Here is a 57,671-nt window from a genome sequence, read left to right as displayed (position 1 = left end):
CACATCCGGTTTTATAAAAATAATGCTGGCCGGACCTGATTATGGCTTTGGCAGTGAAATATATCCGAATGTAGTAGCTGCTATAGCCCTGCAGAACGGTTTGATAATTTCGTCAAAAGACACCAGCAAAGACAAAGTATTAAAACCATCTGCTAATATCCCTTTTGTCCCAAAGATAAAAACCATTTCAGCTAATTATTCTGCAAGTGTGACGTATCAGCTTGATCAGACCGGAGAGTATCCATTAGAATATTTTCTGTATTCACCTTTTTCTCATTATAAAATTTATGACAACAGCAGTACACCAACGAATTCCGTTTCTCTCATCGCTCCAATTACAGGTACTTCTGCTGGTACCGTAAACGGTTTGCCGCTCTACCCTGTTTTCAGCTCTTCTGGTGCTTTATTTATCGAACTGGAAAATTTAATTTGCAACAGTACCCTGAGTTTATACTTTGAGTTATCCCGAAATTCTATTGCTGCCACAGCGGGACAGGGAATTAAATATTACTATTTAAGTAATTCTGGCTGGAACGAGATCCAGGCTTTATCTGACGGAACCAATAATTTTAAATGCTCCGGTATTATAGAACTTCCCGTTCCTGCAGATTGTGCGAATAGTCAGATTTATATGTCCGGCAGTAATAACTGGATTTCTATAGTAGTTTCCGGAGATGTTGATTCGTATTCGCAGACCACTTTGGTACTCACAAATGGTTTTAGTGTACAGCGCAGCGGAACTTCTTTTTTAACCGATACAGCCGTTCCGCAGATTAACGCGGGCACTATTACCAAACCGCAGACTGCTATTCCGCAGATTGCGTCGCTTCTACAGCCGTTTCCTTCGTTTGGAGGGAAAGCGGCTGAAAATGATAACCAGCGAAACCAGCGAATCAGCAATAGTATTAAAACCAAAAACAGGGCCGGCAGTACCAGTGATTATTTTACTATGATCACTGAAAATTTTGACGATGTCTATTATGTAAAAGTGGTCAGCAAAAAAGCAGATAACAGCTGTAATGTCTACCTCATAAAAGAAATGGCTTCTGAAAACGAAAGTAATGCCTATCTCCCGCTTGTTACCAATTGCCTCGAAAGCGAGGTACAAACCTATTTAAATCAGAATGCCTCGCCATTTGCTAACATTATTGTTTCCAATTTTAATCTGGAATATGTGGTCATTTCGGCACAGATTGAAGTAGAAAGCGGTTACCAGCCAACGCTGATACAGAAAAATGTAAACCAGGCCCTGAAAATCTATTTATCACCCTGGATCAACAGCACCCAGCAGCAGGTAAAAATAGACAAATCACTGGTTGATGCCAAAGTCAGTACTTTTATTCAGAGCATTGAAGGAGTTGCTGTGGTAAACAATGTAACGTTTTCAAGTTATTTTATTAATCCTGAAACGAAACTTATGACTGCCTGCAAAAGTGGCAAAGAAACGCTTAAATCTTATGGTCCGACTACCCTGTTAGTTTCGGCACCGGAACATCACATTACTTTTTAAAAACAGATTATGGATATCGTCAATTACATAGTAAAAAACCAGCTTCCTTCGCATCAGGATTTTACCACCCTGAAGGCGAAAGCGCTTGCGTATATCCAGACTCATATAGGATCTGAATGGACTAACTTTAATCCAAGTGATCCCGGAATTACAATTTTAGACCAGTTTTGTTATGCTCTGACCGAACTAGGATACTGTACTGATTTTAGTATTCAGGATATTTTGACCAATGCCAATGGACAGATTGATTTTAAAGATCAGTTTTATCAGCCTTCGGAAATTTTTACCACCGCTCCCTGTAACATCAACGATTATAAAAAATACCTGATCGATGAAATAGAAAATATCGTAAATGTCGAAATTGTTTGTTACGGAAGCAACCTGCCGCTTTTTAGCAGGGTGTATCAGGTGTATTTGTATATCAACCCCGATATTACAGATGTTGATGAACGAAGCGCTATATGCAGAGAAGTTTATTATTACCTGAACAAAAGCCGAAATCTGGGCGAACTTTTCAATATGCCTGTTGCCCTTCAGCCTGTAATTTGCCAGATAAGCGGTAAAATAGAACTTCAGCAGCATACAGAACCTTATGACGTTTTACTGAAATTACAGGACAAAATACGTTCGTTTATTTTTTCAAATGTTAACCAGCAGGGTTACAATACCCTGAATGCTTTGGGATATAACGCCGCCGAAATATTTGACGGTCCCAACCTGGCTAATGGATGGATTTTAAACGAATCTTTAACCAATAAGAAAAACAGCGTACAGGCTGTTGATCTGGTTCCCGTAATCGATTCAGTAAAGGATGTGATTTCCATTTCGGGTTTACAGCTTTATCAGAACGGAAAAACAACCCAAACCCTGGAGTCAGACATTAATCAGATTATCGCTGTTGATGTACTGGGTTCTTACCAGAGTAAAAAACTGGTATTAACCTGCAGCGGAAAAGAACTGGCCTTTGATGCTTTTGGGCCTTTAAAATTAAACGATGACAATTTTGAAGAAACAACCGCTGTTTTAAATAAAGAGGATAAAAGTAAACTTCCTAAAAGTAATTTCAGGGATATCAACACCTACTATTCCATCCAGAATACTTTTCCGGCGCAGTACGGCATTGGAACTGATACGATCGAAGATTCTAATCCCGTACAAGTGGCGCAGTCCCGACAGCTAAAAGGCTATCTGACCTTATTTGACCAGATACTGGCCAACCAGTTTTCGCAGCTGGCGAATGTTTCAAAGCTTTTTTCTTTTAAAAATTCCCTGTCAGGGGCACCATCAGATGAGGCTTCTTTTTATGCTTTAAAAGACAAATACGAACAGGAACATTTACAATATCCGGTACCGTATCAAATGTTTGCACCCAGTTACTTTTACCAGTCGCTCTACAGCGTTCCACATATCAAGCCTTTATTAAAAGACAATAAAACTTTTGATTTTGGTTATGCCAATGATTCTTCGGTGGAGTCCAAAGAAAAAAGCTGGCTTGAATACCAGCAGGATCCGTACAACCCGTACATTTTTGGTTTGATGAAAATAATGGAACAGGAAAATATAAACCTGGACCGCCGAAACCATTTACTGGATCATTTGCTCGCCAGACACGGCGAATCGCCAAAAGTAATAGATGCCTTTATTGATGATACTGTTTATACAGGCGAAAAAAGAAAAGACCAGATTATTGTTAAAAGCCTATACCTGCAAAACCTGGGTTCGCTGTCGTATAACCGTCAAAAAGCCTATAATTTTATAAGTGCATCCAAAATTCATACAGATGCCAGCGGAATACTGGATGTAAGTCTTCCAAAGATTAAAGAAAAACATTTTCAGTTTATTAATGAAAACACAACCGATTTTATTTTTAAATCGGAACAAATCAATAAAAAAGAAAAACTGCACGCAGCCGATTATACCAATTTTTCAGGTATTGAATTAAAGATGAGCCTGCTGTTTGGTTTAAAAAACATCTATTCTAATTTTATAAATGCCAAACTGGAAGTGTTGCGAAACAGCACCTTAAACCCGCTTAACCGTAATGAATACCTCTCCGTTCAGGAATCTTTATGGTTTACCGAAAAAAGAAACGGAACTGTGGTAATCGAAACCGTACTGCTATTAAAACAATTGCAGTTTGACCTCGAAATCATTAAACCGAATCAGGTAAATTATAGTTTTTACAACATTCAGAATATTGATTTTGAAGCGGTATCCAATTTAAATTATCTTTTAAATACCAGCAGCCAGTCGGTGTTAGACAGTGAGTTTGAACAAGGTTATTTATCTTTTGCTGACAGTCGGTTTCCGTTTTCATTTGGTTCCATGCCTTTGGAAAACCTGCGTGATTATACCCAAACCAGCCAGTCTGATTATTTATTCAGAATTAAAATTGTTTCGGGAGACGGAAATATAACACTAGATTCAAGGGTTTTTAGAAAAAATATGTTGTTCCTGTTCCCTGATTTTATTCCGGCACTGCAGACAGCTGAGTTTAAAAAACGTTTAAAACAATTCCTGAAAGCCAGCCTTCCGGTCAATATAAGTACTGAATGTCTTTTTGTAAACAGTACTCAGCTTGAAGAGTTTATACCAAAATACATGTATTGGCACGAAAGCCTGAGACATAAATCACTGCTGCTGCCGATTTATGCCAAAGAAGAAACAGCCGCACTGACTACTGCTGCAAAAACCGCAATGGCAAACCCGTCTGAGACAGCCCTGAATCTGATTAATAGTATAACCAGCATTTTAGAATCAAGAAATGGAAGAAATTAACCGCCATATTATATCGAGCCTAAAATGGGACACTACTTTTGACCAAAAAGAGGAAGGGTACAAACTGCAGGAGCGCCTGAGCAGCTGGAGCAAAATTTCGCTGCCCCGTGAAGTCGCTGCGGTTTTTAACGAACTCTGCCCTCCTGAACAAAGCTGGAGAATACAGTCATTAGAATTAGATCTTGGAGCTTGTGATTACCATGATCTCGAATTTGATCTGAGTAACAAAATACGCACCCTGCTAAGGGATAAAATAGCGGAACTGATTATTTACCAAAACAGTCAGAAACAAAACTTAATATCTGTTTATAATAAGGAAAAATCTATTTTGGAAAACCTTACCGTTTTCCTGATCGAAGGTTATCTGCCATGGAGTTACCAGAGCAAAGAAGGATCCGTAAACCATATTATGGCCGAAGTACTGCAAAACAGTCTTTCTGAAATTATTGCTATTATAAAGCAGGAAGGGATTAAACAGGAACAAGTTCGAAAAAGGATTGCCTGGCAGTTTGACGAAAGAAATACAAACAAAATTATCGCGGCACTGGAACCCAACAACAGTGGTACAATCCTCGAGTTCAGTTCAATCATCACTAGTCTTCAGGTAAAAGAAACTATTGTACAAACCAGTGCGGCAAGTTTTAAAAAGAACCTGTATTTCTTTATTCTTAATTTTTTATTGCTCGAAAGGGGAACACTTTTCAATAAAGTAGCTTTTATGAAAAGTAGTATTCTGCAGATGGCCAATCATTATAATATTGCGTATTCAGAACTTATTGTTCTAATTGAAAATACAGTAATTAAAATATCCGACAATACTACCCGTAATAATGATTTTATATACTCGCTTCGAACGCTGACACAGGAGTTTGAAGGCGAGAGAAAGGAACATTTTACCATTGAGAAAAATACCGATTACTGGCAGCTTCTCGAAAAATTGTTTGAAAATAAAAGCGAAAGAAAAACAAAAGCACAGCGTGATATTCTAAACGAACTTATTGCAGCTCTGTACACAGAGAATTCCGGAAAATTCAAAGCGGTCATCAGCCGTATGATCAAAAATGGAAATGAATTTGTAAACGTGATTCAGGATCTGGATGATGCAGCTGTTCAGGTTGTTTTCGCAGCAGTCAATATCGATTCTTCTGCCCTGCACTCTCATACCATTAGCTATATAACTAAACTCATTGCAATTTTAAAACTAAAAGTAAATCCGAAATTTTTATGGCAGACCGCCATTGCATATGCAGTCAAAAATAAAAATGGAAGTCATGGTGCACTTTTGCTTCACTGTATTACGGAATTAAGTCAAAAAAGCAATATTAAGACCGAAAAACTACTGGGAATGCTGACGACAGCCCAAATTCCTACAGCGATAAAAAACAACCATTCTGTTATTATTTATGAGCGTTTAAATACACTTTATTGTCAGCAAATCGATAAAAACCAGACTGATTATCCGGCAGTGCATTTTACAAACCTGATTGTAAGACTGGAAAACGAACTGCAGAAAAATGCCGCTAAAAATACTGTTTTTAAAGAACTGCAGAGATCACTCATCAAAAACATACACCTGCATCCTAAAACAGCTTTTGAGGTCATGCTTTCGTATCAAAATAAAGAATTTATACGAACATTGCTTCCGCTCATTCTCAACCGTGAGCTTTTGCAGTTAATCATTAAAACCGCCAATTATAAAAAAACAAAACTGGTACAGACGGTACAGATTGTTTATGAAATTTTAAACGCCAGAGAAAAATACAATCTCCACGAAGAACTCCTGACAGATGACCTGTTATGGCTGAGCATTCAGGAAATACTGCTGCACCCGGAACAGACTTCTTCGCTGTTTATGGAAACTGTATTGATACAACTGTCCCGCAAAACAGCCAATGGTAAACGTCATGATTTTTACAGGTTTATTACCAAACTTTTACAGTCTAAACGCATTAAATCATTTGGCATTACCATCAAAAAAAACTTTTTAATACAGCTCAAAAACAACAATTCAATCGATATTATTGAACTGGCTTTGCTCATGCAGAATACCTCTAAACAGGCACAGTCATCTTTGTCTAGTGTGTTAAGATCCCATTTTGATGACCCGATATTTAAAGCATTAAGAAAAGAAGCTAAAAAAGAAAGCGATGTAATTTTAGAATATCTTTTAAAAAACAGCAAAACCTTAAAAAACAAATGGATTAAAGACCAGACAGATTATATTATTCAGTTGTCAAAATCCGTTTCAGTTGTCAAAATCCGTTCAGATTTAAGTGAAATATTCTGGAAAACGATTTTGAACTATCCCGCTTATAAAGGCAGTGCGGTTGAGTTTCAAAAACTGCTTGACAAAGCTCTTTTCTTTTATCTTAAAAATCAGGTTCCCGCTGTTTATCAGATTATAAATGAAGCTAAGGCGACACAGGGAATTGAGTATAAATATGAACCTAATTTTAAAATTCAGAAAGAAATACAAACTGAATTATATAAAACAGAAAATACGGATGAACCGGATGAAATTGAAGAACCTATTTCAGAAGAAACCGAATATGGAACTTCTTTTAAAACAGAAAAAAAACATATCCTTTTTTCAGGAATAAAACTTTCACCAAAAGAAAAATATAAATGGTTTGTCATGATTATCTGCGAAAAACAAATTCCACAGGAACTGTTACTTTTAGGTGAATTTAAAGCGGCTGATTTGCTGGACGAAATAATAGCTGCTGACTCAAAACTGTTTTTTCAGATTCTTAAAAAAGAATTCATCTCAGAAGCACAAACAGACTGGCTAAGCCGTAATATTGTTTTTAATACGCTCTGCGCAGCTGTTAACCGTCAGGATCAAAGCAGGGAATCCTATTTAAAAATACTGGAAAAGTTTCATCATACACTGGGAAGAATTAGCATAAACGGCATTTCTTCAAAAGAAATACAGGCCCTTTTGCTGCGAAAGGTGCTTAAAGCTGCCGCCAATGACAACTGGCGTTTAATTACAATCAGTACTATCTGGAACGAATTGATCTGGGATATCGTAACCAGAAAAGGGATTTCCAAAAAAAGTTTCCTCATAGATATTGAAAAACATATTTATCAGTTTCCGCCGTCGCTCCAGCTGAGCTTCAGGGAAATAGTCAAAAATGAAAAAAGAAAAATGCAAACCTCAAAAATTATGGAAAACCCTGCTAAAAACGGAGCTACAAAAGATACCAAACCAACTAAAACCCATTTAAAAGAAGGTCTGCCAGTACGAAACGCCGGAATGGTACTTTTAAACAACTATTACCAGATGCTTCTTGAAAGACTTAATCTGGTAGAAAACGGCAAATTTACCAGCTCAGAAAATCAAATAAAGGCAGTACAGTATTTACAATATGTAGTGACAGGAATAACAACTACCGAAGAAACCTATCTGACCTTAAATAAAGTTTTATGCGGACTTCCGCTTTCGAACCCTGTTCCTGATGAAATTGAAATAGGTGACGATCAGGAAAATCTCATTAACGGCATGATGCAGGCGGCGATTTCGTACTGGGATGTGATAGGGGAAACTTCTGTAGACGGTTTTAGGGGAAACTGGCTTGTACGTGACGGGATTCTCGTCGAACAGGAAGAACGCTGGGAACTTACGGTTGATAAAAGGGCTTATGATATTTTAATTAATAAATCACCCTTTGCCTTTTCTATCATTAAATATCCGTGGATGCCCAAACCGCTCCACGTAAACTGGCCTTATTAAAATAAAATAACGATCATCGAAATAAGTAATTAATCAATAAAAAGAACCATTATGAACACCTACAATGAAAATTTACATTCTAGTGTTTTAGCTTCATTAGAAAGTCAGCAGCTGAGTAAAAAACAGCTGGATGCACAATTAAGTGCTTCTATGTTTACCCTGTATTATGCAGAGGGTGCCGAGATTATTGCAAGTGAAAAACTTGATGCCGCATCAAAAATGTACCAAAGCAAACAGCATATCAACAATGTGGTGGTAAAGAATAAAAACATGTCTGACAATTTACTGTTGTCGGCCAATCAGCAGAAAACCTTTGTGGGACAATCTGTTACTAATATGGCCGTATGTGCTGCAAACATACAAATTGCTGCCAATGCTATTGTGCGTCTGGCCAGTGACGTAGGCAGTATTTTTAGTATTGTAAATGCAGCCGATTATGGTTCACAAATTTATCAGCAGGGCCTTGATGCGTACAACCTTATGAACAAAACGGCCTACCATGCCGAACTTACGTCGCAGCATGCCATGGAAGCTTCGGCTGCAGTGGCCGAGGTACCTTCTACTACAGTAGCAGACGGAGCCAAGGTAACCAACGATTCTGTAAACAATCTGCTTCAGGTAACCACTGCCGACTTAAATGCTATTACGGCAATCTTAACGGCCGATAATGATACCAAATCACAGGCCAGTATTGCTACACGCGGCGCCGAGGGAGCTATAAAATGCAGTAAGGTAGAATATGAAGCTTCGAAAAAAGCATACATCATAAACAACAAAAAATTCAATCAGAATATTAAAGTAGATGTGCCAAAGCCTTTCGATCCATCTTCTAAAGGTTCTTTTACCGTTTCTTTTGATTATTTTAAAAGTCCGTTCCCCAACACCGACTTGTCTGCAGATAATGTAAAAACAGAAGTAAAAAATCCGGTAAAAAGCTACAACATCATTATAGTTAAAGAAAGTAAGAAAGCTTTGTTTACAACTTCTACGGCAGAAGATCTTTTAAGCAGTCCTTCGCAATTTGTGAGAGTTGCTGAAAAACCAGATGAAAAGGAAGGAAAAGCAGTTATCAGTTTAAACAATTTACTGGATTCTGACAATGAAGCTTTGGCATTGGGTGAAAAATACGTGGCATTTTTACTGATTGTTTTTACCGAAGACTATAAAAAAGAGATCAACACTTTTGACGAATATTTATCGGTTGCTTCAGAATCGTTCCGTTTGACACAGACTTTAAACGAAGCCAAAAACATTATTTCGTCAAAAACAGGTTCTCAGGAAGAAGAAAGCGATGATAACTACAGAAAAGCACCTTTGACCGAGTTTAGTTTTACGGTAAAAAAGGATGATAACATCAAACCATCAGCTATCGATTACCGATTTATCCTGCTTCCTTATCCGGATGATTTGCTAACCGACGTAGAATTAAATACCATCGAGGAACGAATCGAAGTCTTGGAACTAAAAGAAGAACTTACGATTTATGATGATGAGATCAGTTATTTAAATGAAGAAATTACCAACTTAAATACAGAGATCGCACAGCTGAACAACGAATCTTCTAAAACCAAAAATCCGGCTGAAGCTGATACTGCCAAACAAAAACTGGCCAGCTTTAAAACTGCCCTGACCGAAGCTAAAGCAAGAGTTGCAATTGCAAAAGAACAGCAGGTAAAAGTAAAAGCCGAACTGAAAAAAGTAGAAGAAAGTTTCCCTAAACCAATAAAAAACAACAAAGCGTTTTTCTTTAACCTAAACCTGGCCGAAAATATACCTGCCGGAAACTATATCTCTGCCAGCCATTCTAAAAAATCAGAAAAAGTAGAAACCAATTTGAAATACGATATTAAAATTGAGCCTACTACCACAGATAATTTTGGAAATCCTCTGGTCGAAAAGAAAAAATACATTCCGGTGGTTTTATCTTTCTTCAACGGAAATGAAATCAGCAAAAGCAAATATACCAACAGTCTTTCGGATTGGGAAAATACAGATCCTGTGACTTTTTCCTCAACTGAACTTAACCTCAAAAATTAATTTAAAAGTATAAAAACATGGAAGCACAAATATTAACTCCAATCCCGGTTTCAAAAAAATACGGGATCACCGAAAAGAAAAAATCCGAAATCGATGCTTTGACTAATCAGGTAATTGATGTTACGGCCGAAATTCAGCAGCAGCAGGTAATTGTAAACTCGCTTACTGAAAAATCTCAAAAATATCAGGGATATCTGGTTACTGCCGAAAACAATCGTGTACATGCCTTAAACAATAAGAACTTAATTGATCAGGTGATTCAAAATGCCCATAACCTGGCCTATAATTCAAAAAATGCTTTTAGTACAATGGCAGAAGCTTCTGAGGCTTCCATACTGGTATCGACAGACATCAGCGAGCTGATCAACAAACTAATTTATGCTGTTGAAATACTGAATAAGCTGTCTAATCTGGTAACCCGCAAAAAAGCTTTAAACCCGCTTATTTCAGATGATTTGGTTTCTAAACTTACTTTAGCCGGATCAGATGCCAACAATGCCATTGCACTAACTCTGATCGCCCTAAAGGCTACACTTGCAGCCGAAACATCTGTTTTAGAAGCTGAAGCAGCCGTTACACTTGAAGCAGATCAGGCCGGAAAATTATACCTGTCTTTAACAAACGAACGAAATATCGATGAGCCGTTATCTCCAAATCCGGTTTCAAATAGTTCTCTCAGAGGACTGCTGTATCAGGCTTATGACGATTCGAAAATAGCATACGAAAAAGCAAAAGTGGCCAACGACCAGACTTCAAGACAACTCAATATCGCCAATACGAATTTAGGTAAAGCACAGATTAAACTTAAATCATTACAGTCTGGGCTTGCTGCGGCAAATGCAGCGGCGCTGGCTTCTTAAAACTGAATTATCTCCGCTGTAAAAGATTTTTTTATAGCGGACTTATAACTATTAATTTTAAGTTTATGGATCGTGTTTACAGAAATTTTTACAGACAGTTTTACTTAAAAACAGGAGGTTTTATACCCACCAAACCGTTAAATCAAAACCTGTTTCCGGGAGATTTTTTTCAGATAAAAAACGGCGAAATAATCCTGTTGGGAAACGTATACCGAAATGCCATCCTCAACAAGCTGGAAATTGATATCAGCAGTCCGATTGCCCTGAATGCCGCCGCCTGGAATTTCAGCGACGGGATTTCAAAACCGTATTCCGGTCGAGGACATGGGAATGCCGCCATTGACGGACAGTTTGAATTCAGCAAACAAATACTGGGTTTTGCCCGAAAGGGAAGTTTTATTTTTAAGGCCGAAAATCCGGAATCGGTTAAAATCAATAACTGGAACGAGATCCAGCAGTCTTTAATTATAAAATTTACACAGGCTGTTTATACTTTTCGTGAACTCTATGTAGTGACCGAAAGTGCAGCACCTTCCATTACCACACTGGCCGTTGCCGGAGAAGAAAATGCTGAACTGGAACTGGTAAGCGATACTGAAAACTTTGGCCTCGTTGATATTTTCGGACACAGCAGCACCAAAACTATCCAATCCAAAGATATTCTGTATTATCATAGGGAAACCAAAAGAAAACCGGCTTATTTCAAAGCAAAAAAGTTAACGGTACAAGACGAAAAAATTTCTTATTTCATTAGTGATTTTATTAACAAAAACAATAATTCATCAGAATGGACAAAGGATTTATTTGAGTCTTTTGACAGCGATATTGACTACAACTCCCAGAATATTATACAAAATCCACAGGGACATTTTCTGGATATGCTGCAGTCTAACGAACTAAATGTAAATACCGCATTACTCTACTTTAAGTGGACAGATGCCAATTTAGACGACGTTGAAAAATTATTTGAAAATTATGGAAACTAATTTCAATATAAAGGCTCTGTATGACGAAATGGAGTGGTTACAAAAAGTAATCGATCAGGTTATCCGCAGCTATCTGCTTCAGGAAGGCTATGAGAACCGCTGGCAGGATATACCGCTTCCACAGCCTGAAACTGATAATGATAAAGAAAACCCAATAATTTCTTATTATCAAAAACTGGAAGAATGGAATCTAAATTTATACGAACGCTTGTGTCTTGCTCTGGTAATTGCACCGCAGATTAAACCTGAAATACTGGATATTTTTTTTAGTAAAAATGCAATGTATGACCGCGGCTTTACAGAATTTGGCGGTCTGACGGGTAAAAACCACAGCGGTTTTATTCCTACCGGACAAACATTTTCCTTTTTGATAACCGCTGTTAACCCAGAACTCCATATTGAAATGCTCAATGTGCTGAGCTCTTCCTGTATTTTAATAAAAGAACAGGTTTTGATATTAGACAACTCAGAATCATATGTTACGATGTTAAATCAGGGAATTTCGATTAACGAACGATGGCTTCAGTTTTTTTTAACCGGAACCCTTCCTCACCTAGAACATAGCAGTTCCTTTCCTGCACAGCAGATTTCGACCAGCATGAACTGGTCAGACCTGGTTTTGGAAGAACATGTAATGCAGCAGGTTATGGAAATTGATGCCTGGCTGAAATACGGTTCTGTTTTAATGACCGAATGGGGGCTCGAAAACAAAATAAAACCCGGATACAGGACCTTATTTTATGGTCCGCCCGGAACAGGAAAAACCTTAACAGCCACGCTCCTTGGCAAAAGTACCGGCCGTGAAGTATACCGGGTTGACCTTTCAATGATTGTATCGAAATATATTGGGGAAACCGAAAAAAACCTGTCAAAAATATTTGATGTCGCACAGCACAAAGACTGGATCTTGTTTTTTGACGAAGCCGATTCGCTTTTTGGGAAAAGAACCCAGACTTCCTCCTCAAATGATCGTCATGCCAATCAGCAGACAGGGTATTTGTTACAGAGAATTGAAGATTTTCCGGGTGTAATGATACTGGCCTCCAATTTAAAAGAAAATATGGACGAAGCTTTTTCCAGAAGGTTTCAGTCAATGATTCATTTTACAATGCCAAAAGCCGAAGACAGAATACAGTTATGGGAAAATGCCTTTTCGGGAAAATGTCAGCTTGATCCTGCTATTGACCTCGAAGAAATAGCCGAAAAATACGAACTCGCAGGAGGTGCTATCATTAATGTTTTGCGCTACTGTGCTTTAAAAGCCATTCAGAAAAATGAGACTATCGTAAAAGAGCGTGATTTACTGGACGGTATCCGACGTGAATTTAAAAAAGAAAACCGGACGCTGGCCGTAACCCAAATGAACTGATATGAAAAAGACCGAAGACAAACCGACTTCTTTGATTTCTAAAAAACACTGGCATACTCATCTGGTCGAACTAAAACTGGGAAGCTGGAAGAAACACTATGACTTTAACTACCGAAATAAGATAATCGCTTTGACTTTAAATCATTTTATAAAAAAAAATGAACTTGTTATTCATGGTTATTTAATCACCGGCAGCAGTATTTTTTTAGTAGCCAAAACTGATCACCGCTCTTTTGAAGAAGTTATCGAAAGAATAGAACTCCATATTGCTTTGTTACTAAAAAAGTACGACAACAAATTTTCCAACTCCATTTCCAAAGCCGATTTTATACTGGACATCGAAAATATCTTCCAGACCGTTCATCAGCCTCTTTTCAAAATAAAACCTTTACAAAATAATTACCTGATCAAACTTATTACGGGCATAAAAATAGAAATTCCTTATCTGGATCCCGAACTTGAATATTTAAAACTTCTTACTAAAAACCATCCGTTTTGTTCTTCTGTCGATTACTCCGGCGCTATTGGCCCTGTTGAGGTCACACTGCTGGAAGTTTAATTAAAAAGGAATTATAAATTAAAAAAAAAGCAAAAAATGGCACAGTATCAAAAACATCTCCCAATGAATACTACTTCGGTAACAGCTGCAAATTCTAATAATAATATTTCAGATGCTGTTCAATTAAAAGATAACAGAACAACTCCTGTAGCACAATTAGGAAAAAAGCACCATGACCCTGAAAAGAAAAAGTATCTGGCAAAAGGTGTCGGTAAAAAACAAAATGACATTTCCGCTGCTGCGCTTGCTATTAAAAAAGCCAGTCCTGTACCAATCAGCAATAAAGAAGCTAAAAGAATGGCAAAATAGAACTATTTAAAATCACCTGAAGATGGCACTACAACACAAAAAATCATCCGATAACCAATCAGTGGTTACCGCGGCTAACGGAAACAACAATACTTCGGCAGTTCAGTTAAAAGATAACCGTGTGCCGTCTGCGGTAGAACAAAAACTAACCAGTACTTCATCAAATCCTGTTCAGAAGAAAGCCAATAATACCGGTTTACCAGATAACCTGAAATCAGGAATGGAAAACCTAAGCAATAAAAATCTGGATCATGTAAAAGTACACTACAATTCATCCAAACCTGCTGCTGTACAAGCACATGCTTATGCGCAGGGTTCTAATATCCATCTTGCTTCTGGTCAGGAAAAACATTTACCGCATGAACTAGGCCATGTGGTACAACAAATGGAAGGACGTGTCAAACCTACCATGAAAATTGGCGATACTCCTGTAAATGATAATCCGGGGCTGGAACACGAAGCTACCCAAATGGGACAGAAAGCTATTCAAAGAGCATCTTCTCCCCGTTCTCAAAAAATGACAAATTCTATTCAGACAGAAAAACCAAATCAGGAATATACTGCCCAATTTAAAGGCATGGATCATTTAGGTATTCCAGGTGTTAATTATGCTGTCATGAACCAGTCAGATTATGGCCAGTGGCAGCAGACTACCCAGGCTAAATTTATGAGCGGTGTTCACTATAATGGAAGTCAGGTTGTGGTTACCCAGTTTCAAAATTCAGAAGCAGTACGACAGTTATTCCCTTCTCCCAGCACCATTACCGGCAGTTTAATAATTGCCGAAGGATTATTGTCACTGGCAGCATCTATTGCCTTTTTTTCACTATCTGGCGAAAATAGCTTAATGGCCGGTTTAATGGCCTTGGGTGTTGCAGTTTCAAAAATTATACGAGGTGTATTTACTATAATGGGCGGAAAAGATCCTAGCGGTAAACAGCAGATAGTAATCGATACATTACGCGGTTTTGAAGCCGGACTCGCTTTGGCAGTAGGTATAAAAACAGAAAATAATCCGGGAATTGTTTTTGGTGTTGCAAAATCACTGCGTTCATTACTACAAGCGGTAATGGATTATTTAGGAAAAGAAAATCCGTCCACAGCTTATAAAATTTCAAGCGGTTTTGCTGCTGCGCTTCACTGGATTGAAGTTGCTGCCCTTGCTGCTTCGGGCGGTATAGCAGTCGATAATAACAATACAGTTACAGGCGGGCTCAATATTGGAGTAGCGGCGTCTAAAACTGTGAGATCAGGTTATCAGTCAAAGAATGCATATGCAGCCATAAAAACTCCGGCAGCACCAACAGAAAACTCTTCATTACTTAATCCTGATACTGTTTAAAATTTTGATACTAAATAATTTATATGGAATCAATTCATGATACTGACAGAGTAAGTGAGGTAAAATCCATTTCGGCAAGTCTGAATGAAAAACCTATTCAGAATAAAACAAGAATACTGGAAGATAACCGTCGTCCCGCTTCTGTTTTACAAAAAAAAGCAAACAATACCGGTCTGCCCGATACTCTTAAATCCGGGATAGAAAACCTGTCAGGTCATTCTATGGATGATGTCAAAGTACATTACAACTCTGATAAACCGGCACAGCTTAATGCACATGCCTATGCTCAGGGAACGCAAATCCATATTGCTTCAGGTCAGGAAAAACACCTGCCACATGAAGCCTGGCATGTCGTACAGCAAAAGCAAGGGCGGGTGAAACCTACTTTGCAAATGAAAGGTAAAGTGAATATAAATGATGATAAAGGATTAGAGAATGAGGCTGATGTTATGGGGGCAAAAGCTATTGATACACATCAATTAAAAGAGATAGCTTACAAAAATCAATCCCTTAAGGAAAATACTATTGTACAAAGGATTGGAGAAGAGATGCCAGGCATAAATGGGGATCCTTCACACTTATTATTAATAGATCATGAAAAAGAAGAAGATGGAAGAGCTAAAAATGTACCTGAATGGAATCAAAAAGTTCAGGAAGTACAACAACGCCATTTACAAAACCAGCAGATTCTATATGCTATAATAAATAGTCCGGGAGATATACTAAACCTTGCACAGATTCCACACATTGGATTACCTGTTGAAGCAATCTTGGCAAACACAAAACAGTTCCTAAGTCAGCGATTAGCTGTTTTTGCGATGACTCCTACCCTCAGTACAACATTAAAACCTCCCGCAGAAATGAAAAAATTCTGGCCCCAAGTGCCGGAAGAAGCCTTAAAAGGAGAGCTTTTTTTTGATGACACTACTGCTTACCCTGTTACAGGATCTACGAAAAAAGCTGCTGAAGGTCTCCGGACTACTGATCCTGGAGTAATAATCCGTGATTCGCATGAAACCGCACATGCAGAGGGAATGAGCATTAGGGTTTTTATGGATAAACCTTTAAATCATGAAATGTTGAGCATTATACTTATGCATGAGATTCAGCATGTTGCTGATCGCCACAATGAAGATTTTCAGGAAACTATAATGAACGACATTAACGGTCAGGCGGGTGATGTAGGCAATGCGTATCGCACAGAATTTAGGGCATACTGGCTAGGTAATAAGCCCGGAGCAGGTTTTGGAAATCCTACATTACCAGCCTCAAACAACCGAAATGTAATAGAAAAATGGTGGATATTTAATTGGAAATCACAGCCCACAAATTTTGTCAATCAAAGACAGGAAAATATATTTTGGCATATGGTCAATTCAAAAACTTATCCGTGGGTAAAAGTAAATTATCTACAATCAGCAGCTTTTAGAAATCTCGTTAATGGTCTTGCCACACCTAGCGGCGGAAATTTACTTAATTCGGTTCGAATTGATTCACTGAGATCTGATCTTTCGCTTTCTGCTATGGGGAAATTTGCAAACTATGTTGATGACATTATCAACGATGCTCATCAGCTTGACATGATTGATAGATACTTCCTGCAAAGTCCTATGTCTGCACAATTTTGGACCTTCTTTGATCAAAAATTTACAGGCCCTTTTGATGATCAGGAACAGACTGACCGGGCAGCCTTAATCAAAACGCATCTCGAAGAAATAATCGGACGGCGATAATCCTGAAACAAACCTATTAATTGTTAACAAACTTAAAAACCTTTAATTATGAACACTAATTTCAACGGAATCTGTTATGCTCCTTTCCCGAAAGGATATAATCCTTCAAATGCTAATACTACTTATATTTTTTTTGGAAGCGATATCGCCTATGATGCTATGTCTCCTGTTTGGGGAAATCAATATACTTCTAAAAGCGGGGATTCCTGCAGCCTGAATGGCCCTAATAAAGCGAGAAATGATATTCAGACTTTAGCTGATATGGGCGTTAAATTGATCAGGCTTTATGACTGGGAGCCCAGAAATATTCATTTAAATTTCCTGGACTATTGTAATTCACTTAATATCAAAGTTTTGGTACCGGTTTCTAATTATTTTGTCAAGCCCGGTGAAGGCCTTCCGCAGCGAAATACTTTAATTCCAAGCCTGATTAACTCTTTTTCTAATAAAGAGAAAACAGATTATCACAGTGCCATTGCCGGAATTATTATAGGAAATGAACCTGAAATAAACGGGTTTAGTGTACAAAACTGTATTGATTTTACCACTTCATGGGCTGAAATCGAATCATCAGACTTTTCATCATACAGAGAAGTAAGGATTGGTCATCCGGTTGATTTTGGAACTTATGGTGCAGAATTTCCATGTTTTGGATTCTGGGATCCGCTGCTTGCTGGTTTAAATACGGTTACTGCAAAAAATTTAAACAACAGACTGTTTCTGACACCACAAACTTATAACGACAGTAATTATCTCTTTGTAAATGCCCAGGGAAAAGGTAAAGGTTATGTAGATATTGCTTTTGAAAAATATCAAAAACCTATTCTGTTTACGGAGATCGGAATGGACAGAACCAAAACAGATTATCAAAATATTGTGCAAGGACAATTATCTGAAAGTATTAAATATGGTGCCAATAACCCGGATAAATTAATTGGAATTTGTTTCTTTCAATTTGCTGACAAAGTCTGGGTGCCCGGTACTTCTGAAGGTTCTTTCGGTACTTACAAACAGGATGATACTATTATTTGCAGCATGAAATATGACAACGGCGATTTTACACATTGGGACCCTAACTGCTCTAATGTCCCTATGACTGTAAATTCGATCACCCCTTCCCCATTATATGATATTGTGGTAAAAAATTATAGAACGAATTAATCTGTTAAAAAACTAAACTATATCCATGATCGATATAGTTTGGTTGTAAATTTTACAAGGTTTACACAAAATATAATTATCAATTAATACAAATACAATGGGTTATTTTTCAGAAAAAAAACCGACTCAGCATAAACCCGCTGTGGCTCAGAATCAAATTACAAAAAAAACTGCTCCATTAACAGACAATCGTCCAGTATCTGTCGTGCAGCAAAAACTTTCTGAAAATATTCAAAAAAATCCCTTTCCCATTGTAATGCAAAGAAAAACTCAGGATGATACAGATGAGGAGATATCAGACGAACCTGTACAAATGAAATCTTCCAATGTACCTCAAACCCATCATGTTATTCAGCTTGGAATAAGTAAAAACAATACTGCTAAGAAAAGTAAAAATAATCAGCAAAAAAGCAGAAGAAGGCAAAAGCTTGAATACGAAATGAATCCTGCAAAAGAATATCTGGATATAAAAAATGCAATCGACCAAAAAATTGTGGCAGCTTACAAATACATTAAAAAAGTTAAAGAACAGCTTGACGATGATGCTGATGTTAATCTAATCAATACTTATTCAAACAGATTTACCAAAATCAGCAAAAAAGCCAGACTGACTGTTAGGGAAATACAAAAACTGCCTCCTGCTCCAAGAAGAGCCTTGCGAAGCCAGACTACAGACAGGGATTTATTAATGGCAAAATTAAACGGCTACAGCAACCTGGTTACCAAAGTTAAATGGGAATTAGTTCAGGTTTTCCCTATGAACAAGGGAGGATTTGGGGCAAAAGGACGCGCTCATAATATGGAAACGGAAGTAAATCCTTCTACAGTCCCTAATGATAAAACGCTCAATAATCATTATTTTAACAACATAACACTAGACGGCAAAACAAGTGCTGTAAAGGTTTACAAAAAAACCGCCACCGCACCAAATCAGGCATCAGGGCCGCTGCAGATCATGGGGCAAAATTACACCAATCAGCCATTATCTACAACGGATAAGGCAAAGCTGCAAAAAAAACTGGATAAAAATTTAGCAAATATTAATATTCCTCAAAATGCTGTTTTTACCAATACGCCTGTAGGACGTGACAGAGGCGACGGGCAGTATAAAAGTATGGGCAATACCAATGCAGCCGGATATGCCTGGCTGTTAAACCGATTGGGCGGACAACGATGGGAATGGCTTCATATAAGGGGCGCCGGATTGGGAGGTATGACAGATTCTACTAATTTGGTTGCCGGAACAAGGGATGCTAATACCCATATGATCCCTTTTGAATCTAATATAAGACATCTGGGAACTGCTGTAAAAAACAGTAATAAATATTCACGCTTAAGTGTTACATGGTCAGCTTTCGGTCAGATTGCTAAATATGCTTACAGTAAAATTACTATAAGCTGGACTTTATTTAAAAAGGGAGGCGGCAAAAAAGCTACAGGATACGTTTCTTTTGATCCATTGGACACTTCAAACAATATCTCTAAAAATGAAGTAGATAAAATAGAAGAAATCCTTACTGATATCCGGCAGGGACTTTAATAAAATATTGTTCCTCAAGGGCACAAATTACAATCCTGTTTTTAATAAAATGGGATTTTTTTATGTCTTTTTCAATTATAAAAGTAATCTAAAGAAAACCCATATTGAAGTTCTAATACTATCGCATTTTGAATCCGAGTCTTCATGCATAATACAAAAAACATCTTAATCATTACTTTCCCATAAAAAACTGAGTTATTTCTTTCTGAATTCTCTGATGTTTTTTCCAGCTCACTTGGTATCTTATTCGTAATTTTGCCGGATTTTATTTATAATTCGTTATATTTATACTATTTACCTTTCACAAATGAACACTTCACAAGAAATCATACCTCATAATGAAAACGAGCGCCTTGCTGCATTAAAGCGCTATAACATACTGGATTCCCTGCCTGAACATGCTTTTGATGATGCCACAAAACTTGTTTCCTATATTTGCGGTGTACCTATTGCATATATTTCTTTTATAGATGAAAGCAGACAGTGGTTTAAATCAGAGATTGGCGTTGGTGTCTCTGAAGTTCCCCGCGAAATTTCTTTCTGCAGGTATACCATTATGGAATCAAAAATGGTTGAAATACCGGATACACATTTAAATGAACGATTTAAAGATGACCCCAATGTAACCGGAGGTTTCAATGTCAGGTTTTATGCCGGTATTCCGCTTACAACACCAGATGGCTATAATATTGGTACGCTTTGTGCCGTTGATCATGTCAGCAAAGAACTAAATGAAAACCAGCGAAATGCACTTTCAATTATTGCAAAGCATGTTATTAACCAGCTTGAACTGAGCACAAAAAATATTGAAATGGATGCTCAGAAAAAAATCGCCCAGCGGGCAGTTTTAGCCAAAGACAGTTTTTTGGCCAATATGAGCCACGAAATCAGAACACCTCTAAATGCAATTATCGGGTTTACAGATTTAATAGCGCAGACTGAACTTAATTCTGTTCAACGAGATTATATTAACAGTGTTCAGGTTGCAGGAGAAAATTTATTGCTGATTATCAATGACATTCTGGATCTTTCCAAGATCGAATCCGGAATCTTAAATATAGAAACCCAGCCTTTTAATTTAAAAAAGACGCTCAAACATGTATACAATCTTCTTAAAGTAAAAGTTCCTGCAGAGGTAGAATTTAACCTTTTTCTGGATGCTAATCTGCCAGAAACTGTAATTGGCGATCAGGGAAGATTAAATCAGATTCTGGTTAATCTGGCCGGTAATGCATTAAAATTTACAGAAAATGGCGAAGTCACTATTTCTGTTAAGAAAGTTGGCGAAACAAACGATTCTTTTTCACTGCGTTTTTCTGTTAAAGATACCGGGATCGGGATACCGCAGGCCAAACTTAAAACTATTTTTGAGCGTTTTACACAAGCAGAAGAAAGTACAACCAGAAGGTTTGGCGGTACCGGACTTGGACTTAACATTGTAAAACAGTTGATTGAGCTGCATAATGCAGAAATTCATGTGAAGAGCCGTGAAGGTTTTGGTTCAGAATTTTTCTTCACAATTGATTACAGAAAAGCAGCAGAAATTGAAACTGAAAATAAAATCGTAAAGAACGAACTTCCAAATGCGTTAAAAATACTTCTTTGTGAGGACAACTCTTTAAATCAGAAGCTTGTAAAACATATTATCAGCAATTTTGGATTTGAACTCGACATTGCCGAAAACGGCGATACGGGTATTGAACTGCTTTCAAAAAACAAATATGATCTTGTACTTATGGATCTTCAGATGCCCGTGAGAGACGGTTATCAAACCACACATTATATTCGAAATGAAATGAAGTCTTCCATTCCCATAATTGCCATGACAGCACACTCTCTGGCCGGAGAGCAGGAACGCTGCTATGATGTAGGAATGAATGCTTATGTTCCAAAACCATTTAAACAGAATACCCTTTTAGAAGCCATAAAATCAGTATTAAATCCGGTTGAGAAGCCTAAGCATAAAAACAAAATTGACTTCTCTTTTTTAGAAGAAATGGCGGGTGGTGACAAAGGTTTCAAACAGGAAATGATTCATCTTTTTATTGAAAAAATTCCGGCTGAATCTGCCCAGCTCCAGGATGCATTTAAAAAAATTGATTACAGCACTGTACAAAAATTGTCTCATAACATGAGATCAAGCCTTGATATGTTTCTGCTCAGTGACCTCAGCAATAGTCTGGTCATTATTGAACAAGATGCACAACAACAGAAATTTACTGCCGAAACCCTGGATCAAATTGAGCTGTTCCATTGCGGAATAAGTGAAGTTATTCAGAGTATGAAGGCATTATAAGAAAAGTAATACACTAAACACAGCCTTTACCTCGTTATATTTTAATAATTTTGTTATTGGACAAATTTTATCCCATGAAAATAGTACTAGCCGAAGACAATGACATCCTGCGCAGATCTTTATCCTTTTTCCTTGAATCCAAAGGATTTTTAGTTGAACAGTTCGCTGACGGTAAAGATGCGTTGAATGCAATCCAAAATAATAAATACGATTTAATTCTGACTGATATTAATATGCCGGGAGCAAGCGGCATGGAAATTACTCAACATGTACGCAAAGGTCTTGGTTTAGAGACTCCAATTATCATATTCACTTCTTCAGGCGTCGAGCAGACTGAGCTTGACTGCTTTGATATGGGCGCAAATGAATTTATTGCCAAACCTGTAAGTCCGCCTGTACTTTTAGTCAGAATCAATAAATTACTCAATACACGTTTTTGATGAAACTTCTATTTTACTCTCTCTGTATGCTGTTCATCTCATCTGTTATGATGAGCCAGGAAGTCAACCCTGATGAGGTTATGAAGCAAATACGCCGTGAAGTTGAAAACGGCCGTTATGATGCCGCGCTTTCGCTGATTAATCCTCTAAGGGAAAAATTTCCGCAGGATGAAGATATAAAAGTATATTCCGCGCGGATTTACAGCTGGAAAAAAGATTATAATACTGCAATTGAGATACTTTCGCCAATGGCTGACAGGGTAAATCCTAATCCCGAGGCTTTGCTGGCTATAATTAATGTTTATTATTGGTCTGAACAATTTGAAAAATGTATAAATTACTCCGACAAATATTTAGCAATTAATCCTGATTCTACAGATGTAATATTGATAAAAGTAAAATGTCTTGAGAGACTCAATCGCGATGAAGAAGCCTTGGCCATTATGGATAAAACTGCTTTTTCTGATAACAGCACACAAGCTTTTACCGGAATGCGCGCACTTATTGGCAGCAAGGCAAAAAATGCATTGACAGTTTCTTATCTTAATATTTCTACGTACGATCCGGGTCAGTCTCCAATGCACTTTGGGTATGTCGAGTATTCCCGAAAATTTACAAAATCATCACTTGTGGGTCGTGTAAATGCCGGATATGCGAATAATGATACGCAATTACTTTTTGAAGCCGACTATTATCAGGCATTTAAAAAAAGAAATTATTTGTATGTAAATGCCGGGGTTTCTACAGGAGAAACCATATTTCCGGTTGCTAAAGGAGGTATTGAATATTATTTTACACCTTATAAGAAATTCGAGTTTTCTGCTGGTTTTAGATACCTGCATTTTCAAACCGATGATGTAAGCTTAGTAACCGGACAAATTGCGTATCATCCGGGTTCCTATACATTTGCTTACCGGCCGTATTATGATATATCCAACGAATTATTTTCTCATGTTTTAAGTTTACAATACGGCAATGAAGAAAAAGAAAGTATAATCAGGTTTGAGCTGCAATACGGAAATGTGCCTTATTTGTATCTTTATACTAATTTCACGGCACCATTAAACGCATACAGAGCAGGATTACAATACCAGTTTCGTGCTGGTAACGGAATCCTTGTCAGACCTGTTGTATTGTATGAGTACGAAGAATACATTCCATCAGAGTACAGACACAGATTAAATGCACAAATTATTATTACGAAACGTTTCTGATATGACAAATCTTTGGGAACTTTATAAAAATGGTACGTGGGTAGAACCTTTTCTGTCTCTTTCAATCGATCTGTTTGTAGGAGCTTCTTTTTTGCTGTATCTCTTAATTATATGGAGCAGATATAAAAATATTAAAAAAGAAAAACTTCAAAAACAGTATAGCATCGTCATAGAAAAAGCAATATTTTCTATAATTTTTCAGGACATTTCTTTTTCAGAGATTCAGCAGGATAAGGAATATGCCGCATTAGCTAAAAATTCCTTTTTCAGGGAAGTATTAACAGAAACCCTTATAAACCTTCATAAAAATTATGAAGGCGCGTATGCACAAAAGCTGGAAGAATTTTACCAGCAGGCCGGACTTATGGACAAATCTCTTAAAAAGCTCAAAAACCTGAAATGGGAAATCAAATGTAAAGGAATTTCAGAACTTGCAGAAATGAATGTTACAGAAGCTTTTGAAGGAATTTTGAATGTATCCAAATCCAGAAATAAAACCTTAAAAATTACAGCTTTAAATGCCTGTATTAAACTGGCAGGAGTAAAAGGTATAACCCATCTCAGCAGCCACCCTTTCCCTATTGATGAATGGACACAGGTTAATATCATACATGCTTTTAAAAAACATGACATTGGCGATACTAAGGGAGTTGAACTCTTATTACATTCTCAAAATACAACCATTGTTTCTTTAGGATTAAAAATTATTAAAGAACTCAGACTTACTCAAAAAGCTTCTTATGTAGCTGATTTAGCCGTAGCTCCGCCAAATGCGCTTATACAATACGAAGCACAAAATGTGCTGAAGGAATTAACCGCTCAAACCATATAATCATGACTTTTTTTAGTACTGAATTAACCGCTTTTTTTGAGTTATATATGCTGCTTATTCTGGCGTATGCAATACTAATTATGTCTTCTTATCTTGTGCTTGCTTATCTTTCCACAAAAGAACTTAGAAAATACCTCAAAAAAAATAGTTTTGTTGATTACGAAGTGCTGCTCACAAGCGATTCTGCACCAAAACTTTCACTTATAGCACCTGCTTATAATGAAGGATTTACCATTGAAGAAAACGTTAAATCCCTATTATCACTCAATTATAACAATTATCAGGTAATAGTGGTCAATGACGGAAGTAAGGACAACTCTATGGAAATCCTCATAAGTACCTATGATCTTATACTGACAGAAATAGATATTCCGGCAAGAATCGAAACAAAAAAAATAAAAGGTTTTTATACTTCCAGAAATGCTGCTTATAAAAAACTAATAGTTGTGGATAAAGAAAATGGCGGGAAAGCAGATGCACTAAATGTTGGCCTCAACCTTGCACAAAATCCATATGTTGTATGTATTGATGTGGATTGCATTTTGGACAAAGATGCACTTTTAAAACTGGCAAAACCTTTTCTTGAATCGTATGGCAAAAGAGTGATTGCAACCGGCGGTGTCGTTCGTATTGCCAACCAGTGTGTGATAAAAAACGGAAGACTTGTTGAGGTTAATATTCCAGATCGAATGCTTCCAAGAATACAGGTTCTGGAATATTTAAGAGCTTTTCTTTTGGGAAGAATGGCTTGGGGAAGACTTGATGGACTCCTGCTCATCAGTGGTGCATTTGGTGCTTTTGACAGAGAAATTGCTTTACTGTCTGGCGGTTATAATACAAAAACAGTTGGGGAAGATATGGAACTTGTCGTGAGAATGCGCCGTTATATGCATGAAAACAAAATTCCTTATACTGTAAGTTATATTCCTGATCCGCTTTGCTGGACAGAAGCACCGGAAGATTTTAAAATATTTAAAAAACAGCGCAGCCGCTGGATGAGAGGTACGATTGAAACTCTTAGCTTTCACAAAAAAATGTTCCTTAATCCGAAATATAAACTGCTTGGTATGCTGAGTATACCTTACTGGACATTGTTTGAATTCTTAGCACCCGGAATAGAATTTATTGGACTCGTAATAACTATAATATTGACGGTATTGGGTTTACTAAACCTGCACTTTTTTATGCTGCTTTTGTTATTTGTTTATTTCTTTGCCGTATTCTTTTCTGTTATTGCACTTTACAGTGAAGAAGGGACTTATCATAAATATCCAAAGCAGATTGATTTTTTAAAACTTCTTCTGGCGGCTTTTATTGAACCTTTATATTTTCATCCAATGACAGTTTATGCAGCACTTGTGGGCTACAAAGAAAAAATAATGGGAACTAAAGGCTGGGGCGAAATGACCAGAAAGGGTTTTACAAAAAAATAGAGATTTTGCTTATTCGTCTTTAGCTTTATAGCTTCCCTCACCCGGATATTCGATTGTGCCTTGTAAATCCTCTACCCTTTTGGGATCAAAATCAGGGAGCTGCAATTCATTATCTGCCTTCCATTTTTTTACAATAGCCGAAACCTCAGCAGATTTTTCTTCCGGTAAGGCAACATTGCGTGCCATATAAATTGTTTGAGACGGATAAGCCAAAGCTGTACCGCTTTTTTCTATAATATCCATCATTCGCAAAAGCAAATCTTCCTGCACCTGTTGTGATATATCAAAATTTACTGCTTCAATATAAGAGGTAACTTCTACCTTTAGTGCGTCGGCTGTAATACCTGTAAAACGAACTATAGGTGGAGAATTAAGTACTGCCGGATGTGCATACAATAAAGACCTGAGTTCTACCAGCAGGTAACGCATTTGATCCGGTGTGGTTTCCATTCTAAAATTAAAGACCGGATTAAAAATAAAACGATCGCGATGTGCAAAATTTTCAATTTTACTGGCTGAAAGCTGTCCGTTAGGAATCGTTACAATCGTACGGGCGGCAGTACGAAGCGTTGTAGACCGCATACCAATCGATTCTACTGTTCCTTTGATATCATCAATACGACAATAATCCCCTACCCTTAACGGCTGATCAGCAATAAGGCTGACACTTCCCACAAAATTTTCAATCGTCTTTTGTGCACCAAGTGCCAGCGCGATTCCCCCAATACCCAACGCTGCCAGTCCGGCGGTTACATCTACACCAATAATGCCTAAAAGTGCAATGATCCCAATCAGCACGATAGCCGCTTTGGTAGTACGGCTTAAAAACAATACTGCAGATACCGCAGAAATCCTGCCTTTGCGTGTCATCCTGCTTCGGGTATACATGCTTACAAAGTCGGTCATTCTCCAGAGCAGAATTAAAAAAGCTATGATTCCAATAGTAATTAATATGATACTGAAGCGCTGGCGTACCACAATAGAAATTCCCATTCGCTGGGTAAAAGCAACGAAAAGCAAAACGGTCAGGTACATGTGAACTGGCAGTGCGAGTGCTTTAATAATGGCTGTTCCTTTCTCCGAAGCTGTATTTTTCCATATTTTTTGTATCAAAAAAACAAGCATGAAAATCAACAGTCTCGAAAGCAGATAGGAAAAAACGACCATCACCACTACTACAGCCCAATGTCCTATTGGTACATTTCCAAACTTCTTTTCAATGAGAACTTTAGGAAGTATTCGGTCTAAAAAGGTTTTTTCTACCCTTATATCTGCAGAAAGAATTGATTCTACTGTCTCAGCAGAAAAGAGCCATAAAGCTGGCTGCCCGTCATCTGACTGATTTTCTACATATAGCGGTACAGCAGTTTTACCGTCTGCGATACTTCCGACCAAATCTACACCTGGTGCCAGATCGTCATCTGTACGTCCTGTTTCTTTATTGCTTATAATAGAAGAAGGAGATAAACTGCCGCCCTGATCCAGAAGCTGTTGAAAAGTCTGAGCAATGCGAATTCGCTCTGCAGTCCTGCGATACGAACGCTTACTAAGTACAAAATATTCACTGGCCCTAAGGTAATTCTGATCTCCAATAGCTTTAATAAATCCATTAACGGTTCCCTGAGGAGTTCTTCTTCCAAGGGAATCATCAGGAATTTTTACAGTTTCTTCTAACGGAGTTTTATTTGGCGTTAATATCTGAGCTGCCGTATTATTTGTATTTACTATTAAAAACAGCACCGGCAATAAGTAAGACACAAAACGGCTGATCCCTGATATCATATTATATAATTTTAATGATTCCTAAATTTAAGAAATATCACCCATAAAACAAACCTTAGATAAACTAAAAATGAATATCTATCTGGCCGCACTTGATTGAGTTAAGGTCAAAAGACCAATGGCTGCCATAATAATACCAAATAGCATATGCGGTACAAACGATCTGTGCCAAAATCCAAACAGCCAGGGTGAAACCAGCAGGAATAATCCCAGAAGTACATCAATCATGAGATGTGATTTAAGGGGAAGTACTTTGTAAATCCCTAATTCGTAATCTGCTAAAAGGCTCAAAAATAAAATAAGTACTGCAAGAATATAAAATATAATACTTTCCGGGCTGTCTCCTTTGAGATGGAAAATTTTTGGAACCCACAGAAATAGAAATCCTAAACTGTAATGTATATAACCGTGTAATTTTGTTTCTATAATTTTCATTGTAATTGCTTTAATTTTAAAATATAGACAAAATTATAATTTGGCTCACAGCTCTTTTTTACATATTTATAAGGTTTAGGTTACATAATTTCATATTAACTTATATTTTAAATACCATATAATTAGGGCATGTAATCCTGTAAGGATCAGCTATTATGCTGTAACATTGAAAAAAGTATAAAACCTTAAATTGCAATTCAGTCTTCAATCAAATAAATGTTTTATAGAGTAACAACCTAAATGTTTTAGTAACATAAGAAAATACAATAAGAAAAATGAAAGACAACAAACTACAAAACAGCGGTCTCAAAGGGAAGACTGTTGTTATAACAGGTGCCAGCAGTGGTGTTGGCAGAGCAGCAGTAGAAGCTTTCGCTCATGAAGGATGTAATATTGTTGCCGTAGCCAGAGGACGAAAAGGTATTGATGAAGTTACAGCGTACTGCCGAAGTTTAAACGTTCTGGCTCTTGGTGTATATGCCGATATGTCTATTGCATCGGATGTGGAGAAAGCTGCAGCTGAAGCTTTGGCTGTTTTTGGACAGATTGATATTTGGATAAATAATGCCGGGGTAATGGCCAGCGGCAAATTTGAGGAAATCCCGCTGGAAGTACATCAGCAGGTTATTAAAACCAATTTATTTGGCTATATGCACGGAGCCTACAATGCAGTTAAAATTTTCAAACAGCAGAATCAAGGTATCTTAATTAATAATATTTCCATTGGCGGCTTTATGCCTGCGCCTTACAGCTCTGTATATTCTGCTTCAAAATATGGAATCCGAGGTATGATGGAATGTCTTCAGGGTGAAATATCCAGCCGTAAGCATATTCATATCTGCAACTTGTATCCCCAGCTTCAAAATTCGACAGGAAATTTACATTCAGCCAAATATTCAGGTTTTAATGTAAAAATTCCTTTTACGGCTTCTGATCCGCGAGATACTGCTGCTAAAATGGTATATCTGGCAAAACATCCCAAAAAGGATCTTTTTCCTGATTTACAGGCTGCAGCACTCACCAATGTTTACAGATTGTTTCCAAAAATGGTTATTAATACAGCCTCTGCAGCCGTTCGTACAAAAATGAAACTTAATAAGGATAAGAAAGGAGATGCTGGAAATGTACTGGCACATTCTAAAGAACCTTTGAGGGTTTACGGAAACCCGCCCTCAAAAAAAACATCTAATCTCAGTCTTGCCTTGTTTGCCGGATTGGGTATTGGTGCCGCTTTGGTGCTACTGGGAAGGAAATCCTAACGCATAAAAAAAACTCTAAATCATGATTTAGAGTTTTTTTTTTAAAGACCAAACATATTAACATTTGATCTTGTTATTTTTAAGTAGTGAAAATTATTAGTGATTTTCAAATTCTCTTCGGTTGTAAAAGTCTTCATCACTCTCAAACCTTGATTCATCTTCAGGATAATAAGAATTCAATACTCTTCTTTCGTAATTCCTGTCAAAATTATGTGCTGTGTTGTATCGGCTTGTCCTTGTAAAAGTATTATATCCTATACTGTTGGCCATAACAATTTTCGTATCTTTATTAATACTCACAGATCCAATCGGAATGATAATATGACTATCTCCATCTTTGTAGATAAACTCTTTACCATTGTCATTTGCAATAGCATCATGAATTTCATTTCGGCTGTCGTCTATTAATTTTTTATCGACATTTACATCCAGATATACAACCCGCTGCATATCTTTATTAACCCAAAGGTTATCAATTGTACCAATAGTACGGTTATCAGCGTCAACTATCTTCCATCCTCTGACATCAGAATAGTTTGAAGCAATCTTATAATCAGAAAGTTCGTCCAGTCTGTATAAATTTCTATCTTTATTTTCCATAAATTTCTTTTTAAAAATTGTATTTTTTTCTCTACTGTACCTCTGCTTTTTCTGCAAATTAAGAGTAATTTTAATCTCCGGTTACAGTTAGTTTGATGTACTGTCTATGCTTGTACTGTCTACACTTGTACTATCTGCACTAGTAGTATTTTCGATTGGTGCTTTGGTTTCACCCTGTGTTTCTTCATTTCTAAAAAAAACGTAATATACAATTGCTGCAATTAATAAAAGTGCAACAATCCACGGCCATACCGGCTTCTTTTTCTCAATTTTAATTTCTGCCATAACTTATTTTTTATATTTTAAACATTTTCACGGTACATAAAATTACAAACGACAGCGGATTAAGAACTATTTAATTTCGTCCAGAAGTTATACAATTCCCAGTATCTCAAAACTTTAAACCGAATGCTAGAGGAATTGATCTTAAAATTTAAAACCACCAAATTCTCTAAATTCCTTTTCTTCCTTTATTAAGGCCGAAGAAATCTCTGCGTATATTATATAAAACTTATAAACAATAATATAAAATACTGATATTCAAGTTCATTAATTTTAAAATCATTAAAATCAACAACAAAATGAATTAATTATGGACGATAAAAACAAAATATCAAGACGAACCGCTATTACCGGAATGGGTGCTATTTGTTTGACGACTGCTTTTACACCAGTAATGGGAGCCGGATTTCAGGCTGATGAATCAAATACATCTTCGCTTCCCGAAGATCCACAAACTAAATATCCGCGTCCGCCTTTTAAAGAACAAAAACAGCCGTGGCCCGGACTTGTAAGCAAAATGGACCCTAGACCGGATCACGGAGAAAAAAGTTATAAAGGTTCCGGCAGATTAAAAGGTCGTAAAGCATTAATTACCGGAGGCGATTCGGGAATGGGAAGAGCAGCTGCTATTGCCTATGCAAGAGAAGGCGCAGATGTGGCTATAAATTATTATCCTACAGAAGAAGAGGATGCTAAAGAAGTAATTCAGCTTATAAAAGCTGAAGGGAGAAAAGCAATTGCAATTCCGGGAGATTTAAGAGACGAAAGTTTTTGCAGTTCGCTTGTTGAGCAGGCTGTAAAAGCACTTGGAGGTTTGGATATTCTTGTAAATAATGCTGCCAGACAACAAACACATGAATCAATTTTAGATATTACTACCGAAGAATTTGATGCAACAATGAAAACCAATATTTATGCTCCTTTCTGGATTATAAAAGCAGCTCTTCCGCATCTAAAGCCAGGTTCTTCGATAATAGGTACAAGTTCTGTGCAGGCATATGCTCCAACTGAAGATTTATATGATTATGCTCAGACTAAAGCAGCAACTACAAATTATATTAAATCGCTGGCGAGACAACTTGCACCAAAAGGAATTAGGGTTAACGGCGTTGCTCCGGGTCCGGTGTGGACAGCACTGCAGGTAAGCGGCGGAGCTACCATGGAAAAACTAAAACAATTTGGCTCACAAACTCCTATGGGCAGACCCGGACAGCCTGTCGAACTGGCCTCTATTTATGTTCAGCTGGCTGCTGAAGATGCGAGCTATGCTACCGGCCAGATTTACGGCTCTAGCGGCGGAGAAGGAAATCCTTAATTATTGATATATCTTAAGATTATATTGAATATTAAAATAAAATAAATCCTGAAAGGAGCATGCTTCTTTCAGGATTTATTTTTTATAACTTTCTTCTGTAAATATTTAATCAGCAGCATATTTATTATTCCAATATAACATTAATAAAAGCGTAACAATGATACACGATGCTGTTCCTTCAAAAAACAGAGAAAGACAATAGGTCGTAACTGAGGGCTCTCCTCCAAACATAAAAGCTTCTGACAATGATTTAACATAACGATCGCCTCCTTTTGCATAACTGTAAATAAGAAGTGCTGCAATACTTATTACCACAGAGGTAAAAGAAGTTATCATTGCTGATATAGCATTCGGTACAAATCCGTTTTTTCCTTCGGCAAGATTCATTTTCAAAGTTCTGTTGACACCATAGAAAATAAAGAAAACATTAAGAAGCCTTAAGTAAAATAAGTTGGAAAGATTTAAAACTTCCATCAAAAGAAAGAACACCGCAATTCCTGCAAAGATTAAAATACCATTTATAATTTCTTTGGGTAATTTCATAATTTTTTCATTTAATTAAACAATAAAAATTTGCAATACAAGCAATTACAAAATAACTAAAGAAATTATGGCTTCGATTTTACGATTACTTTTTTTACTTACAAAATGCCCATTATAAAAAAACACATTATGAATTTGGATAGCAGTAAATTGAATTTTAAATTTACAAGACTGAGATCGCAATCTGAATTTCCTTCAGTAAAAACAATTAAATGAAAAAGTCAAATACCGCCGAGCCTTTTAAATTACCATTTTCTTATTACCAAAACCATGATGTGCTGTTTCTGGCCAAAGATCTTATTGGAAAAGTACTGTATACTCAAATTGACGGACAAGTTACTGCCGGAATTATTGTAGAAACTGAAGCTTATATGGGCGCTGTAGACAAGGCTTCTCACGCTTATGGCGGAAGAAGAACAAACAGAACAGAAACTCTTTACAGCCATGGCGGAATTTCCTATGTCTATTTATGTTATGGTATTCATTATTTATTTAATGTTGTAACTGCATCTGAAGGCGAACCACATGCCGTTTTGATTCGTGCAGTAGAACCTTATGCCGGATTGGACATTATAGAGGCCAGACGCAATTTGAGCAGTTCAAATTCCCGTATTTCTTCCGGACCGGGATCTGCAGCGAAAGCTTTAGGAATTGACAGCAGTTTTAATAAAAAAGGACTTGACGGAGATGAAATCTGGGTGGAGGATCACGGAATCCGTTTTAATGCCGAAGAAATTGCATGCGTACCCCGCGTAGGTGTTGATTATGCCGGAGACCATGCACTTTTACCATGGCGTTTTTTTGTAAAAGGCAATAAATATGTCAGCAAACCTAATAAATTGGAAAAATAATTCAATATACATCTCTAAAATAAAAAACTCTTAACGTTCGTGGTTAAGAGTTTTTTATTTTGAATTATTTTTTAATTGAATCGGTCCTGATATTTTGATTTCCCTTTTGTGTAGACCCTGCTGTTCCGGAACCGGTTGAACCTTCGCCCGTTGCTCCTGTAGTTCCGTTTGTACCATTTTGTCCGGAATTTAAGGTTGCTGATGAATCAACTGCCGGACCTATCGTATCGACAGATAAATCTGTTGAATCTTTTTGGCCAGGCTCTACAGCATTATTTTCATTCTTTTTGCATGACATTACGAAAGCTGATATTAAAAGCAGCATTACGATTTTAGTTTTTAAAAGCCTTTTCATAATTATAGTATTTTCAAGTTTATAATTTTCAAAAATAATACTCTGATTTTCAACATACTTATATAATTATCCCGATGATTTACAAAAATCGTAGAACTGATTCATGCAAAATCTGTAAATCAAATGTTTAATCGTGTAAGAAATAAAAACAGGACTAACCGAAATTTGTTAAACATATAAAGCAAATTAATCTATTTGATTATGAAGAATAGGAAAGCGGTTATATTATTAGCGACATTAAAGAGCAAGAATTTTTCAAACACTGAAGTTCTCGTTGATTTTTTTGGAGATTTTTTATCCAAACAAAAAATTCAGTTTGAAGTTATTAAGCTTGTTGATCATAAAATACTTCCCGGAAGTTACACTCATCTTGATGTAGAGGATGACTGGCCCGCTATTTATGAAAAAATTCTGGACGCCGATATTCTTTTATTTGCTACTCCAATTTGGTGGAACAACCATTCCTCTGAATTGCAGAGATGTATAGAACGTCTGGATGAAGTATTTGATATTATCAATTCAGGAAAAGATTCTCCGCTAGACGGAAAACTGGGTGGTGTAATTGTTACCGGAGATTCAGATGGTGTTGAACATGTAACAGGAAATATTGCCAATTTTTTCTCCTGTGTCGGCGTTACGGTTCCTGCCTACACGTCTCTTGGTGTAATTTGGGAAGGTCATAGTAAAGATTCAAAAAAAACAAAATCACAATTAAAACAATATTACGCTAAAAATTATACTAAAGATGCTCAGGCAATGGCCGAATCTTTAGCAAAAGCTTTAAAATAAATCAGTACTAATTGTAAAAATTAACAGTTATGAACACAACGGTATTCACAAAACAAAATCAGGCATCAAAACCATTTTTAAAAAATAATGTCTCAACTCTAGAAAGAGTCTTAATGGTTACCAGCGGTGCTTACCTGCTTTACAACGCATTATCTAAAGAAAATAAAAGTATTACTCAGGCTGGTGCCGGAGGTGCAATGCTTTTGAGAGGAATTTCAGGATATTGTCCTGTATATGATGCTGCAGATCATTTAATGAACGATAAAGCTTCTAATGTAAACATTCGTATTAATAGTGTGATCAACAAACCAGTAAGCGAAGTGTACGCATTTTGGAGAAATCTTGAAAACTTACCAAAATTCATGAACCATCTTGATTCCGTACGATCTCTAAGCTCTACTGTATCAGAATGGACAGCAAAAGGTCCTGCCGGAATTGGCAGTTTAACCTGGAAAGCTGAAATAGTTAAAGATGAAAAAGATCAGCTTTTAAGCTGGAATTCAATTGAAGGATCGACTATTAAAAATGCCGGAAAAGTGGTTTTTAAACCAAAAGGAAACGCCACAGAACTGGATGTTACTATTTCGTATCACGCACCACTGGGTGTTGCCGGAGAAAGTGCTGCAAAATTTTTAAATCCTTATTTTGAAAAACTTGTTAAAGATGATATTTCAAATTTTAAACAATATCTTGAAAATAATTAAAATATAAAAAATAGTACTACTGTCATTTCTTTGTATCATTTTTTGAGAAAAAACGTCTTTATTTATAAAGGCGTTTTTTATTTTAAATATTAACATTTTTTGGATGGGAATGCAAAAACTGTAAAATACAGATGCAAATAATATAAAAAATTGCACTTTATTTTTTTGAACTTTGATAAAAAACAATTGGAAAATGAAGATATTTTTAAAAAATAATGGTTTGTGTATTTGTTTTTTGATCCTGTTTATAGGATCTCTGGCCGGACAAATAATATTAGGTTTTAACGAACATAATAAAGAATTAATTGATGAGGGAGCGAGTGCAATAACTTTCGCATCATACCTTACCTCAGGACATTTTTTTCAATCGACTTTTGAAAACTGGGAAAGCGAATTTTTACAAATGGCATTATTTGTATTGCTGACCATATTTCTAAAACAAAAAGGTTCTTCTGAATCTAAAAAAATTGATGAACCGGAAGAAGTCGACCGCGAACCCGATCCTACTAAAAAAGATTCTCCGTGGCCGGTTAAAAAAGGAGGTTTTATTTTAAAAATTTACAAACACTCCTTAACAATTGTACTCTTTATTTTATTTGTAATCTCCTTTGTCATCCATTTTTTTGGCAGTCTTAAAGATGAAAACGAACAGCTTTCATTAAAAGGAGAGCCACTGGAAACTATATCTTCTTATATAGGAAATTCAAGATTTTGGTTTGAATCTTTTCAAAACTGGCAAAGCGAATTTCTTTCTGTTTTTGCTATCATCATGTTATCAATATATCTGCGTCAGATTGGTTCTTCGCAATCAAAACCTGTCGACGCGCCTCACGCAGAAACCGGAGGATAATTTTTAGTAGTCGGTTTTCAGTCTCAGTTTTCAGTCTCAGTCACAAGCTTTGTTGGAGTATAAATTTAGTCTTAAAAAGACTGAAAACTGAGACTGGAAACTGAGACTGAAAACTGAGACTGAAAACTAAAAAAACAAACAAATAACCGATACTAAAAAAGATGAATATGAATACTATTTCGCCATGGACCGCAACAGTACAAACTGATATTGACAGCAGCACGGCTTTAATCTCAATAAAAAAATCAGGTTATACTTTTGAACTTTACAGCATCAGAGATTCTTTTTGGATTGTTGCTGTGGGAACAAAAAAAGAAAGAATTGCTTTTCGTGCCGCCTATGCTTTAAATAGTTTTTTTGAAATTAATGACATTACAGAATCAGAAAAAAAAACCACTATAAAACTTCAAACAGAAATTGGCAAATATGAAATCGAGATTGATTTTCCTGAAAGCGAATCTCATTTATTGCACTATAAAACCACATTTAAAGCCTACTCGCCTATTTTAATTCCGTTTTGGCCCCGCGATATACTTCCTTTAACACAAAATGGAAATATTGAAAATACCGCGGGCAAAATTCATGTGAAGCAAGTAGGTACACGCAGCGGTTTATTATTTGCCAGTATTAAGAAACCTAAAAAATGTACTATTTTCTATTTTCAAAATCTGACTTCATTGTCTGATTATTGTGAAGCTACCAAAACATCGGTTGGAGAAACTGTAAACGGAACATGGCCGGAAATTGGCTTCAGACTTCCGGTTACTGTTGAAGAACCGCTTCCGGCAGGAAAAGATTTTATTATTTCTGATGCTTATGTTCTGCTCGGAGATGAAACCAAAGATGATCCTTCAAAATTATGTATGGATTATCTCGAAAGCCTCGCGCTTATATACAAAATTGTTCCCCGTCCGGAAACCGAATATCATGACTGGCTGGAAATTGCACAAAAAACCATAACTGATTTAGAGTACAACAAAGGCTGCTGGACACAAACAAATGGGATTCCGTACCTGAATGCCTATTTATGTGATTATGAAACTCCGGCAGAAAGCATGGTACAGCTGGCCGTGCTGACGCCGCTTAAAGAATATGAAAAATGGAAGTCCGAAACATATCGTTTATCTGAAGATCTTCGCACCGGCTTGATGAACTTTTATGATCCTAAGATAAAAACGATAACAAGGTGGCTTCCTGCCCTGCATGACAAACTGGATCACTCTGAAGAGCAGAAAAAAGACACTACAATGGATTCCTGGTACCTGCATCATCCGCTTATTAATCTGGCAAGGCTTGCCATTGCGGGAGATAAAAATGCCGAAAAGCTAGTGTTGGATTCTGTTGATTTTGTTATTAAAGCAGCACATAACTTTAATTACAAATGGCCGGTGTTTTATAACATTGAAACTTTTGAAATTATAAAAGAAGAAACTCAGCCCGGTGAAGGAGGCGAAAAAGATGTTCCGGGTGCCTACGCGCATTTAATGCTTTTAGTTTATCATCTTACGAAAGAAAAACGCTATTTAAATGAAGCAGAAAAAGCAGCTAAACAATTAAGCCAGTGTGGTTTTGATATTTTTTACCAGGCCAATAATACAGGGTTTTCTGCCAATGCATTATTGGAGCTTTATAAAATTACCAAAAAGAAAGTTTATCTGGAAACGAGTTATATGTGCCTTTCCGGATTGTTTAAAAACGTTCAGCTTTGGGACTGCCAATATGGTTTTGGAAAAAATTACAATAACTTTTTTTCGATTTTTCCTTTAAATGATGCCCCTTACACAGCCGCATATGAAGAAATGGAAGTATATACTACACTGTATGAATATATGATTCAGGCAAAAGATGTAGATATTCTGCCCGGACTCAGAATTCTGCTGCCGGAGTTTGTAAAATATGCTATTAACAGAATACCACATTATTATCCTGTAGCACTACCAAAAGACATGATTTCTGAAGAGGTTAAAACCGGAGAAATCCAGACTGATTTGTACGCGCCGCTTGAAGATTTATATACCGGCTGGGAAAAAAGCGGACAAGTGGGACAGGAAGTCTATGGGGTTGGTGCTGCATTTGCTATTATACCCAGACAATATTTTAAAATAAATGATAGTATTACAATTTTTATTGATTATCCCGTTGCAAGTTTTACAAAGAGAAAGAATAATGTTTTTATTCGGATAGACGGAAATAAGGAAATGCAGTGCAGTTTAAAAATTCTTTTAAAACAAAATATTAAATCACTGCAGGTATTTCAAAACGAAATACAGCTTTTATATTTAAATAAAACGGCTAAAATGCAGGAATATAAAATTACCGGAGAAGCTAAAATAAAAATAAGCTGGTAATTTTAAATGAAGTAAAAAATAAAAAGGTGAAGTTCTTCTTAAAATTAGAACTTCACCTTTCTATTTATTTCCAGGGATCTAAAACTACTTTAACACAATTATCTTCTTTCTTTTTGAAAATATCATAAGCATGTGAAATTTCAGATAACGGAAGTCGGTGCGTAATAATATCGTCCAGTTTTACTTTTCCCTGAACTACATAATCGAGTAGTTTGTCTATATGTTTGTGTGCAGGTGCCTGACCTCCTTTTAAAACAATTCCTTTGTCAAAAAATTGTCCCAGCGGAAAATTGTCATAATTTACAGGATAAACGCCCAGTACCGAAACAATACCATTTCTTCTAACTGCGCTCATACAGGCTTCAAGTACTTTTATTGAGCCTTTTTCAAAATTAATAGTGGCTTTAATACGATCCGTAATAGTACGATCCGGTTCAAAACCTACTGCGTCAATACATACATCAGCGCCTCGGCCGTTGGTCATTGCCCTGATTTGTTCGATAACTTCTTTCGGACCATCTTCCCAAAGTAAAGTAACAGAATCTGTTGTAGCTTTTGCCTTATCAAGTCTGTATTGCAGTGTATCCACAATAATAACTAATCCTGCACCTCGAAGCCAGGCACTTTTAGCAGCCATAATCCCTACGGGTCCGGCTCCAAAAATGGCCACGGTCTCCCCGCCTTTTACTTCTCCCCAATCGACACCTGTATAACCTGTTGGAAAAATATCAGTTAGAAAAAGTACCTGTTCATCTGATAAATCTTCCGGTACTATTCTGGGTCCGTAATTTGCATAAGGAACTCTTACATATTGTGCCTGTCCTCCATCATAACCGCCGTACAAATCAGTGTAGCCAAAAAGAGCACCGCCTTTTTCGGTCATGATCCCTCCTTCAGGTCCATAATTTTCGGGATTACTGTGTTCGCAGTTGCCGGGCGAATCGTGATTACAGAAAAAACAATTCCCGCATGCAATAGGAAAAGGAACTACTACACGGTCACCACGTTTTAAATTGGTTACCGCTGATCCGGTTTCTTCTACAATCCCCATAAACTCATGCCCTAATACCATTGGCCGCGGCTGCGGAAATCCGCCTGAATAAATATGTAGATCAGAACCGCAGATTGCCGTTGAGGTTACCTTTAGAATTATGTCGTCTTTTTCTTTTAATATCGGATCGTCTACCGTATCGTATTTGATAGAGCCCGGTCCATGAATAACAGCTGCTTTCATAATATTGTTTTTAAAATTAATATTGGCTAATTAACTACAATTAAACAAGTTATGATTACATGATTTTTTTCAATTCTTACATATACATTATTCTTACCCACTTTTAAAGTGAGCGCGTAATTCTACTTACAGAAACCCAAGTGATAATTATGCAGCACAATTTTAAAATTATATAAAAACACTATATTTTGTAGGTTTATATTTATCTTAAAAAAAAGTTGAAGATCAAACAAAACATGAAAACTATTGAAATACAAAACCAAATTAATTCCTCAGTCTTTCCCGTTATTGGTATTGGATCAACGAGTGCCGAGATTGACATTTTAAAGAGCCTAATTTCGAATCTGGCCGAAGATTCGGGAATGGCTTATGTTATAATTGAAAGACTGGATTATCCACCTTCAGAGAATCTAAAGGAAATTCTTGCCTCTCAGACAAAAATTCCGGTAATAGAAATTGTAAATGAAATTATTTTAAAGCCTGATCATATTTTTATAATTCCGGAGAACAATTTTTTAGTCCTTGAAAATGAAAAACTCCAACTGCAGATTAAAACCAGAAGCAGTACCACCAACAATGGCCTGGATTTGTTTTATGAAGCACTCGCCAATTCGTATAAAACATACGCGGCAGGGCTTCAAATCTCAGGATCTTCTTTTGACGGATTTGCGGGGCTGAAAAAAATCAAAGAACTGGGCGGCGCAACTTTATCTGTTTTACACAAAAAAGGACTTCACCAAAATGCCGTAAATGAAGATTTCATCGACTATTTTGTGGAGCCTCATTCCATTGCTTCCAAATTGGCAGAAATAAGAAACAGCTATCTGGTAAGTCATGGTTACGAAGAAGAAGAGGAAAATAAAGACATTTCGGCTGATGAAGAACAATTATTTAATGAAATTGTTGAAATTATTCATTCAAAATTCAAAACCAATTTTCATCATTACAAACATCAGACCCTGAGACGACGAGTTGCAAAAAGAATGGTAATAACGCATCAGGAAAGTATTGAAAAATATCTTAATTTATTAAAAAATAATGCAGCAGAGCAAAATGCATTATTTAATGATTTTCTTATTCCGGTAACCTATTTTTTTCGGGATAAACCTTTTTTTGACAATTTATCGTCTACTGTTTTTCCTGCCCTAATAGAAAACCTGCATAAAGATAAAATTAGAATATGGTCGGCCGGATGTTCTACAGGTGAAGAAGCTTATTCGCTTGCCATCTCCCTGCATCAATATTTGGAACAAACCCAAAACCAGCACATTAAAGTACAGATTTTTGCTTCTGATTTATCAGAACACTGTATTGCCAAAGCCCGTACAGGAATTTATACGCAGCAGGATGTTAAAAATATCAGCGATAAAATACTTCAAAAATATTTTATTAAAAGAGACAATAATTATCACCTGAACAAAGTCGTACGCGATATGTGTGTATTTGCCGTTCATGATATTACCAGAGATGCTCCGTTTTCTCAAATCGATTTAATTTCGTGCCGAAATGTGCTGATTTATTTTGACAGCGATCTGCAAAATGAGATTCTGGCGTCGTTTCACTATGCACTTAAAAATAAAGGTTTTCTGTTTTTGGGAAAATCAGAAACAGTCAATAACAAAACCGATTTATTTGTAGTTGTCGATAAACAAGTAAAAATTTACAGTCGCAAAAGCGAGAATAAACAACTCAAAATACCACGATTTGAGTTTATAAAACCGAGCGAAAAAACAGAAATCATTGCTGAAACCGAAACATCAGACACTGATTATAAAAAAATTGCAGCAGATGTTTTACTGGAGCAATATTCTCCTGCAGCAGTGATTATAAATGAAGAGCTGGAAATTGTGCATTTTCATGGCGATACTAGTCCGTTTTTACAGCCTGCTTCCGGTAAACCCAGCTTTAATATTTTAAATATGGTTCGTGATGAACTTGGCTTTGAATTACGAAATGCCATTTTGAAATCGCGCAATGAAAAGAAAAATATTTCCGGCGGACATATTGCTGTACAAAAACAGAATTTTCTAACTTCTTTTGAAGTTATTTACCTTCCGGCAAATAGTGATTTACTGCTGATTATATTCTGCAAAGTACCTGTTGCTCATAATCAAATTAACAATAGTGAGTTAGAGAAAGAACTCGAACAGCTTCGAGGCGATTTTAAAAGAGTTACAGAAGAGCAGCAGATTTATTTTGAAGAATTACAGACTACCAATGAAGAATTACTATCTAATGCAGAAGAATTACAGCTTGTTAACGAGCAATTGAGTGTATCTGCAGAAGAACTGCAGTCTAACAACGAAGAACTTTCGTGTATAAATGATGAACTAAGAGATCGCAGACAGGAACTGGATGTTATGAGAAACTTTTACGAATCGATGATAAATACGATTCGTGAACCTTTAGTCATTATTGATAAAAATGCCATTATACAAAGTGCCAATCCTTCATTTTACAGACATTTTAAAACCAGTCAGGAAGAAACGGAAGGAGTTTCGATTTTTGAAATTGGAAATTACTGCTGGAATATACCTGAATTTAAAGAAACGGTTCTTAAAAAACTGACCCAGCAGGATGTGGTCGAAAATTTTAAAATACAATTTAATCTTGAAGACGGAATTAGGAAAAGAATGCTTTTGAATGCATCAAGAATTGCCGATTCGATTCCGGATGAAATGATTCTGATTGCTCTGGAAGACATTACAGATCTCGAAGAAAGTAATGAATCTGTAAAAAACATTAATCAGGAACTGCTGGATTACAATAAACAATTAGAATCTTTTACTGCTGCGGCCAGCCACAATTTACTCGAGCCCGGACATAAAATATATATGCTTGGAAAAAGAATTCTGGATAATGAAATAGCACTTTCTGAAGCAGGAAACCACAATATGAAACGTCTTTTGAATGCAGCTGTAAATTTAAACCAGCTTCTGGAGGATTTAATTGATTATTCTAAAATTAATTTTACAGATAAAGAATTTAAGAAAACCAATCTTAATACTCTTGTAAAGAAAACGCTTAATGAACTCAAAATAATCATCAATAAACGCCATGCCGAAATTTCTGTGGATCCGCTTCCAGTAGCTTTTGTGATTCCTTCTCAGATTCAAAAGTTATTTTCGAATCTGCTTACCAATTCCATAAAATATTCCCAGGAAAATGCTGTCCCAAAAATTAAAATTGCGGAACAGGAAATTTCTGCCGATGAACTTCTGTCTCTCGGTGCGGATGCAGATCGCAATTATATAAAAATAGTGGTAAGTGATAACGGAATCGGTTTTACCCAAAATTATGAAACCTTAATATTCGATCCGTTTTATAAGTTACACAGTAATGAGCAGCATTACGGCAGCGGACTCGGACTGACATTAGTGCATAAAATTGTTTTAAATCATAAAGGATATATTCAGGTGTCGAGCGAACCTCAAAAAGGAACGTCGGTAAGCATTTACCTTCCGGTTTAAATCCTATAAATTATGGTCAAAAAATTATAAGACCAATACCAGATGTTTTTTTGAAATTTGCTAATAAATCAAATCATTATGGAAACAAAGTTTAAGAAAGGACAAAATGTAAAACAGGAGTTTGGCGGACCTGTGATGAAAATAATTGGTTTTGAACCAGAACTTATAGAAAACATTATCACACAGTGGGAAGATGAACAAGGAACTATTATTACAGGAAAATTTATGGACTCTGTTCTGGTTGATGCCAAAGAGTAATTTAAATATTAAATTAAAAAAAAAGAGCGGTTAATAAATTACCGCTCTTTTTTTAACTATTAGTTGCTGCACTTCCCGTACTCCCTGCCCCGCCGCTGTTATCATTACCGCCGTTTTCTTCGCTTTCTGTTTCGTTCCATTCGGTTTCTTCGCCCCAATCACCTGTGTTAGGTTTTTGTGCGGGATCTCGGTGTGTTTCACCTTTATTATTATCATTATTTTCAGAAAAATACATTTGATATCCTAAAATTGGTGTCCAGACTGGTTCCTGATTACGATTATTTACATTTAGTAATGAATCGTTATTTTCTCTTGTATTCATAGCTTATATTTTTATGGTTCAACAAATTAAACCGCATCGTAGTAAATTATAAAAACCCTGTAATGATCTAATGAATTACAGGGTTTTCATTTTAGATTACCTAAATTATTTATTCTTCTTCCTGCTGATCTTCTTCAGTAGCATCAAAATTAATTGTGTTGTATGCTGCTTCTGTAAGAATTGTATCGGCTTCTTTTTCTTCTTCTAATGTTTGCTGCAACAAGGCTGCTGCTTCCTCTTCATTTAAAGTTAAGGCAAAAGCGGCCAATGTACCATACGAAGCAATTTCATAATGCTCTATTTTTTGAGAAGCACTAATAATTCCGGCATCACGTACTGCGCCTTCTTGTGTTTCTTCCATAATGCTCTCACCTTCTTTGATTAAGCCTTCCATTGCATCGCATTTTTTTGCAGACGCTTTTTCTCCTAAAATTTCAAAAACCTGCTCTAATCTTTCAACTTGTCCTTCTGTAACAGTAAGGTGTTCGTTTATTGCTGTAATAAGGTTTTCTGAAGTTGCATTTTTAGCCATTTTTGGCAGCGCTTTTGTCAATGCTTTTTCTGCCCAGTAAATATCTTTTAAAGAATCTATAAATAATTCTCTTAGACCTTCTGCAGCATCAGATTTTGCTTTTACAGTTTTGTCTTTAGATGTAGTCTGTTTTGTTGAAGTCTTTGCTGAAGTCTGCTTAGCAGCAGTTTTTGAAGCTGGTGCTTTCTTTGTGCCCGGTTTCTTAGTTTCTGTAGTTTTCATAATAATTTTTTTTGATAATTAAACTTTTCCAAATTTAGAACTCAAGGTCTGTTCATGCTTATAAAATTTCATTTATGTCTTACAAAATAATCACCGTAAGCTATTGTAAATTAAGCTAATATTATAAGAAGCATTAAAAAATGCATTATTTTAAAGAAGCAATCTGCTAGAAAATGAAATAAGCGTTTAAATAAACTGTAAATTATATAATTATCACAGCTGCTATGTGTAAAATTTTGATTATCAACAATTTTACTTTTACTACATTAACAATTTAAAACTTGAAATCATGAAAACTTCAGATGCAAAAGGTACAAAAGGTGCTGCAGATAAAAAAACAGAAAAAAAGTCAACAGCTTCTAAAAGTTCAAAAACTTCAGAATCTAAAAAAAAGTAATTTAAAAAATTGTAAGATGAATATAGATGAAAGAGAAAACTACCGTCAGGATGACGCGTATTTTCAAGATGAAGAAACTCGATATACAGATGAAAACAAATATGATAGTATCGATATTGATGCACCGCCGGCAGATCATTCAATAAGTGAAAATGCAGAGCCGGATTATGGAAATGATTTCGCAGAAAATGAAATCAACAGCCAAAAGCTGGATAGCGAAGAAGCCGAAGGCGGCGAATTTGAAGACGAAGATGAGGACGAATTCGATGACAATGAACTCGACGAAGAGGATGAACTCGATGAAGAGGAACTGGATGATGAAGACGGAACAAATCCTAATCGGAATTTATAAAGATAAAAGCCCGTTTGAAATTCAAGCGGGCTTTTTCATTAACTCTTATACCTATGAAAAGACATTCTATACATATTGGCACGTCAGGATGGGCATATAAACACTGGCGGGGCACATTTTATCCTCTTGATGTAAAATTAAAAGATCAGTTTTCTTATTATCAGAAAATGTTTAACACAGTTGAAATTAATAATACATTTTACGGAATGCCCGCTGATGCCACTTTCCAAAATTGGGAAAGTCAGGTTTCAGATGATTTTGTATATATTATAAAAGCAAACCGCTTTATTACTCACCTCAAAAAATTACAAGATCCGGAAGACAGCCTGCTGATTTTTATGGAAAAGGTGAAATTCTTAGAAAAAAAATTAGGTGCTGTTTTATTTCAGCTTCCACCTTCTCTTAAATTAGATCTGGAGCTTCTGGAAGATTTTTTATTGGCACTTTCTACAAAAAACCGATACGTTTTTGAATTTCGAAATACAAGCTGGTATACGTCCGAAACCTATCAGCTTTTAGAAAAATACAACTGTGCCTTTTGTATTTATGAATTAGCCGGGCATATTTCACCCATTCAAGTCACGGCAGATTTTGTTTATGTGCGTCTTCATGGCCCGGGCCATTCCAAATATCAGGGCAGTTATTCAATTGAAATTTTAAAGGAATGGGCAGATCAATGCAGCGAATGGCTAAAGACTAAAGATGTATTTGTATATTTTGATAATGACGAAAAAGGTTATGCTGCTTTTAATGCTTTAGAATTAAAAAAATTGATCCTAGACAAAAGTTTTGAAACTGAAAAGACAGAAGATTATACATCAGAAAATAAATAAAGATTATATAATTGGTACAGAAAATACTGTAATTATCTTATCCTATTCCAAACTAATTTTGGCTGATTAATTATTGAAAATAATATTATGGAAAATCTATCTAACTATTTTGGAAGAAACATTAAAGATAAAAGAATTCTTATTACAGGAGGTACAACAGGAATTGGAAAAGCAATAGCAGATTTATTAGTCTCTCTTGAAGCACGTGTTTTTATTTTTGGCCGTGATATTGAAGATTTTACAAAAACATTTGACGAAATCAAATCAAAATATCCTAATAGTCGACTTCATGGTTTTACTGCAGATGTAACTAAAAAAGAAGATCTGAAAAAAGTTTTTGAAGTAGTAGATAAAGAATTTGGCGGATTGGATATTTTAATAAACAACGCAGCACTTCCGGCATCGGCTCTTATGAAAGTACAACAAGATGATTTGCAGTATATTCTCGATACCAATATTTCGGGTTATCTTGCATTTGCTCAGGAAGCTGTAAGCAGAATGTCGGCTGAAAAATCCGGACACATTATAAATATCGGGTCGATGAGTGCAGAAACAAACGAACCAACCAGCACAGTATATGTAGCAACAAAAGCTGCGATAAGAGGCTTTAGTTCTGCTTTGCGTAAAGAAGTTAATTCAATGGGAATTAAAGTTTCACTAATCGAACCAGGAGCTGTGACCAGTGATATGCAGCCCGGAACTAAAGCGGAACATCAGGAGAAGATTGAAAAAATGGAAATGCTGGAAGCCGAAGATATCGCTATGAGCGTTTTATTTACTTTATCGCAGCCAAAACGATGCGACATTGTTACCATGCAGATCAGGCCATTATTACAGCTCATTTAAGCTTTTGAAAATACAAATTGAATTTCCCCCATACAAATTTGAAAGTCCATTTCTTCTGAAATGGACTTTTTTTATGCATTAATAACTGGCGATTTATAAAAATGTAATTTTTGGACGCCGATTTTTCAAAAGCCCAAAAAACACAGGCAAAATATATCAACTGGATATTTATGTACGTAAAAACGGACTTTATTACTCCCCTTCCAAATTATTATTAATCAACTTTACATCATCAATTATTAATCGAAAAATTGATATCATTTTTATTAGCAAGCAATTAAGTTTCCGGACAATTGCCTGAGTTAAAATAAAAATACTGTTTTATTTAAGTAACCACTGGTTACGATTTTGAGAATTGAAAACAGTATTTGTTTTCAAATCAAATGAGTAATCATCCTTTATTTTCTAACTATCAATTATTTATTAACCTTAACATTTTAAAAAATGAAAAAACTCTTAAAATTAACAAGCATGCTGTTTATTGCAGCATTAGTATTCAATTCCTGTGAAAAGGAACAAGAGGCAGATATGCCGCAAGCCGCTAATAAAGAGACGCAGCAAATTACTAACAAAGAAGACGGTGCTGTTACAGCAAAAGCCGCTGCAGCGCTGGGCAGTGCAGGCGCCAGAACAATTACATTGCAAACCAATACATTATCATGCCCCGGAGGTTTGTGTACTTCGTATGGCGTTTGGTCAACAGGGGTTTATACCGTTTGGTTTCAAATGAAATTTAATTCCGGATTTTACTGGAGCCGAGGCGGTAAATGCGGATACGGAATATTGATTGGTGACCAAAATACCGGCGGTGATCCGGGCTGGGACGGAAATGGCGGAAGTGCCAGATTTATGTGGTATTGTCCAAATGGATCAAATACAGCTAAAGGAAGCGGTGCTTATCTTCAGCCTTATGTTTATTATAAAGATCAGCCTGGACAATTTGGTAACGATTTTGGAAAAAAATATTACATTCAGGAAGGTGTAACTTACAACTGTCAAATATCTGTGAAGTTAAATACAGGTTCCAATACAAATGGATATGTGAAATACTACGTAAATGGTACAGAGATATTAAATCAAACCATTCGCTGGGTAACTAACGACGCAAAGCGAAATGTTAATGCAGTAAGTCTTCATACTTTCCGCGGCGGAAGTCAGGAATACTGGAAAGCTCCGGTAACAAGTTCAATTTATTATCCGAGTGCTTCCTGGGATGCTCAATAATATATTTGAGATAGAAAATAAAATGGTTTTGTAAATAGCTTACGCATAAAAATTGTTTTTAAAAGCGTTAATTCTTCTGAATTAGCGCTTTTTTTATGTCTATTCTAAAAAGCTTATTTAATAGACTTTAAAGTTCTAACTAAAAAGACACAATTACTATTCGAAAACCCACAGGCACTGGTTTTATAATCTAAAAAAACACAGCATTATCGAATAATAATGCTGTGTTTTTATTTAAAAGTACATACTAAATACTAAATACTTTTACTTTTAAAAACAGTCATCTTTTCTCTTGTCATATCCTCTATGGTATAAGAGATTCCGCCCATGCCGAGACCGGAAGCATCTCTTCCTCCAAATGGCATCCAGTCTACTCTAAAAGCAGTATTGTCATTAATCATAACAGCCGTTGCATTTAATTTTTTGGAAGTTTCTAAAGCAATATCTATGTTTTTTGTAAATACAGCGGCCTGAAAATGTACGTCTAATGCATTTGCTTTTTTTATTGCTTCTTCCCTGTCTGTAAAAGTGTAAATGCAGACAACAGGTCCGAAAATTTCATTGGTGGAAACTTTTGAATCTTCTGACGGATTAAATAAAATCGTAGGTTCAAAACACGTATTCGAAATACGTTTTCCGCCCGAAATTAATTTAGCGCCTTCTTTTACTGCTTCATTAACCCATTCTTCAACTCGATTTAATTCTTTTGGTGTAATAAGCGAACCGACATCTGTTTTTTGATCAAATGGATTTCCGACAATTAATTTATTGACAGCTTCAGAAAACTGTTCAACAAAACGGTCGGCAATTTCCTGATTGACATACACTTTCTGAACAGAAACACAAACCTGTCCTGCATGATAAAAACCTCCTTTTACTAAATCAGGAATCATTTCGCCGAAATCTGCATCGTGTTCAACAATTACCGGCGCAGCTCCGCCATGTTCTAATGCACATCTTGTTCCGGGAGGCAGTTTGCTTTTTAAATACCACCCAACTTTTGCAGAACCAATAAAAGTTAAAAAATTAACCCTCGGATCTGTAACTAACAACTCGGCAGCTTCATTGTCACACAAAACTACTTGCAGCCAGCCTTCCGGCAAACCAGCTTCTTTTAAAATATCTGCCAAGGCAAGCCCGGATAAAGGCGTACTGCTCGACGGTTTAAATACCACGGGACACCCGGCTGCAACGGCCGTAACAATTTGATGTACGGCTAAATTTAACGGATGATTAAACGCACTAACCGCAGCAACAACACCAATTGGTTCTTTTGATGTAAAAGCAATCCTGTTTACAGAAGCTTCTGTAAGTCCCATTGGAATTTGTTCTCCTTTGATCTGCGAGATATGTTCGGCCGCTAATTTTACGCCTTTAATTGCTCTAAGAATTTCTGCTTTGGTGTCTTTATACGGTTTTCCGCCTTCGCTTATCGCCAAATGAATCAGTTCTTCGGTTTTGTCATTCATTATTGACGCTGCTTTTTCTAATATTTCTATTCTTTGAAAAGCCGGAAGCCAATCAGCCTGATTATCAAATAGTTTTTTCGCTGTACTTAATATTGCATCAATATCTTCTTTACTGATCAAAGGGAGTTCTTTTATCGGACTCAGATCGTATGGGAATATTACTTGTGTGGTCTTTTCCATAAATGTTTATTTTAATTTATAAGATAAAATCATCTTATCGGTATTGGAATCAATCTGCACTGATTTGTACTTTAAATTTAGTTCAAATTATTGACCATTACAACCTCTTTATGGAAATTAATAATTAACAGGTGCCGCTAAAATAATCTCTCTGCTGTCTAATAAAGGGACAATTTTTCCTAAAACCAAATCCTGAAAATGAATTGAATTTCGGTGTTCTTCAACAGCAGCTTCACTGCGGTAACCTTCAAATAATATAATTATATTGGCATCTGCCTTACTTTGGTGAATTTTATAAAACAAATTGCCTTCTTCTTTTACACTTTCCTGTTGTACTGTTTTTAGCAAATTTAAAACGTTTTCAAGCTGACCTTCTTTAATTTTCCATGTGGCAAATACATGAACCGGATTTTGATTTTCCATTTTTTATTTTCTTTATATTATTAATTTTCAATTTAAAAAAAATATTGATCTCCATTTTAATTGAAGATCAATACTTTTCAATTATTTTTTTGACGATTCTAAAATCACAATCATTTTCTCGGCTACACCTTTTGCAGAAGCAGGATTTTGTCCGGTAACCAAATTGCCATCTGCAATACTATGGGCTGACCACACTGATGCTGCATGAAATTTTGCTCCTTGTTTGGTTAAAGCAGATTCTAATAAGAAAGGCACATCCGCAATAGCGTAACCTCTTTCTTCTTCATTTGTAAATGACGTAATATTTTTACCATTTACAAGGTAAGTTCCGTTACTCAATCTTACATTTAATAAGGATACGGGACCGTGACATACCGCTCCAACAACAGCATTCCGCTCGTAAGTTTCTTTAATCACTTTTTTAAGAAGTTCATTTTCCGGCATATCAACCATTGGCGCTAATCCGCCCGGTACAAAAACGGCATCATATTTACTCACATCAACATTTGATAATTTAACTGCTTTTTGCATGGTTTCCCAGCCTTTTCCTGTTAGAAATGAAAGATTATCAGGATCGCCTGCAAGATTAAGCGCGTCTAAATAAGGCGTATCTCCGGTTAAACTGGCAAAATCAATTTGATAATTTGCTTTGTCAAATTCGGCATAAGGATGTGCTACTTCAGGAAGAAATGTTCCGGTTCTTCTGTTATTTGGTCCAATTGTATTGGCATTCGATACGATAATTAAAATTTTCTTGTCCATTTTTGTTTCTTTTTTAAGTGTTTCTTTTTGTTTTTCTGCTGTGTTTTCTTTTTTGTCCTGTGCATAAGAAGAAAAAAGTGTAATTGCCGTTGTTAGAATCATAATTTTTTTCATTGTTATAATTTTAATTGGTTAATGATTATTTACAAGGCAAATTTATACCAGCCCTACTCCTGAATGCGAGGAGGAAAGTCACAAAAAAAGTGTGATGCAAATCACACTTTATATACTAAACGGTTCTATTATTTACTGCCGGAGTAAAGCCTGCTGAGGGTTTCGCGGCTGACACCGAGATATTCTGCAATATACTTTTTGGGAATTTTCTGCATCAGATTTGGATAAAGAGCTGCAAATTCTTTGTAACGCTGCTGCGGATTATTAGAGAGTAATGAAATAATTCTCTGCTGCAGCGCGATATAACCTTTGGTAAGTTTGACCCTAAAAAAGTGTTCCATTTTATGAAGCGCAACCGAAAGCTGTTCCCTGCCTTCAAGTGTCAGGCATAAAACTTCACCGGGCTCCATACAAACAACGTACATGCTCGCAGGCTTTTGATTGAAATAAGAAATATAATCTGACATCCACCAATTTTCTGTGGCAAATTGCACAATATGCTCCTTTCCTTCTTCATTAAGATAAAAAACCCTGAAAATGCCGCTCATAATGATGTATTCATATTTTGCTTCATCTCCCTCCTGAATAAGATATTGATTTTTTAAAACCCTTCTAATCGTAAAAAAAGGCTTTATCGATTCAAACTCATCATCAGTAATTGGGATAATTTCTTCAATATGTTTTCTCAGCTTTTCCATAGTTTGTTTTTACCTTTTCAAATGTATCGATTTTTAGTTTTTATTTTATCTGCTAAAAAATAAAACATCAATATATCTCGATGTATAATTATATTTATAATATGGAATAATTCGATTGCAACAGAATTGCAATATCCATTTTGAATTTATTTTATGCTTTAAATAACATTGTAAATAATGTCCCAATCCTTGATAGCATTGATATTTTAAAAAAAACAAAATTTACATATACCAATCGGTATTTATTGTTATATTTGCTTGGTAATTATTCTTTTAGGTAAAAATATATGAATACATCAGAATTTATATTAGATAAAGTAGCTCCTATTTTTAATAAACAAGGATATGTTGGAACCAGTTTATCTGATATTACAGATGCAACCGGATTAACGAAAGGCGCTATTTACTGTAATTTTTCTAATAAAGAAGATTTAGCGCTAAAATCATTTCAATTTAATGTGAATCTGGCAATTGCACCATTGTTTAAAATGGTTGCTGCCACACAGGGAAGTGTCAATAAATTGTACGCTATAACAAACTACCAGCGTAATTATTATGACCTGGTGAAAGATCTTGGCGGCTGCCCAATGCTTCGTGCCGGAGTTGATACAAAATTTATAAATCCGCTCTTGTTTAAAAACGCACAAAACTTATCTCAAAAATTTACTACCGGTCTTACCAATATTATTGCAGATGGAATTAAAAACAATGAAATTCTTTCCGGCACCGATCCAGAAAAATACGCCAGAGTAATTTTATCTCTTATTGAAGGGAGTTCTCTTTTGGCTTTTACGCATAATGATCAATCTTATATCCTAAACGCTATGGACTTTATAGACAGCACTGTAATTGATCAAATTAAAAAATAAAAAATTTTTAACCTTTCAAATACCGATTGGTATTTGATAAAAATAATTCAAAATGGAAAAAATATTAAAAACCAAAAAGAAAATCAGATTTCAGGACTGCGATCCTTTTAACCATTTAAACAATTCAAAATACCTGGAATATTTCATTAATGCCCGCGAAGATCAGATTGCAGAATATTACGATCTGGATATCTTTGAGTATATGCGAAAAACGGGATTAAGCTGGGTAGTGGCGTCTAACCAGATTAGTTATATAAAACCTGCTTTTACAATGGAGACAGTTGTTATGGAGTCGCAATTGATTCAATTTACAAATAATCTCTTGCTGGTAGAAATGAAAATGTGGAATGAAAATGAAACAGAATTAAAAGCCATTTTATGGATCAAATTTATTCATTATAACATTCAGGCAAAAAAAACAGCAGCGTATTCTGATGATTTAATGAATTTGTTTCAATCAGTTGTTATTCCGGTAGAAGATTCCGTTTTTGAAAATAGATTTTTAAAAGTGATCCAAGATTTGAAAGCCAGAGCAAATGCTTAAATGAATATAACTTTGTCAAAGTTTAAAACTTTGACAAAGTTATTTCTGTTATCAATTCCGATTGGCTTCACTCGCTTGTCTGATTGCTTTTGGATCTGATAAGTTAAAACGGTATACAAAACTCAAACGGTAACGGGCAGCATTGGGAATACTGTTTGATGAAACAATATAATTTTCTCCTGTTGTCGTACTTTTATTCTGGCGCAAATTAAAAGCATTACTTACATCAAACACAATAGTGGCTTTATCTTTTAATAAAATTTTGCTTAAACCAAAATCGAGAGATTGCAGTGCATTGTTTTTTGTTTGTGCGTTTTGCTGCGCTCCGCGAAAGTTATAGCGTCCCTGAAAACTAAATTTTGACGGCAGTTTTATCTGCGTACTCAAACGTCCGGTAAAAGTCTGTCCTTTGTAATCAAGGTTTTCCCCCTGATAACTTCCTTTTTGATTAAACTGGTAAAAATTCATCTCCATATTTAACTGCAGCCATTTTAGCGGATTATATAAAGTGGAAAGTTCTACACCGCTGCGTATTTCATGCTGGATATTTACAGGCATGGTAAAAAATATGTCATTTTCACGATAAGTAAAATCCTGAATATATCCGCTTTCCCACTGATAATAAACAGAAGGATTAAGTGTAAACGTTTTCCATGTTTTAAGAAATCCCAGTTCGAACACATCTGTATAAGAAGGATTAAGATCCGGATTTCCAATATATTGTGAATTTAAATCAGTTAACTCATTAAAGGGGTACAAAGCATATAAAGGCGGACGATGGATACGTTTGCTGTAATTTAACTGCAAAGTTGAGGCATCGAACTTGTAACTTAAATTTACAGTGGGGAAAAGCCTGTTATACTTTTTGTTGTCGTTGTAAGTGTTTTTAATATCTGTAATCGTGATTTTGGTAAACTCCGTTCGAAGTCCGGCCATATAATTAAATCGCCCGGGTTTATTGCTGTATTGCGCATAAGCACTCGTAATTGTTTCAGAATAATCCAAATCATTATCAATACTTTGATAAGTGTCCCAAATGCCGCCTTGCTGTTCTTCTGCTAAAAAATTACTGGAAACTTTACGAATTTCTGTTTTGATTCCAAATTCCAGTACAGACAGCGTATCAATTGGCTGAATAAAATCGCTCTGAACGAGTAAATCTTTACTGCTTCCTATCGAACTTGTTCTGATTGCGGGATAAACCAATGGCGCTGGATCTAATCGCTGTGTCGAAAGATTCCAGTCTTTATCGCTGTTCCACCAATCGTACTGAACATCAATTGTCCATTTTTTTGCAGGTTTTTTAAAAGTTTGGGTGTAATTAAATTCAAATTGATTGTAATTTCTTTTTTCAAGTGATTTTCCTTCTCTTGTCAATGTGCTGTCTTTTAAACCTTCAGCATTGCTGTAATCATAAAATAAGCGGGTTTTGTCATTGTCATGCGTACTATTTTTTAGAAAAGCTGCTGTAATGGTGCGATGTTCATTAATAAAATAATCAGCACCAAGATAAATCAGCTTCCCATCGTCATGGCGGTCTTCATTCTGCACCTGACTTAAATACGATTTTTTGCCATTATTAATAGTGGATTGATTAGTGGTGTATAATCCAACATAATCCGAAGAGCGTATGCTAAAATTAGAAAAAATATTGATTTTGTCCGATTTATAATTGATGCTTGGATTAAGGCGGCTGTCATTTGGCGAACCAGCCACTACCCGCACCTGTCCGCTAAAACCGCTTTTTTTATTTTTCTTCAAAACGATATTTATAATTCCCGCAGAACCGGAAGCATCATAGCGCGATGAGGGATTTGTTATCACTTCTATTCTTTCAATCTGGTCAGCAGCGATTTGATCCAGCGCATTATTTTGGGTTAAACCCGACTGACGCCCATTAATTAATACCAGCACACTACTGTTTCCACGAAGACTAATACCTCCTGTCGGACTTACAGATACAGACGGGACACCATTTAAAACATCATGTGCAGAACCATTCTGCGACAGCACATCTTTGCCAACTTCAAATACTTTTTTATCCAGTTTTAGGCTGACATTGGCTTTTTGTCCCTTAATTTCAACGGCATTCAATTGTACAGCATCAGAAGATAAGCCAATAGTTCCTAACTCCGTTTTTAGTTTGTCTGCAGTAATTTCTAATGGCTGTGTATGATTTTGATATCCGATAAAACTAAAAGAAATCGTCATTTGGCCAATCGGCAGCCCTTCAAAATTAAAAACACCATGATCGTCTGTAACAACAACCTGTAAGGGTTTTAAGGCATTATCTTTTACCGTTACGGTTACGTATGCCAAGGGTTCTTTAGTTGTAATATCCTGCACTTTACCGGAAACACTGGTTTGCTGTGTCCAGCCAAAAAGAGGGAAAAATAAAATTAAAATTCTGGTTATTAAGGTTTTCATGTCAAATGGTTTTATAGTACAAGATTAGCTGATAAAACAAAAGACAGTCTTATAAAACATGCAAACGGCTCTGCGAGCTTTTGAAATGCACTTCTCAATTCGATATTTATTTTATCTTTATCTTATGTATAAACCGACCTTTCTACTCGCTTTTTTATTGCTATTGCTTACGTCTTGTAAGCAATATACAGAATATGTAAAATCTGATGTGACGTATTATACAGCAGATGAACATCCGCGGCCAATTCTGAGCAGGGAAGCTTATTCTAAATTCGAAGTTCAGATGGAAATCAAGATTCTCAAACGTGAAAGTGCTGCTGATCGGTTAGGTTTACAAGTCAATGCGTTTGGTGCTTTTGATGTGTATTGGGATGGTGTTTTGGTGGGAAGAAACGGCAGAATGGCAAAACCCGGCCAGCCAGAAGTACCGGGAACTGAAATGACTTATTACCAGATTCCGGAAAGACTGGCTAATATTGGAAATCACATTGTTACAGTTACAGGGACACAAGCTTATGAGCGGGAAGCCCAGCGAGGCATCGACATTAAATTAGAAAGTTATTTAAGACTGCATCGCGCACCGCTTATTGTGATGTCGTTTATGAATTTAATGGCGGGCGCTTTTCTAATAGCCGCTATTTATTATTTTTTTCTGTACATAAACAGTACCCGTAAAGAAATAACGGTTTTACTTTTTGGAATCATCTGCCTGCTTTTTTTCTGCCTGCTTATTGTAGAATACGTGAAATTTTATGTCTTTATTCCCTATCCTGAATTTTATACCCGACTGCAGATCGTTGGAGCGCTAACCTTTATTATCTCTATACTGGTGCCGTGGTATTTTATGCTTCAGTTTGATTTTAAAAGAAAGCGTCTTTTTTTATTTATTTTGATTGCCATTCTCCTGAGCATCTATATTTTCCATTTTGGACATTATGATAAAACAGCAATTTATTTTAGTCATGCAATGTGTTTTCTTTCGCTTTATATTGCTGTAAACGCAGCATTAAGAAAAATTAAAGGCGGGTTAATCGTTGTTTTTGCCTTGGCAGTAAGTATTGTTGTCAATAAATATATGTTTTATGATTTTGGGTTATTTATCGCTTTTACGAGTATCGTACTCTCCATGCTTTATCTGCACACTATTCGGGCAAAAGCTATGGAAGAAGCGCATAATGCTTCTTTACTTCTTTCGTCCAGACTGCAGTTAGAGCTTGTGAAGAAAAATATTCAGCCGCATTTTCTTCGCAATACGTTAACCTCGTTAATCGACTGGGTCGAAGAATCTCCTCAGCAGGGTGTAATATTTATTCGTGCGCTGGCAGACGAATTTGACATCATGAATTCTATCGCCGAAGAGAAACTTATTCCCATAAGGGATGAAATTGAATTATGTTTAAGACATCTTGAAGTAATGTCTTTCCGCAAAGAAATTTGCTATAACTGGAAGGAAAAAGATATTGATGAAAATGACGAAATTCCACCGGCCATAATCCATACTATCGTAGAAAACGGAATCACACACAGTCTGCCGCCAAAACAAGGCTGTATTAACTTCTTTTTGAGTTCTACGACAAATAAGCAGTACAAACAATATTCGCTCTTAACAGAGGCCAAAAACAGAAGAAAACAGAAAGCTGCCAGCAGCGGAACAGGTTTTAAATACATTAAAGCCAGATTAAATGAAAGTTACGGAAACAATTGGGAATTTGAATCTTATGCCGTGGAAGAAGGCTGGCTTACCACAATTAAAATTTTTAATAAAAAATGAAAATTCTCATTATTGAAGACGAGGCCCGAATTGCCAGACGAATAGAACGAATGACACGGGATTTTTTTGATAAAAATGTCCGGATTTTACTTTCTGATTCTGTTGAAAATGGTTTAAATATAATAGAGGAAAATTCTATTGATTTAATGCTGCTCGACCTGAATTTGAATGGTGAAGACGGATTTGATGTTTTGCAGAGTGTTGTAGCCAGATCTTTTCAAACCATTATTATTTCTGCATATACTGATAAAGCTATTACGGCTTTTAATTATGGTGTATTAGATTTTGTTCCAAAGCCTTTCGATCAAAACCGGCTCTGGCAGGCTTTTACACGTTTTACATCACCAGAAAAACAATCAGGCGGAGAACTCCAGTTTTTAGCCGTAAAAAAAGCAAAAGCGGTAAAGCTTATAAAGATCAATGAGATAAGATACATAAAAGGCGCAGGAATTTATACTGAACTGCATTTGTCAGAG

The 57,671-nt window shown here is 36.2% G+C and carries 49 protein-coding genes (2 of these 49 cut by a window edge); 35 read left to right on the top strand and 14 right to left on the bottom strand.

Going from position 1 to position 57,671, the window contains the following annotated elements; all coding sequences use genetic code 11:
* The 18 genes from ASE21_RS12175 to ASE21_RS12090 form a co-directional block, all read left to right on the top strand.
* A protein-coding gene (locus ASE21_RS12175; protein WP_057122933.1) for a baseplate J/gp47 family protein crosses the window boundary here: on the top strand, positions 1 to 1,510 show its final stretch. The gene continues 2,192 nt to the left of window position 1, outside the view; the window shows 1,510 of its 3,702 coding nt (coding positions 2,193-3,702); its start codon lies beyond the left edge, outside the window; the stop codon is at positions 1,508 to 1,510.
* 9 nt (positions 1,511 to 1,519) lie between these two features.
* Positions 1,520 to 4,288: a hypothetical protein gene (locus ASE21_RS12170; RefSeq protein WP_057122932.1), complete on the top strand. Its 2,769-nt coding sequence runs from the start codon at positions 1,520 to 1,522 to the stop codon at positions 4,286 to 4,288.
* Positions 4,275 to 8,024, top strand: coding sequence for a contractile injection system tape measure protein (locus ASE21_RS12165; RefSeq protein WP_057122931.1), 3,750 nt, complete (start codon positions 4,275 to 4,277; stop codon positions 8,022 to 8,024). The genes ASE21_RS12170 and ASE21_RS12165 overlap by 14 nt, the downstream gene beginning before the upstream one ends.
* A gap of 51 nt (positions 8,025 to 8,075) precedes the next feature.
* A complete protein-coding gene (locus tag ASE21_RS12160) occupies positions 8,076 to 10,061 on the top strand; it encodes a hypothetical protein (RefSeq protein WP_057122930.1) in 1,986 nt (661 codons plus the stop codon).
* A 17-nt stretch (positions 10,062 to 10,078) separates the two neighbouring features.
* The gene (locus ASE21_RS12155; protein WP_057122929.1) at positions 10,079 to 10,921 is read left to right on the top strand and encodes a hypothetical protein; all 843 of its coding nucleotides are present in this window, start codon (positions 10,079 to 10,081) and stop codon (positions 10,919 to 10,921) included.
* A 65-nt stretch (positions 10,922 to 10,986) separates the two neighbouring features.
* On the top strand, positions 10,987 to 11,907 hold the full coding sequence (locus ASE21_RS12150) for a hypothetical protein (RefSeq protein ID WP_057122928.1): 921 nt from the start codon (positions 10,987 to 10,989) through the stop codon (positions 11,905 to 11,907).
* Positions 11,897 to 13,276, top strand: coding sequence for an ATP-binding protein (locus tag ASE21_RS12145; RefSeq protein WP_057123191.1), 1,380 nt, complete (start codon positions 11,897 to 11,899; stop codon positions 13,274 to 13,276). The genes ASE21_RS12150 and ASE21_RS12145 overlap by 11 nt, the downstream gene beginning before the upstream one ends.
* A 1-nt stretch (position 13,277) precedes the next feature.
* A complete protein-coding gene (locus ASE21_RS12140; protein ID WP_057122927.1) occupies positions 13,278 to 13,835 on the top strand; it encodes a hypothetical protein in 558 nt (185 codons plus the stop codon).
* A 36-nt stretch (positions 13,836 to 13,871) separates the two neighbouring features.
* A complete protein-coding gene (locus tag ASE21_RS12135; protein WP_057122926.1) occupies positions 13,872 to 14,144 on the top strand; it encodes a hypothetical protein in 273 nt (90 codons plus the stop codon).
* Positions 14,145 to 14,166: 22 nt separating this feature from the next.
* Entirely contained in the window at positions 14,167 to 15,486 is a 1,320-nt protein-coding gene (locus tag ASE21_RS21595; protein ID WP_082603471.1) for a DUF4157 domain-containing protein, read from the top strand.
* 23 nt (positions 15,487 to 15,509) lie between these two features.
* The gene (locus ASE21_RS21590; RefSeq protein WP_082603470.1) at positions 15,510 to 17,219 is read left to right on the top strand and encodes a DUF4157 domain-containing protein; all 1,710 of its coding nucleotides are present in this window, start codon (positions 15,510 to 15,512) and stop codon (positions 17,217 to 17,219) included.
* 48 nt (positions 17,220 to 17,267) lie between these two features.
* The gene (locus tag ASE21_RS12120; RefSeq protein WP_057122925.1) at positions 17,268 to 18,380 is read left to right on the top strand and encodes a hypothetical protein; all 1,113 of its coding nucleotides are present in this window, start codon (positions 17,268 to 17,270) and stop codon (positions 18,378 to 18,380) included.
* A gap of 97 nt (positions 18,381 to 18,477) precedes the next feature.
* Positions 18,478 to 19,920 (top strand): hypothetical protein, encoded by a 1,443-nt coding sequence (locus ASE21_RS12115; protein WP_057122924.1) that lies wholly within the window; start codon positions 18,478 to 18,480, stop codon positions 19,918 to 19,920.
* Between the two features lie 307 nt (positions 19,921 to 20,227).
* Positions 20,228 to 22,216: an ATP-binding protein gene (locus ASE21_RS12110; RefSeq protein WP_057122923.1), complete on the top strand. Its 1,989-nt coding sequence runs from the start codon at positions 20,228 to 20,230 to the stop codon at positions 22,214 to 22,216.
* Positions 22,217 to 22,290: 74 nt separating this feature from the next.
* Entirely contained in the window at positions 22,291 to 22,656 is a 366-nt protein-coding gene (locus ASE21_RS12105) for a response regulator transcription factor (protein ID WP_057122922.1), read from the top strand.
* On the top strand, positions 22,656 to 23,870 hold the full coding sequence (locus tag ASE21_RS12100; RefSeq protein WP_057122921.1) for a YaiO family outer membrane beta-barrel protein: 1,215 nt from the start codon (positions 22,656 to 22,658) through the stop codon (positions 23,868 to 23,870). The genes ASE21_RS12105 and ASE21_RS12100 overlap by 1 nt, the downstream gene beginning before the upstream one ends.
* Positions 23,839 to 24,702 (top strand): hypothetical protein, encoded by an 864-nt coding sequence (locus ASE21_RS12095; protein ID WP_242410266.1) that lies wholly within the window; start codon positions 23,839 to 23,841, stop codon positions 24,700 to 24,702. Before ASE21_RS12100 ends, ASE21_RS12095 begins: the two co-directional genes overlap by 32 nt.
* Positions 24,703 to 24,704: 2 nt before the next feature.
* The gene (locus ASE21_RS12090; RefSeq protein WP_057122919.1) at positions 24,705 to 26,135 is read left to right on the top strand and encodes a glycosyltransferase family 2 protein; all 1,431 of its coding nucleotides are present in this window, start codon (positions 24,705 to 24,707) and stop codon (positions 26,133 to 26,135) included.
* A 9-nt stretch (positions 26,136 to 26,144) separates the two neighbouring features.
* Here the strand turns inward: ASE21_RS12090 and ASE21_RS12085 are convergent, their stop codons facing one another.
* On the bottom strand, positions 26,145 to 27,917 hold the full coding sequence (locus tag ASE21_RS12085; protein ID WP_057122918.1) for a mechanosensitive ion channel family protein: 1,773 nt from the start codon (positions 27,915 to 27,917) through the stop codon (positions 26,145 to 26,147).
* Between the two features lie 78 nt (positions 27,918 to 27,995).
* Positions 27,996 to 28,352 (bottom strand): SPW repeat protein, encoded by a 357-nt coding sequence (locus ASE21_RS12080; RefSeq protein WP_057122917.1) that lies wholly within the window; start codon positions 28,350 to 28,352, stop codon positions 27,996 to 27,998.
* A gap of 275 nt (positions 28,353 to 28,627) precedes the next feature.
* Between ASE21_RS12080 and ASE21_RS12075 the strand changes: the two genes are divergently transcribed.
* A complete protein-coding gene (locus tag ASE21_RS12075) occupies positions 28,628 to 29,611 on the top strand; it encodes an SDR family NAD(P)-dependent oxidoreductase (protein ID WP_057122916.1) in 984 nt (327 codons plus the stop codon).
* A 96-nt stretch (positions 29,612 to 29,707) separates the two neighbouring features.
* Here ASE21_RS12075 and ASE21_RS12070 read toward each other — a convergent pair whose 3' ends face one another.
* The gene (locus ASE21_RS12070; protein WP_057122915.1) at positions 29,708 to 30,211 is read right to left on the bottom strand and encodes a PRC-barrel domain-containing protein; all 504 of its coding nucleotides are present in this window, start codon (positions 30,209 to 30,211) and stop codon (positions 29,708 to 29,710) included.
* An 87-nt stretch (positions 30,212 to 30,298) separates the two neighbouring features.
* Positions 30,299 to 30,496 carry a hypothetical protein gene (locus ASE21_RS12065; RefSeq protein WP_057122914.1) on the bottom strand — a complete coding sequence of 66 codons (198 nt, stop codon included), beginning with the start codon at positions 30,494 to 30,496 and terminating at the stop codon, positions 30,299 to 30,301.
* Positions 30,497 to 30,803: 307 nt separating this feature from the next.
* On the opposite strand from ASE21_RS12065, the gene ASE21_RS12060 reads away from it, so the two are divergent.
* Positions 30,804 to 31,808, top strand: coding sequence for an SDR family oxidoreductase (locus ASE21_RS12060; protein WP_082603469.1), 1,005 nt, complete (start codon positions 30,804 to 30,806; stop codon positions 31,806 to 31,808).
* Positions 31,809 to 31,913: 105 nt separating this feature from the next.
* On the opposite strand, the gene ASE21_RS12055 is transcribed toward ASE21_RS12060, so the two are convergent.
* A complete protein-coding gene (locus tag ASE21_RS12055) occupies positions 31,914 to 32,351 on the bottom strand; it encodes a hypothetical protein (protein ID WP_057122913.1) in 438 nt (145 codons plus the stop codon).
* Between the two features lie 212 nt (positions 32,352 to 32,563).
* On the opposite strand from ASE21_RS12055, the gene ASE21_RS12050 reads away from it, so the two are divergent.
* On the top strand, positions 32,564 to 33,202 hold the full coding sequence (locus ASE21_RS12050) for a DNA-3-methyladenine glycosylase (RefSeq protein WP_057122912.1): 639 nt from the start codon (positions 32,564 to 32,566) through the stop codon (positions 33,200 to 33,202).
* A 64-nt stretch (positions 33,203 to 33,266) separates the two neighbouring features.
* Here the strand turns inward: ASE21_RS12050 and ASE21_RS12045 are convergent, their stop codons facing one another.
* Complete coding sequence (locus tag ASE21_RS12045; RefSeq protein WP_057122911.1) at positions 33,267 to 33,557, bottom strand: hypothetical protein; 291 nt, start codon at positions 33,555 to 33,557, stop codon at positions 33,267 to 33,269.
* A gap of 201 nt (positions 33,558 to 33,758) precedes the next feature.
* Here ASE21_RS12045 and ASE21_RS12040 point away from each other — a divergent pair, with 201 nt between their 5' ends.
* From ASE21_RS12040 to ASE21_RS12025, 4 genes are all read left to right on the top strand, one after another.
* On the top strand, positions 33,759 to 34,346 hold the full coding sequence (locus tag ASE21_RS12040) for a flavodoxin family protein (protein ID WP_057122910.1): 588 nt from the start codon (positions 33,759 to 33,761) through the stop codon (positions 34,344 to 34,346).
* 29 nt (positions 34,347 to 34,375) lie between these two features.
* Positions 34,376 to 35,050, top strand: a complete 675-nt coding sequence (locus ASE21_RS12035) for an SRPBCC family protein (protein ID WP_057122909.1) — start codon at positions 34,376 to 34,378, stop codon at positions 35,048 to 35,050.
* Between the two features lie 193 nt (positions 35,051 to 35,243).
* Complete coding sequence (locus ASE21_RS12030) at positions 35,244 to 35,900, top strand: DUF6766 family protein (protein WP_057122908.1); 657 nt, start codon at positions 35,244 to 35,246, stop codon at positions 35,898 to 35,900.
* Between the two features lie 167 nt (positions 35,901 to 36,067).
* A complete protein-coding gene (locus tag ASE21_RS12025) occupies positions 36,068 to 38,248 on the top strand; it encodes a hypothetical protein (protein ID WP_057123189.1) in 2,181 nt (726 codons plus the stop codon).
* A 64-nt stretch (positions 38,249 to 38,312) separates the two neighbouring features.
* On the opposite strand, the gene ASE21_RS12020 is transcribed toward ASE21_RS12025, so the two are convergent.
* Positions 38,313 to 39,482 (bottom strand): zinc-dependent alcohol dehydrogenase, encoded by a 1,170-nt coding sequence (locus ASE21_RS12020; protein ID WP_057122907.1) that lies wholly within the window; start codon positions 39,480 to 39,482, stop codon positions 38,313 to 38,315.
* A gap of 236 nt (positions 39,483 to 39,718) precedes the next feature.
* Between ASE21_RS12020 and ASE21_RS12015 the strand changes: the two genes are divergently transcribed.
* Both ASE21_RS12015 and ASE21_RS12010 read left to right on the top strand, forming a co-directional pair.
* Positions 39,719 to 42,952 carry a CheR family methyltransferase gene (locus ASE21_RS12015; RefSeq protein WP_057122906.1) on the top strand — a complete coding sequence of 1,078 codons (3,234 nt, stop codon included), beginning with the start codon at positions 39,719 to 39,721 and terminating at the stop codon, positions 42,950 to 42,952.
* A gap of 78 nt (positions 42,953 to 43,030) precedes the next feature.
* Positions 43,031 to 43,210 (top strand): hypothetical protein, encoded by a 180-nt coding sequence (locus ASE21_RS12010; RefSeq protein WP_057122905.1) that lies wholly within the window; start codon positions 43,031 to 43,033, stop codon positions 43,208 to 43,210.
* 52 nt (positions 43,211 to 43,262) lie between these two features.
* Here ASE21_RS12010 and ASE21_RS12005 read toward each other — a convergent pair whose 3' ends face one another.
* Entirely contained in the window at positions 43,263 to 43,532 is a 270-nt protein-coding gene (locus ASE21_RS12005; protein ID WP_057122904.1) for a hypothetical protein, read from the bottom strand.
* Positions 43,533 to 43,641: 109 nt separating this feature from the next.
* The gene (locus ASE21_RS12000) at positions 43,642 to 44,286 is read right to left on the bottom strand and encodes a ferritin-like domain-containing protein (RefSeq protein WP_057122903.1); all 645 of its coding nucleotides are present in this window, start codon (positions 44,284 to 44,286) and stop codon (positions 43,642 to 43,644) included.
* A 413-nt stretch (positions 44,287 to 44,699) separates the two neighbouring features.
* Here ASE21_RS12000 and ASE21_RS21750 point away from each other — a divergent pair, with 413 nt between their 5' ends.
* The 4 genes from ASE21_RS21750 (at position 44,700) to ASE21_RS11980 (ending at position 47,938) form a co-directional block, all read left to right on the top strand.
* Entirely contained in the window at positions 44,700 to 45,035 is a 336-nt protein-coding gene (locus ASE21_RS21750) for a hypothetical protein (protein WP_057122902.1), read from the top strand.
* Between the two features lie 53 nt (positions 45,036 to 45,088).
* Positions 45,089 to 45,868: a DUF72 domain-containing protein gene (locus tag ASE21_RS11990; RefSeq protein WP_057122901.1), complete on the top strand. Its 780-nt coding sequence runs from the start codon at positions 45,089 to 45,091 to the stop codon at positions 45,866 to 45,868.
* Between the two features lie 87 nt (positions 45,869 to 45,955).
* Entirely contained in the window at positions 45,956 to 46,714 is a 759-nt protein-coding gene (locus ASE21_RS11985; protein ID WP_057122900.1) for an SDR family oxidoreductase, read from the top strand.
* Positions 46,715 to 47,158: 444 nt separating this feature from the next.
* On the top strand, positions 47,159 to 47,938 hold the full coding sequence (locus ASE21_RS11980; protein ID WP_057122899.1) for a polysaccharide lyase: 780 nt from the start codon (positions 47,159 to 47,161) through the stop codon (positions 47,936 to 47,938).
* A 254-nt stretch (positions 47,939 to 48,192) separates the two neighbouring features.
* On the opposite strand, the gene ASE21_RS11975 is transcribed toward ASE21_RS11980, so the two are convergent.
* The 4 genes from ASE21_RS11975 to ASE21_RS11960 form a co-directional block, all read right to left on the bottom strand.
* Entirely contained in the window at positions 48,193 to 49,587 is a 1,395-nt protein-coding gene (locus ASE21_RS11975; RefSeq protein ID WP_057122898.1) for an aldehyde dehydrogenase family protein, read from the bottom strand.
* Between the two features lie 117 nt (positions 49,588 to 49,704).
* Positions 49,705 to 50,010 (bottom strand): putative quinol monooxygenase, encoded by a 306-nt coding sequence (locus ASE21_RS11970; RefSeq protein WP_057122897.1) that lies wholly within the window; start codon positions 50,008 to 50,010, stop codon positions 49,705 to 49,707.
* Positions 50,011 to 50,091: 81 nt separating this feature from the next.
* On the bottom strand, positions 50,092 to 50,886 hold the full coding sequence (locus ASE21_RS11965; RefSeq protein WP_199858506.1) for a type 1 glutamine amidotransferase domain-containing protein: 795 nt from the start codon (positions 50,884 to 50,886) through the stop codon (positions 50,092 to 50,094).
* Positions 50,887 to 51,014: 128 nt separating this feature from the next.
* A complete protein-coding gene (locus ASE21_RS11960) occupies positions 51,015 to 51,584 on the bottom strand; it encodes a Crp/Fnr family transcriptional regulator (protein ID WP_057122896.1) in 570 nt (189 codons plus the stop codon).
* Between the two features lie 287 nt (positions 51,585 to 51,871).
* Here ASE21_RS11960 and ASE21_RS11955 point away from each other — a divergent pair, with 287 nt between their 5' ends.
* Positions 51,872 to 52,453, top strand: a complete 582-nt coding sequence (locus tag ASE21_RS11955) for a TetR family transcriptional regulator (RefSeq protein ID WP_057122895.1) — start codon at positions 51,872 to 51,874, stop codon at positions 52,451 to 52,453.
* A 52-nt stretch (positions 52,454 to 52,505) separates the two neighbouring features.
* On the top strand, positions 52,506 to 52,997 hold the full coding sequence (locus ASE21_RS11950) for an acyl-CoA thioesterase (RefSeq protein ID WP_057122894.1): 492 nt from the start codon (positions 52,506 to 52,508) through the stop codon (positions 52,995 to 52,997).
* A 51-nt stretch (positions 52,998 to 53,048) separates the two neighbouring features.
* Here ASE21_RS11950 and ASE21_RS11945 read toward each other — a convergent pair whose 3' ends face one another.
* Complete coding sequence (locus tag ASE21_RS11945; protein ID WP_057122893.1) at positions 53,049 to 55,424, bottom strand: outer membrane beta-barrel family protein; 2,376 nt, start codon at positions 55,422 to 55,424, stop codon at positions 53,049 to 53,051.
* Positions 55,425 to 55,548: 124 nt separating this feature from the next.
* Between ASE21_RS11945 and ASE21_RS11940 the strand changes: the two genes are divergently transcribed.
* Both ASE21_RS11940 and ASE21_RS11935 read left to right on the top strand, forming a co-directional pair.
* Positions 55,549 to 57,195, top strand: a complete 1,647-nt coding sequence (locus tag ASE21_RS11940) for a histidine kinase (RefSeq protein WP_242410265.1) — start codon at positions 55,549 to 55,551, stop codon at positions 57,193 to 57,195.
* Positions 57,192 to 57,671: the 5' portion of a LytR/AlgR family response regulator transcription factor gene (locus tag ASE21_RS11935; protein ID WP_057122891.1), read on the top strand. Its footprint extends 216 nt past the window's final position; the window shows 480 of its 696 coding nt (coding positions 1-480); the start codon lies at positions 57,192 to 57,194; its stop codon lies off the right edge, out of view. Before ASE21_RS11940 ends, ASE21_RS11935 begins: the two co-directional genes overlap by 4 nt.

It is taken from the genome of Flavobacterium sp. Root901 (assembly GCF_001429765.1).
Taxonomy (GTDB): domain Bacteria; phylum Bacteroidota; class Bacteroidia; order Flavobacteriales; family Flavobacteriaceae; genus Flavobacterium.
The sequence above is the reverse complement of the archived record's forward strand: the minus strand, read 5'-3'. Positions and strand labels throughout refer to the sequence as shown.

What these genes read in the sequence shown, in the direction of transcription:
- ASE21_RS12170 (WP_057122932.1), top strand. Translation starts at nt 1,520, where the DNA reads ATGGATATCGTCAATTACATAGTAAAAAACCAGCTTCCTTCGCATCAG.
- ASE21_RS12165 (WP_057122931.1), top strand. Translation starts at nt 4,275, where the DNA reads ATGGAAGAAATTAACCGCCATATTATATCGAGCCTAAAATGGGACACT.
- ASE21_RS12160 (WP_057122930.1), top strand. Translation starts at nt 8,076, where the DNA reads ATGAACACCTACAATGAAAATTTACATTCTAGTGTTTTAGCTTCATTA.
- ASE21_RS12155 (WP_057122929.1), top strand. Translation starts at nt 10,079, where the DNA reads ATGGAAGCACAAATATTAACTCCAATCCCGGTTTCAAAAAAATACGGG.
- ASE21_RS12150 (WP_057122928.1), top strand. Translation starts at nt 10,987, where the DNA reads ATGGATCGTGTTTACAGAAATTTTTACAGACAGTTTTACTTAAAAACA.
- ASE21_RS12145 (WP_057123191.1), top strand. Translation starts at nt 11,897, where the DNA reads ATGGAAACTAATTTCAATATAAAGGCTCTGTATGACGAAATGGAGTGG.
- ASE21_RS12140 (WP_057122927.1), top strand. Translation starts at nt 13,278, where the DNA reads ATGAAAAAGACCGAAGACAAACCGACTTCTTTGATTTCTAAAAAACAC.
- ASE21_RS12135 (WP_057122926.1), top strand. Translation starts at nt 13,872, where the DNA reads ATGGCACAGTATCAAAAACATCTCCCAATGAATACTACTTCGGTAACA.
- ASE21_RS21595 (WP_082603471.1), top strand. Translation starts at nt 14,167, where the DNA reads ATGGCACTACAACACAAAAAATCATCCGATAACCAATCAGTGGTTACC.
- ASE21_RS21590 (WP_082603470.1), top strand. Translation starts at nt 15,510, where the DNA reads ATGGAATCAATTCATGATACTGACAGAGTAAGTGAGGTAAAATCCATT.
- ASE21_RS12120 (WP_057122925.1), top strand. Translation starts at nt 17,268, where the DNA reads ATGAACACTAATTTCAACGGAATCTGTTATGCTCCTTTCCCGAAAGGA.
- ASE21_RS12115 (WP_057122924.1), top strand. Translation starts at nt 18,478, where the DNA reads ATGGGTTATTTTTCAGAAAAAAAACCGACTCAGCATAAACCCGCTGTG.
- ASE21_RS12110 (WP_057122923.1), top strand. Translation starts at nt 20,228, where the DNA reads ATGAACACTTCACAAGAAATCATACCTCATAATGAAAACGAGCGCCTT.
- ASE21_RS12105 (WP_057122922.1), top strand. Translation starts at nt 22,291, where the DNA reads ATGAAAATAGTACTAGCCGAAGACAATGACATCCTGCGCAGATCTTTA.
- ASE21_RS12100 (WP_057122921.1), top strand. Translation starts at nt 22,656, where the DNA reads ATGAAACTTCTATTTTACTCTCTCTGTATGCTGTTCATCTCATCTGTT.
- ASE21_RS12095 (WP_242410266.1), top strand. Translation starts at nt 23,839, where the DNA reads ATGCACAAATTATTATTACGAAACGTTTCTGATATGACAAATCTTTGG.
- ASE21_RS12090 (WP_057122919.1), top strand. Translation starts at nt 24,705, where the DNA reads ATGACTTTTTTTAGTACTGAATTAACCGCTTTTTTTGAGTTATATATG.
- ASE21_RS12085 (WP_057122918.1), bottom strand. Translation starts at nt 27,917, where the DNA reads ATGATATCAGGGATCAGCCGTTTTGTGTCTTACTTATTGCCGGTGCTG.
- ASE21_RS12080 (WP_057122917.1), bottom strand. Translation starts at nt 28,352, where the DNA reads ATGAAAATTATAGAAACAAAATTACACGGTTATATACATTACAGTTTA.
- ASE21_RS12075 (WP_057122916.1), top strand. Translation starts at nt 28,628, where the DNA reads ATGAAAGACAACAAACTACAAAACAGCGGTCTCAAAGGGAAGACTGTT.
- ASE21_RS12070 (WP_057122915.1), bottom strand. Translation starts at nt 30,211, where the DNA reads ATGGAAAATAAAGATAGAAATTTATACAGACTGGACGAACTTTCTGAT.
- ASE21_RS12065 (WP_057122914.1), bottom strand. Translation starts at nt 30,496, where the DNA reads ATGGCAGAAATTAAAATTGAGAAAAAGAAGCCGGTATGGCCGTGGATT.
- ASE21_RS12060 (WP_082603469.1), top strand. Translation starts at nt 30,804, where the DNA reads ATGGACGATAAAAACAAAATATCAAGACGAACCGCTATTACCGGAATG.
- ASE21_RS12055 (WP_057122913.1), bottom strand. Translation starts at nt 32,351, where the DNA reads ATGAAATTACCCAAAGAAATTATAAATGGTATTTTAATCTTTGCAGGA.
- ASE21_RS12050 (WP_057122912.1), top strand. Translation starts at nt 32,564, where the DNA reads ATGAAAAAGTCAAATACCGCCGAGCCTTTTAAATTACCATTTTCTTAT.
- ASE21_RS12045 (WP_057122911.1), bottom strand. Translation starts at nt 33,557, where the DNA reads ATGAAAAGGCTTTTAAAAACTAAAATCGTAATGCTGCTTTTAATATCA.
- ASE21_RS12040 (WP_057122910.1), top strand. Translation starts at nt 33,759, where the DNA reads ATGAAGAATAGGAAAGCGGTTATATTATTAGCGACATTAAAGAGCAAG.
- ASE21_RS12035 (WP_057122909.1), top strand. Translation starts at nt 34,376, where the DNA reads ATGAACACAACGGTATTCACAAAACAAAATCAGGCATCAAAACCATTT.
- ASE21_RS12030 (WP_057122908.1), top strand. Translation starts at nt 35,244, where the DNA reads ATGAAGATATTTTTAAAAAATAATGGTTTGTGTATTTGTTTTTTGATC.
- ASE21_RS12025 (WP_057123189.1), top strand. Translation starts at nt 36,068, where the DNA reads ATGAATACTATTTCGCCATGGACCGCAACAGTACAAACTGATATTGAC.
- ASE21_RS12020 (WP_057122907.1), bottom strand. Translation starts at nt 39,482, where the DNA reads ATGAAAGCAGCTGTTATTCATGGACCGGGCTCTATCAAATACGATACG.
- ASE21_RS12015 (WP_057122906.1), top strand. Translation starts at nt 39,719, where the DNA reads ATGAAAACTATTGAAATACAAAACCAAATTAATTCCTCAGTCTTTCCC.
- ASE21_RS12010 (WP_057122905.1), top strand. Translation starts at nt 43,031, where the DNA reads ATGGAAACAAAGTTTAAGAAAGGACAAAATGTAAAACAGGAGTTTGGC.
- ASE21_RS12005 (WP_057122904.1), bottom strand. Translation starts at nt 43,532, where the DNA reads ATGAATACAAGAGAAAATAACGATTCATTACTAAATGTAAATAATCGT.
- ASE21_RS12000 (WP_057122903.1), bottom strand. Translation starts at nt 44,286, where the DNA reads ATGAAAACTACAGAAACTAAGAAACCGGGCACAAAGAAAGCACCAGCT.
- ASE21_RS21750 (WP_057122902.1), top strand. Translation starts at nt 44,700, where the DNA reads ATGAATATAGATGAAAGAGAAAACTACCGTCAGGATGACGCGTATTTT.
- ASE21_RS11990 (WP_057122901.1), top strand. Translation starts at nt 45,089, where the DNA reads ATGAAAAGACATTCTATACATATTGGCACGTCAGGATGGGCATATAAA.
- ASE21_RS11985 (WP_057122900.1), top strand. Translation starts at nt 45,956, where the DNA reads ATGGAAAATCTATCTAACTATTTTGGAAGAAACATTAAAGATAAAAGA.
- ASE21_RS11980 (WP_057122899.1), top strand. Translation starts at nt 47,159, where the DNA reads ATGAAAAAACTCTTAAAATTAACAAGCATGCTGTTTATTGCAGCATTA.
- ASE21_RS11975 (WP_057122898.1), bottom strand. Translation starts at nt 49,587, where the DNA reads ATGGAAAAGACCACACAAGTAATATTCCCATACGATCTGAGTCCGATA.
- ASE21_RS11970 (WP_057122897.1), bottom strand. Translation starts at nt 50,010, where the DNA reads ATGGAAAATCAAAATCCGGTTCATGTATTTGCCACATGGAAAATTAAA.
- ASE21_RS11965 (WP_199858506.1), bottom strand. Translation starts at nt 50,886, where the DNA reads ATGAAAAAAATTATGATTCTAACAACGGCAATTACACTTTTTTCTTCT.
- ASE21_RS11960 (WP_057122896.1), bottom strand. Translation starts at nt 51,584, where the DNA reads ATGGAAAAGCTGAGAAAACATATTGAAGAAATTATCCCAATTACTGAT.
- ASE21_RS11955 (WP_057122895.1), top strand. Translation starts at nt 51,872, where the DNA reads ATGAATACATCAGAATTTATATTAGATAAAGTAGCTCCTATTTTTAAT.
- ASE21_RS11950 (WP_057122894.1), top strand. Translation starts at nt 52,506, where the DNA reads ATGGAAAAAATATTAAAAACCAAAAAGAAAATCAGATTTCAGGACTGC.
- ASE21_RS11945 (WP_057122893.1), bottom strand. Translation starts at nt 55,424, where the DNA reads ATGAAAACCTTAATAACCAGAATTTTAATTTTATTTTTCCCTCTTTTT.
- ASE21_RS11940 (WP_242410265.1), top strand. Translation starts at nt 55,549, where the DNA reads ATGTATAAACCGACCTTTCTACTCGCTTTTTTATTGCTATTGCTTACG.